The organism is Brucella sp. (genome assembly GCF_032066345.1).
GTDB classification, from domain to species: Bacteria; Pseudomonadota; Alphaproteobacteria; order Rhizobiales; family Rhizobiaceae; genus Brucella; species Brucella pseudogrignonensis.
In genome coordinates this window covers 1-45,405 of the sequence record NZ_DAMBKZ010000029.1, presented here as the reverse complement: position 1 = coordinate 45,405, position 45,405 = coordinate 1, and the positions used below count along the sequence as shown (strand labels likewise).

The window sequence follows — 45,405 nt, the reverse complement described above, 5'->3', positions numbered from 1 at the left end:
CCCCCAGTCAAGTGCGCTACCGGGCTGCGCTACGCTCCGAGCCGGGGAAAGCCTTAGAATATAAAGGATTTTCCCGCAAGCTCTAAAAAACTCAAAAAAGAACAAAATGCACACAGATGCACTGCATGGAACAGTTCGGCACCAAAAGTCCCACGGAAATCCCCACGGAGTTTCACGTTCTGTTCCGCTGCCGTTTGCATCATTCTGCCTTCCGTTCTTTCGGCCTGATCGATGATTCGTCGCCAGCCGGTTTCATCGCGTCCATGGCCGAACGGATATCCTCAACCATGGCGTGGGCATACTTGGTTGTCGTCTTGATATCCGAGTGGCCGAGTAGCTTTTGAACAACCTTCAGGTTGCTCGCGCGCAGGGCGCGGGTAGCTGCCGTGTGTCGCGTGTCATGGAAGCGGAAGTTCTTTACGCCCGCATCAGCTATCGCTCGGCGCATGGCTGATTTCAAACCGGACTCCGTGAGCGGATATCGTTGCCCGCGAATAAGCCCCGGCTTCTTCAATGTCCGCTTTGCCACAAAGGTGAAAACCTTTGCCTCGTGATGATTGCGCTCCCCCCAGAGCAGTTCAAAGACTGCTGATGACATGGGGATAATGCGTTCTTTCTTTCCTTTCCCCAAAACCGTGAATGTCCTGCCGAAGAAATCGACCTTATCCCACGATAGGCCGAGTATCTCCATTCTTCGGCACCCCGTTAGAAACGCGAAGCGGACGGCTACATCATAACCACGCTCAAGCTCGCTCATGATTTGGGCTTCCTCGACATGTGAAGCCTCACGAATGCGCTCGCCATCTTCTTTCAGCAGGTGTTCCGACCAGTCGATAGGATTGGTTTTGACGCGCCAGACGTTCGCAGCCCGGAGCATGATTTCTCGCAAAGGCTGCGTCATTGTACGGTTGACAGTAGCTGGCGATATCTTTTGCGGGGTTTTCCTGTTTGGAACCAGTTCGTTCCGGCGCTTTGCTACAAGCTCAGCCACGGTTCGATCTGTGATCTTGCTTAGGCGCGTCCTCCGCCCAATAGCGCTGCTCAACCAGTCCAACGTCCAGAGCGTATTATCCGAGTTGGCGTGGTGTTGCCCGACCTCGTGCCAGTATTTGGAAGCCGCGACTTCAAATGTCGGATCGTCTGCGCTGAAAGAGGCTTCTTCTGCTAATTGAAGCTCAGCCTCTTTTTTCTTAGCCTTTTCTATCTGGCGCGCTTCTCGCTCCGACTTTTTGCCAGTGTTGCCCGAAAATCTACGACCGCGTATCTGGAATTCGTAGGTGTACGTTCCGTCCTTGCTGTCTTTTCGGATATAGACTGACATTCTGTTTTCTTCCGTTGGTTCTTAAATGCCTCGATATCGACCGGATCGTAGCGGCGTATTTTCCGCGCCCCTCGACCAATGTTAATGAACGGCAGTTCGCCATCGTCTGTCAAATAGATCAGCTGGCGGTGTGATATCGAAAGCGCTTCTGCTGCCTGCTCAGGTGTAAGAAGGCTCATTTAGGCACCTCCTGAAAGATGTGATTTGTTCTCTTATTGTTCACGGTATAAGACAGCCAGCCTTGGAGGCTGTTATGCGGATATTCAGCACGAACGCGACCTTGGGTGATTGCAAACGGTATGGATATTTGATTACCGCGTACTGCAACGGGTGCCACCACAGTAAGCGGCTTGACATTGATACCCTGATTGAAAAGCTCGGCCCAGATCATGGCGCGCTCAAGAAAGACCTTGCGCATAAACTGCGTTGCTCGGCCTGCGGTGCGAAGAAGGTTCAGCTTCTTTCCTCGCACATCAGCACGTACCGAATGTCTGGAAAGGGTGAATATCCAGGACGCTGACATCCTCACTCCCTTTCCCGCAGTGCTGCGCGGCCTGCTTCATCTGGAACGTGACTGAGTGCCATTTCCAGTGCGTCAAGCGCGGCTTGCCTGTCGTAATACTGGCTTCGGGTCAGGCGTGGCATTTCAACGATAATACCAGTGGGCACGTGTAACGCCCGGATTACCGTATCAAAGCCGCCGATCCCCATACCGATACGCTGGTCAATGATGCGGATATTTACGTCTGCAAGGTCGAGCTTCATTCCCCACCACCTTTCAGGGCTTGGCGACCGGCTTCGGTCATAGCGAACTTGGTGAACGCCCATCGTCCAGTGTCTTTTCCTACGCTTTCGACCAATCCAAGATTGCAGAGACGCTTAACAAATTTCAGCGTTGGTGCTGTACCGTCGCATGGAAAAGCACTCACAGGCTCATTACGCTGGAACCACTCAAGGGCATTCTTTTGCGCCTTCGTCAGCTTCATTCGCTCTGCTCCTTCTGGCGGCGCATCAGGCGCAGTAATCCGATCGTGCCCTCACGAACCCACACATTCATTGCCCACGCGCAGCCAGAGGTTAGGCCAACCCCATTGCACATGCCGATATGCGTTTCTCGCTTCCCGCATCCACAATGGCATTTTCGGCGCGACTTGATCGGCTCCATATACCGCTTATGAATATCCTGATTGCCCCAATGGCCCCATGAGCTAGTGCCCCCTTCCATCGCGGCCTTTCTTGCCTGTGGTGAAAGCTTGTTCAGGTCAACCATCGCTCTGCTCCCCAAGTGCGGAGGCGGCGAGAACAGCGGAAAATACTCGCTGCGCTACATCTGTTTGTAGGAATGGCTCACCGTCCAACATCTGAAAGCTGTCGAAGGCTTCTCTAAAACCGATCTGCTCTTGGTTGGCGTCCAGCTCCTGTAGAGCGGCGCGGATGGCCGCGGCAGCAGCTTCAGCCAATTGCGGATAGATGCGCGACAGCGGCTGCGAGATAAGCTCTTTGCGCCGTTCTTCCATTGCATTCGCAGCTAGAGCGATGAGTTCCTTACTCGGCATGGTTGGCCTCCATCACTTCGCCAAGACCAAGCACGCAGTAACGAGGCTCAATGCCGAACTGACCGCCTTGGAGAATAAAAGTAACCCGCTTGAATAGATGTTGACCGAACGTGTCATAGAACCGGCCCGTTTCGTCCATCTTCACAAGCTTGAGGGTGTCACCGGTCTGGAAGGCGCGATCATTCAAGCGGACTTCGAACGTTTTACGTCCATCAGCGACGGCTTCGAAATACTGTGGCAGTGTTTTCAGAACGTGAGTTTTCATGGCTTGCTGGCCTCCTTTGCGCGCAAGAGGGCGATCAGAAGGGCGATGGCGGGGGTTGCGCCGTCTACGAACTTGCGTGAAGATTGATTTGCCACTACCGCCCAGTGAGGGTGCTTGCCTACGGGATTGCCATATTCTGGGTTGAGGCAATTCTTGATATGGCTGGTATTAGATGCGATTTCCCAACCCCACCCCGGCAACACCCTCTCAGCCAGCGCTATAGCCGCGTCTACAGAGGCGGTGTAGGCGGGAGGAAGTGGCAAGTCCGGCCCATCGGTGAAATAAACCCATGGATCGCCATCTTCGTTGTAAACGATGTTTTGTATGCGATCTTTCGGCCAGAAGTCAGTTGCCAACGCGATAGCTACGTCCATCGTGTACCGAGGTCCGGTTAGCTTGGAGAGGCGGGTAATGAGGTCGGTCATGGCTTCCTCCCTGAAAATAACCAGATGGCAGCGAACCCCACCAATAAGACGGCAAAAATCATCTCTGGGTATGTCATAACGGCTTCCCTCCCAGCACGGCATCGATCTGGGTAAGCGTTTCGTCTACGCCAGTATTATGCCTCCTCGTGTCGTAATCTTCGACATAGGGGCGGGCAGCTTCCAGCGCCTTTTGAGCAGCCGCGAGCTTGGCTTCGAGTTCAGCCTTATCGCTAGCGTAACCCAGAGCTTCAGCTTCCGTGTCGTTGCAGAGTTTCTCCAACTCCTTAATCCGCGCAGTCAGCGCGTCGTTGTCATTGACCAGTTCTGTTTCATGATCTTTGATACGGTTTAGGTCATGGATGAGCGCCGCGTTGTCGGCTTCGAGACTGTCGATTGTTTTGTCCTTCAACCCGCAATGAGTTTGAGCGATTTCCATCGCGGTTTTAAGGAAGAGCACCTTCTCTCGTTCCGCCGCCAATAGCTTCTCAGCCTGCGAGCGGGTGACGAGTTCGCGGGTTTCAATAGCGCCGTCCCTCATGTTTTCAGGCTGCTTTGAACTCACCCATTTGTCGTTCGAAATGAATGCGCAACGCCACTGCGTTTCCACCGTCTCCAGTCCCGTATCTGTAGCGGCAGGCGCGGGGCGGGTGTTCCAAGCGCTGCGCAGTTCCTCGTAGAAAAGCGGACATGTCTCCATCGCGAATTTCTCTCGCGATCCTGCGCCGCACTCATTGCAAGAAATGCGATGAAACTTTCCGTCTGTATCCATGTCCGGAGTGCTTCGAAACGCAATGCGATTGCTGCCGCAAAACGGGCAAGGCTTCAGTTCACTCGCCATGACGGTCGCCTCCTGATGGGTGGTTTTCGCCGCGAGCTTCGGCCAGAACGGAGCGAGCACGTTCGAAAAGGTTGTTGGGGACGTAATCGCTGTCCTTGAAGTCCATAAACTTCCCCAGCACCTCATAGAGCTTTGGCGCTGCGGCGATTAGGTGGGCGTTGTGTGAAGTGCTTCCTTTACCGTTTGATGGCGCGCGAAGGACTATCGAGACAATCTGACCACCGTGGAAAACGAAACACTCGCCCGTATAATCAGACAAAGTACCGCTCTCCCACGGCCCCGGCGTAAATTCTGGCTTGCTCATTCCGCGCCCTCCGATGGTACAGAGGGGAGACGCGCCGGGATAGTCGAATTCTTCACCGGTCGGTAAAGAATATCGTATTTGCCGTGCTCATCCTTGTGGCTGTATTCATATCGCCACGCTTCACCGCCACTGTGATCGACAAGCCCATCTCTGCGGGCTGCCAAGAGACGCTCCATCGGCCACTGGTGATGATAGAACTTTGCGCGCTCGATCCCATCCCCCTCGACCTTACCGGCGTCGGCATGGTCCGGGGAGGATAGGGCGCGGATGGCGGCGGCGATCTCCTCTCGACGATGCAGCCAGTTCGCCGGTTTTTCAGGGTCGGTAGCAGCCGCCACCTCCACACACATCTCCACCGTCACCGGATCGACTTCATCCGGGCCGAGGATGCGGAAGCCAGCGCGAGAAAGAGCGCAGAGGATCGCGTCTGCTTCAAATGCAAAGCAGGCATTGTTCCACGATGTGCCGGTCGCAGCCGAAGCGTAATCACTCATGGCATGCGTTATGACTTCGGTCACCGCCTGGTGGTGCTTAATCATCGCGTCAACGTTCATCGTCCTGCCTCCATCGCGGACTTGAGGGCGGCGTCCAAGGCCCAAAAAGCCTTCTCAATGTCTTCCGGAGTAGGGCCGGGAACGTTGTGTCCCGCTGTAATGGATTGCGCCAACACTGCGCGGGCCAATTCCATCGCCTCCGTCACCGCCTGTTCTGAGGGGCGGCGAGCCGTCAAGTAATCCTTGACTACTGCCAGCGCGCGTTCGGCATCGCCACGCCAGCCAGCTTTACGATCCTCAGAAAGCGTTTCCCAAGGTCCATCATCGTAGTGAGAGCCCCAATCCCGGATCGCCGCAGCCATCATGTCGATTAACTCTCCATTTTCTCCGGACAGATCATTTAGGAAGGCGGCAAGCTGCGCTTCTGGTGCGGCTGGCTCAACCTGTAAGCTTTCGTTACAGGTTGCGGCTGGCTCAAGCGCGGCGATGATGCGAGCCTCATAGTCGGCTTGGGCTGCGAATATTGCTGATTCTTCGTCATCATGCGTTCCACACCTAGCGGCGGCCTTGCCGTTAAACATTACAAACCAAAACGGCTCGTCGTCGTTGGTCTCCTCGATCACATGATACGGGCCAAATGGCGTTTCCGCGCGCCCCTTGCGCCACTCCAGCTTCTTCACAGCCCCTTGCACGGGGAGGAAGGGGAGAGCGGCGGTGAGGACTTCCTTGATATCGTTAGGGCCGATTGGCTGCCATTCTCCATTGATCCGGCAAAGATGATCGTAGACGCCTTCAACGATGTGTTCTGGGATGGTCATGCTCGCGCACCTTCGCTAACAGGGCGACCGAATATGTCGCGCTTACGGGGAGGGAGGGGCTTTGTGAGGCGCTTCGGCTCTTTGATGGTTTTCGCCAGCTTGGAAGAAGGACGCTTCATGCCGAGGTGCTTTTCTTCACGGCGCTTGGCCTCGGAAATGACGGCAACGTCCTGTTTCGTCTTTTCCTTATGACAGCAATCGACGCCGAGAAGTTGGCCATCATTGGCCGTAAGCTTCGCGCTTTTATCGATCTCAAGAGCATCCGCTTTGATGTGATCGATATGATAGGGCTTCTTGCCAAGGATCAGTCCGCAACCTTCGCAGGCAATGTCTCCATTCGGCTGCATGGCTCGCTTGACGATTTCTGCGTAAACCTTCTTGGTGAACTCACGCCGCGCCATCACTGCCCCCAATCCAGAGAGCCATTGCGGTAGGAAATGCCGCGCTCAACTGCGATGATGGTTGCCATGACGTGGCGAAGTTCTGCTTCGAGATGGCTAAAGCGCTTCTTCTGCTTCTTCGCCTTTACGATTTCAGCCTTGAGGGCTTCGGCCTTGCGGTGAAGGCTTGGAAGAGGATCGATATAGCGCTCCCAGAAAGTACGGAACTTGGATGCGATGAAGTGAATAAACATCAGGCTGCGTCCTCCAAGAAGGCGAGCGGGTCATAGCCGATGGCTTCGGAAAGCTTGGTCATCGCCAGTTCCATGTACTTGCAAAACTCGTCATGGTTCATGGCTTCAAAGGACGTGCTGTCCGTTGCGATGTAGGATGATCCGTCTAGGTTGTAACGAATTTCGACATACCCGCAGGCACGCTTGAGAGCGTCATGAAGTTTCTCGGCGGTCGGCCATTTGCCAGTTGCCTTGACGACTTCGCTTAGCGCTTTCCAATAGGTGCGATGCTGCGGAAGGGACCGCTTTGTCAGCGATGCTAGGTTGAATTCAGTTCCAAGCGGTGCAGCCAGAAGCAATTCTGCATCGAAGCTGGAAACCGGCTGCAAACCGCGTGGCGTCTTGCGAACGATGATGAGTGATTTTTCTTTCTTCGCCATCATCGAAACTCCGGTGCAAAAGGAATCTCGTCGTCCAGATCATTTGAAAAGTTGGCGGGCTGGCCAGCGTGCCGTGATTGTGCCGGCTCTGGCCGTTCGTCACGCTTCGGAGCATCGAAATCGATGTGATCAACGCGGATTGTCGGATAGGTCTTTCCGTCATGCTCACGCATGCTGAACTCGCCGGAAGCCGTAATCTTGGCTCCCTTGCGCAGATACTGCTCAAGGCTCTCGCCACGCTTGCCCCAGATAGAAGCATCGAACCAGATCGTGCTTTTGTTCTGGCCGTAACCTTCATCGACGGCGACAGTGAAGCCGAGAACCGCATCACCATTCTGGGTGCGACGGAGAACAGCGTCTTTGCCAATGCGGCCTGTGATGTTGATGATCTTCATGGTTAAGCCGCCTTCTGTTCTTCGGGGAGGGTGTTGCCGTAGTCGGTCACCGCCTGCTGCAAGTTCTTTTGCCAATCGACCGGCAGCTTTCGGCGCAGGGCTTCACATTCGGGATCTCGCCACCACCGGCCCAGATCGGCGCGGGTTGTGTTCTGGCGCATGTCCTTTTCGAGAGCCGCGTAGGTTGCGCGGGCTTCGTCGTTCTTTGGCGCTGGCTTATTGGCTTGATCATCCTGACGAAATTCGTCGCGGAGTTCGGCCACGTACTTCTGATCGTCCCAACGACCAAGGAAGATGTTGGCTGCGATGCCAAGCTGTGAGGCTGCCTTGATAATCGCGTCTGTGAGGCTCTTTTTCGGAGCATCTTCGTCCGACATAAGGCCGCTCTTTGTCTTCATAAGCGCCTTGGTCTGGCCATATGCCTCGTAATAATGCTCACGCTTGGTGTGCCAGAAACGAATGCGGCACCAGTGCAGGATTTCATCGCCAAGAGGCGTGAACTCTTCGGACAACACTTCCCAGCCGAAACCTTGACCAACTGGGCCGAACATTTCCGTCAGGCACTTGATGACGTATTGAGGGTTGGGTGACGTTCCCTTGTACGCTTTGCCGGTGATGGCTTTCGTGTACTTGGGATCGATATCCGCGTGGGCTTCCCACAGATCGAGATTGCTCATCACTTGCTCCTGATCATGAGAGAATGAACGCCAATCGTCAGATGCGCGCCGGGGAGTTCGTTCCCGGCTTCAAGCGCTTCCTTGATGGCTTTCATGTCTGGTTTCTTTTCGAGGCGGTAAAAGCCTTGGGGAATGGCTTCGAGGTCCGTCACTTCTGCTTTGACGCGAGGATCAAGAACGCTGTAGGTCGCGAATGGCGTGACCAGTTTTTCAACGTCTGCAGCATTGAGAATGGCAAGGGAGAGGGCCTTGTAGCCGTCTGCCTGCTTCTCGAAACGCTTCTGGCGTTCGGCGGCGTCATCCTTCTCAGACTTGGCACCTTCTGCCAGAGCTTCGGCCTTGCGCATTCGGCGATAGACACGGCGCAGAAATTCAATCGCGCTCGTTTCTCCGTCGATCATGTCGACGCGGAGTTCTTCATCGTCTGCCAGCTCTGGATTGTCGGAAACCAGTTCGGATATCTGGGCTTCGATGGAGGCGAGATCGGCTTTGAGATAACGGTCGCTCATGACGCGCGCCTTTCCTGGCGGGCGATTTCAATGTTGCCCCAAGCTTTCGCTCGATATTCCCAGTAATAGTCCCACCATTTGCGGGCGAGAGCGGTGCACTTAGCTGCCTCATTCTCGATAGCTACGCGACGGCAATAGTTTGCTGTTCCACGGTGCTTCATGGCGGAGGATAGATATATTTCAGCGCGGGGTGTCATGCTGCTACCTCACGATATTCAATGGCCTCAAGCGGGCGGATTTCGTTGAAGATGATGCGAAGCTGGTCGCGGAGTTCGCGGGGAAGATCGCGCTTCAAAAGCTGTTCCAGCGCTTCCATCTTTTCATCGTTCGTGGTGTCGAGGCTGGTTGCGGTCTGGAACCACTTCACGCCTTGCATGGTGAGATGATCAGACATCGACTTCACTCCTTGCGATATCCGCCATTCTTTCGAGGTGGCAGAGCATGAGAAATGCTGCTGCAACACTGGCAACGGCGACGGTGAAAAGGATTGCTACGAAGGTGTAGAGGGTCATCGTCCTACCTCCACCGGCTGTCAGAGCCGATAAGCAAGCTCTGCTTGGTCGTGATGAATGTTGGCTGATGCTCTTCCATCGAAATGGCGCGATGTGCGTTTTGCAGGGCAAAACCGAACTGCTTGGCATTGAAGGTCGTATTCCGCTTGATCCAACGCTTGAATTGCTCTGGCGTGGCCTCGGCGCGGTACAGTTCAATGTCCTTGAGTTCCGCTGCCTGCTTTGCGCGGTACATGGACCATGCAAGCTGCATGACGCGCTTTTGGCGGGTGCATTCACGAACCGGCTTTTCTGCCTTAACGGTCAGGCCGATAAGCGTCTTTGCAAAGTCTGTGTGGGTTGTCTGGATTGAGGGGTGCATTGTTGCGCTCCGATCTCGTTTGTTGAGATCAGACTATGAGAAACTCATACTTATGTCAAACGGAAATATGGAAAAGTCATAATTATTTTTGACACCCGCCCGCGCCGTGGTCATCATGAGGGGAATCAACAGGGTTACAGAAAATGAAGATTCATCATGATGCTCATCGAGAAATGGTTCGCCTTTTCCAAGAAGGTGCGAGTATGCGAGAGATCGGAATTTCGTTCTCAGTGTCGCGCCAGCGCGTCTCTCAGATTGTCAGAAGAGCCGGGGTGAAGGACGCGAGAACTCGTTATGAGGCGCGCCGAAGGCTGGAATCCCTGCGACTACACCAGGAGAAACAGGCAAAAAGAGACGTGACGGCACTGGAGCTATTTGGCTGCACTGCCGAGCAGCATGAAGAACTTTTAGAGATTGGGCGCTCAATGATGAAGGGAGGGGCATCAATCGGCCAAACCCCCACACGCGCTTGGCAGGCCCAACGCCAAAAGGCGAGAGTTCGAAATATTGAATGGGAGTTATCCCTATGGGATTGGTGGATGGTCTGGAAGTGGTCTGGCAAGTGGGATATGCGTGGGCGCGGTACTGGCTACATGATGTGCCGCTTCGGAGATGCCGGACCTTATTCGTTAGATAATATCTATATAGCGACCGGCTCACATAATGCGGCTCTCAGAAAAATTCTGAGGGATCAGATACATGACACTATGTGAACCGCAGCGCGTGGCGCGCAGATGTGGAACGCTTATATCGACCCTTGCTAGCGCAATATAAAACCCCGCCCAGATTGGCTATCTTCGGCGGGGTTATTCGTCAGGTATGAGAAACCCCGCCGAAGCGGGGTTGTATGGATGCAATTAATTGCAGATCACGGGAGACGCCATTCACCAACATATTTGCCGCGGGCTTCATCCTATTCAGGTAGGTGGGCTCTTTAAGCTCGGAATTCATGCTCCGATTTTCTGGTTCTACTCACTCACATAGGTGACCTCTAATTTGGCGGAACAAAATTAGAGGGAAGTTGGTGTGCCTCCTTTAATAGCTTTGACGTCGAATAAAGCTTGCCATTAAAGGAACCGCAAAAGAATAGCGTCCGTATCGATTCTTATAAATCAATCCAGAGTTAGCGAGTGCCACCAACATTTGATTTGCATGACTGCTACTGAATCCTTTCTCGAGCATATCTTTAGACTTGTCTACGATCTCTTGAACTGAAAATTCACCATCGCAATTCTCCAGCGTCGAAATAACGGATAGCATTTCACGTTGTCTATCCGTAGCGCGAGCCCACCTGCCAGCAAAAAAATCTGTATCTAGCTTTCTGCGAATAGAATCTACTGGTATTGCTGTCTCCTCATTAGCATCTATTCTTTGTATCCATATATCGAACACCTCACGGCAAATGAATTGGATAAAATAAGGATACCCGCCTGATAAGCCAGAAATTGCCTCGACTGAATTTTGAGAGAAAGTGATTGGGCAGGAGGCATCCGATACGGGCTTTGTTATTGCTAATCGGCGGTCATCCTCTTCAAGTTGACCCAATGATACGACGCGGAACATTCTTTCAGCATACGTTCTGGCTTCGACCAACTTTGGGAAGAGCGTAGGAAGGCCAACTAGCGCTAGCATAAACGGTATGCCTTTGCGTTGAATTGATTGAAATAAATCCAGCATTACCGACAGTGGAAACTGTTCTTTCTCTGCGTTATCAGCTAGATTCTGGGCTTCATCATATGCGAATATAATACCCCTTCGATCTGTGTGCTTCATAAGTGACCATACAAACTCTAGAACTGTTTTGAGCTTGTCTAATGTTATACCTGGAGCTTCGTCGAAAAGACCTTTCAAATAGTGGTAGTCGACTGGTCTTTGAAGATTTTTTGTTGTCGCGTTAAAGCCAATCCCCTCCTGCTGACCGACATTCAATGTTATACTGGATGTAACCACGGACAAATCGGTGAGGATTCTAGTTGCGAAATTTATCTCACTGACACTGACCGTCTCTGAGAGATCTGTGCCTACCCAAAGCCAACCTTCTTGGATTGCTAGTGGCTTAAAAGTTTCCAATAATACTGTCTTCCCTACACCGCGCAAACCAGTGAGAATGAGATTCTCTAGAATCGTCGTTTGCTTGAGCAATTTTCGGAATTCTTGTTCTTCTGCTTTTCGTCCCGCGAGATACGGCGGCATGTGCCCCGCACCCGGGCGAAATGGGTTCTCGAAAGACTTGACCATTGGTGGCTCCCTCAACATAAATTTAGTTCTTATTATAAATTTATACAAACGTATCGTCAACTGTTAAACTCTGTGGGTCGTCTGAGGTGTCCAAGCCACAACATCTGGCGGCGGCAAAATGCCGTTTACCTTTCGTCAAGAATGTTCTTGTTCTGTTCCGTTTTCTGAGTCATCCTGTCGCACATAACAAGCGTACAGGGAGTAAGAGTATGAGCATGCAAACGCAGTACGTGGTGCAGGCATATAGCAAGGCACCCAAGGGCAAAATCAATGCCGATGCGCCATTTCTGGCGAAAGATGTAAGCCATGCGCGCCGGATCGCGGAAAAGCTGGCATCAATCAAACCCGCTGTTGTTGCTTTTGTGAGTAAGGGTGATGCCGATACCGGCGATTATGAAGAACCGAAGCTCATCTATGCACATGGTGACCGGTTGCCGCCAGAAGTGGCGGAAATGGAAAAGATATAGCTCTATCTCGGCGGGGTTTGAAATGATCACATACAAGCCGCGTGAACGGTCTCAAATGGAAGATACGCTAGCCCACTTGCGTGGGCTGGCGGACAATATGTCGTACTTTGAAATGCGCCAGATCGTAGAGCGCGATGCTACTTTGAAGATGATTTTACTTTTGCCGGAGCCGGTGCTTGATCAGGCTCTTGCGGTTGGTAGGGCGCTGCAAGCTTGCGCAAAACATCGGCGTAGCTCTCCTGAAGATCTGGAGGCAAGCTATCGTAAGCCATGAGGATTTCGCGGTACTTTGAAGCCAAATCAACCATTGGCCCCGTGCCGCGCATCAACCATTCAAAGCGCACTTTGAACTTTTTTGCATAAATTTCGCCTTTATCTGCTCGGAAGCCCGAGCTTCCATTCTCATGTCCGGCATATGTAGGGTAGGCGATACCCAGGGCGTCCGCCGCTTCTCGTGCTGAAGCGTACCCCGCCTGCCGTCTTGCTTCTGCTAATCTCTCGTGAAGTTCCATATCTCTGAGTATGTCATAATTCCCTATGAGAAACTCATTGACAAATAACTATGAGTTTTCCATAGTTGGTTCATGGAACAGAAAATCGATGTCCGCACACTCCGCACCAATCTGAAGATGACCCAAGCACAGTTGGGCGCTGCGATTGGCGTTGACCAAAGCACAGTTTCTCTCTGGGAGGCTGGGATGCAGCCTCGCGGCCCGGCGCTCAAGCTTCTTTCAATGTTAGCGAACGGCGGCAAGGTTCCTTCTCCCAAGCGCTCCCGTTCTGTGAGGGCGTCGGTATGAGCAATGAACGCCTGAAATCCTTCTATCAGCGTTGGTTGAACCGTGAGGAAGCCAAACAGGCCGTCGCCGATGACCTGAAAGAGCTTTTTGCGGAGATGAAAGCCGAAGGCCACGACACGAAAGCGGTTCGCGCTGCGTTTCGCCGGGTCGCTGCATTCGAAATCGCTGAAAAGAAAGAGAAAATTGAAGGTCACGAAGCCCTCGTTGAACAGTATTTCGACGCCCTTACGCGCGACACGCGCGAGGGAGGTGCGGAATGAGTGCGCCGCGTCTCACGAGTACCGATAAGGGAAATATCCTTGCTGCCTACGTCAGCGGCGAGCCGATAAAGTCTATCTCTGAAAGATTTGGTGTTCATCCATCATATCCCGGCCTATTGGCAAAGCGCCGTGGTCTATTCCTTCGTTCGTCTGCCACTCCCCAAGCCCCCCACACGGCAGACGAAAAGAGCCGAGACGCTGCACTCCCTAGCGTCTCGGCTCCCTCATCTGGACAGGAATAGCGGCGATGAGGAACACCCTGTCCAATTCAAATTTTCGAACCTGCGGGGCGCGTAATGCGCGCTCTTTCAAGTTCAGCATGTTCTCCCGCAGTAGCAGGCGCAGCATGCTGGCGCGTGACTTCAACGCCCGTCTGACCGAACACTACGGGGTCGCGTCTTTTTGCGTCTGCAATCTCATTTTGTCGGGCAATCGCGGCCTTTCGTGCTTTGCCGAGCACTCTAGCGACCGCATCCCCGATCATTTCCAAGCTCCAACTCCGTTGCTGTTTCTGGGCTGCTTCCATGTCCAGAAACCTAGCAGCGGAGTCACCCATGAATACGGATCGTTCGTCCGCGAACGTGGATTTTTCAGCCAAGGAGAAACAGCCCATGTCTGACGTGGATATGGCCGCATCTCTGCTTGACGATGTGATAGGCGCTCGCGGCATTCGCGAACCCGTCAAGTCGATGCTTGAGCGGGCTTATGCGCTTCTGAGCAAGCGTAACAATGCGTGGACCAGACGGCGGGTCAGAGCCGTTTTCAACAAAGAAGCAAGCCGGATCGAATACCGCGAGATCGAAGATATGCGGGCGATCCTCGAAGCGAGGAAGAAACATGCCGCTTACCGCGAAGAAACCGCCCGTCTTGCTCAGATGGCTATCATTCGAGCGCCGGAACGTGATTGCCATATGGCTCCGTGACAAGGCCGCTTGGCTGGCTGAATGGATTTGCCCTGAGCTGAAGGACGGCGAACAATGATCGAACTCCGCTCCATTCTCATAGCCTTGGCCTGTGCGCTTGTTCCGCTGATGGTTGCGCTCGCTTACGCCAAATGGGTGTCGTAATGAGACGAGCCGCTAAGCGAGATATTGCAGAGCCAGCCATCGTTGACGCCCTAAAGCGCGTCGGATTCAGCGTTTTGCGCATGGATCAGCCTGTGGACCTGCTGACAGGTTTTCGCGGCGTCACCTACCTGGTCGAAGTGAAAAGCGGTTCCAAGGGCTATGCAAAGGCCCTGAACGAAAACCAGAAGACATTCGCCGCCCAGTGGAACGGCTCTCCAGTCTTCATCCTCCGTAGCGCAGATGACGCTATCGCATGGGCGCAGTCAGTTGCAGCCAATGACGATCTTGGTGACTGGCAGCATGTTGGAGACGTGACGCAAGACATTATCGAACGGTTGAGGGCTAAGCTATGAACGCCACTCCCGACAAGAATTCTTTCGTGATCGAGATCGAGCAGGAAGTGCTCGGAACCCTTCTGATGGGTACCGACTTCCGCCGTGTCTCCACAATCCTTGAACCTTTTCATTTCCTTGAGCCAGTTCATGCCGAGATATTTGCGGCCATCGCTACGGCTCATGAGCGCATGAACTCGACCAAGCCAGCGGTAGTGATCAAGCTGATCCCGCAGGCTATTCAGGATCAGTACCAAGCCGCTGTAGGAGAAAACCTTATCACCTATCTGGCGCGTCTGGCTGTCAGTGCTGTGCTTGGTGGCGCAGCATTCGAGAACACAGCCAAGCGCGTTGTAGACCAGTGGGCCAAGGCACAGATTGCGAAGGAAGCCGCTATGTTGGCAGAAGCCGCAGGCGATCCGGCTTCCAGCCCTGTTGAACTGATCAAAACGTTCGGCATGGTATCAGACGACATTCTTGCTCACGTCCGCCGTGGGCCGCGCCGCAAGTCTCAGCTTTCCCTCAAGGATGCAGCGGACAATGCGTTTGCAGCTGCAAAGGAAGCACAGGAGCGCGGCAGTGGCCTTACTGGTCTGACGTGGGGCCTTCGCGACGTAAACAGCAAGACAGGCGGAATTCACAAGCGTGACCTGACGCTTATTGGCGGTCGCCCTTCCATGGGCAAGACCACCGTAGGATTGTCAACCTGTCTCAAGGTTGCGAGTGCCGGTCACGGTGTCGGGTTCATTTCCCTTGAAATGGATGCCGACAAGCTTGCCGCGCGCGCTGTGACGGATATCGCGTTCAACTGGGATATTCGCGTTCCTTACCAGAACGTCATTACCGGACGTGCCACGATGGAAGAGCTTGACCAGCTTCAGGCTGCATCCAAGCGCTTTGAGGATTTGCCGCTTCTCATTGAGGAACAGTCCGGCCTATCCATCACCGATATTCGCATCAAGCTTGAAACCATGATGCAGAAGATGGAACAGTCTGGAAATCCTCTGGAAATGCTCATGATCGACCATCTGGGTTTGATCCGCGCATCTAACCGATATTCCGGTAACCGCACGAATGAAATCGCTGAGATGACCTCGGCTCTCAAGTCGATGGCTCGTGAATACGGGATTGCCGTTGTTCTCCTGTCGCAGCTCAACCGCGGTCTGGAAACGCAGGCAGACAAGCGCCCGCAGCTTTCCTCATTGCGAGACAGCGGCGCCATTGAGCAGGACGCGGACACAATCATTTTCCTGTACCGCGAGGCTTATTACCTTCTCCGCGAAAAGTCAGACGATCCAAGCAAACAGGCAGAAATCGCCGCGAAGCTGATCGACTGCGAAAACGTCCTGGAATTTGCCATCGCCAAGCAGCGTAACGGCCCGGTCACTTCGATAGACCTGTTTGTAGACGTTGCTTCTTCGGCGGTGCGCGATCTGGAAAGGCTGCACTGATGAGTTTTCAGGCAATGACTTGGGCAGTAAAGCAAAAAGTTGGCAACGCCACTGGCAAAGCCGTGTTGCTGATGCTCGCCAACTATGCCGATGAAAATGGCTCCTGTTATCCGGGTCAGGATAAGCTGGCCAAGGAGTGTGAGTGTTCATCGAGAACTGTACGTGAATGGCTTGATAAGTTCGAAACGATGGGCCTCATCGTCCGTCAGGAGCGGCGTCGTGAAGATGGATATCGCACGTCTGATCTCATCGTTATGCAGCTCGAAAAGTCACCGGAAGCATTCTCACCGGAAAATAACTCCCCGGAGAATGGCGCACATCTCACCGGAAATTCACGCACATCTCACCGGCAGGAAATTCCGAGTAACCTATTAGTAGAACCATCAGAGAACCGTCAGCGGCGCGCGCATACGCACAAGGGACTGGACGTGGACGGATCAACCCTCCAAGCCAAATTGATCGAAGCGGCAGGAGATAAAATCCAGCCTCACGGAGTTTTCGACTGTAGCCCAATTTTCGGATTGCTTGCGGCTGGAGTCGATCTCGAAGCGGATATTCTCCCTGCCATCAGGGCAAAGGCAGCGCAGATGCGGGCCAAAGGCGATAAGCCAGCGAGCAAGTGGTCGTTTTTCGTCGGTCCTATCCAAGACGCCTACAATAACCGCCTCAAGGCTGGTGAGGGCCTTGCGAAGCCGGTGCGAGCCATCACGCCAGACGCCGAGCTAGCCCCGGACGCCCTCGAAGCCGAATGGGAAAAACGTCTCAAATACGCCCGCAGAAATTCAAACTGGATTTCAGCAGTGTGGGGTCCAATGCCCGGTGATGCCGGGTGCCGTGTTCCAAGCAATCTACTTCAACCAACCGACGGAAAAGACCGCTATGGCGTCCGTTGGGATGACCAGTCGAAAAGGGCAGCGTAATGGACTATTCAAATCTTGGGCATCAGTTTGAGCACCCGCTTGGTGTCTATCAGGGCATGAACCCTGCATTCGTTCAGAAGGTATGGGCCAAGCGCCGCGCAGAAGAACGCCGCAAGCGTGAACAGGAAGAGCGCGCTCAGCTCAAGGAGCTTCGCAAGCAGGAAGCCAGAGAGCGTGCGGAACGTGTTGCGCGGATGTTGGAGGATGCACGAAAGAGGGAGCTTGAAAAGGTTCGTGCCGCCAATCGTCCTTTGGTTGTGGATATCATTGCGGCTGTAGCCAACGATTTTAACGTCTCGGTCAAGGACGTGATGAGCCGGGATCGCCGTTACAACGTCGTCAAGGCCAGACATGCGGCAATGGCTGAAGTGGCAAAGCTTCGCCTCGATCTCTCGACGGTCAAAATCGGTGAGCTGTTCGGCGGTCGTGATCATTCCACCGTTGTCCATGCCATCCAGAAATTCGGCATCAACCGTGAGGCTCTCAAGAGCGCTCACAAACAAGCGGCATAGGAGAGGGCGATGAAGGCAATCATCCCGGTAGCATGGCTTATTACTGGCTTTCTCATGTCTATGGCGCTGAAAAATCCCTCTGATGCGGCTGGTTTAGCTTTCCTTTGCCTGTGTGCCGCCATCGGAGCGACGATTGTAGACCATTATTCAGCATAACCCCAGTCAGCGAGGAACAGACATGGCGGCGAGAACGAAAGCAGCAAAGCGACATGCCAAGCGCGGGAGGCCGAAGAAGGAAGGGGTTTTGCGCACACCATCCGGTCAGATTAGTAGGGCAAAGGAGCCGCCGGCAAAGGTGGCGCAACTGGCAAGGATGAGGATATTCGGCATGAGTGCTTCGGAAGCATTAAGTGAATTGGCCGGTGATAACCTGGGGCGCTTGCATATGGCATGGAAGCGAGACAAGGCGGAAGGCATCAGCACGAGCCAGTATGACGCCGCCGAGCGCTACCGGGAAGTTTACAACGACAAGCGTAAGGCGGAATGTTCCTCTGGCGCGTACTATGACAACATTGGTTCGATTGGCGCTTCTGACCCAGATGAGTACGAGGCATGGGTAAAGCGCGCCAAGCAGGCTTATACCGACGCACGTAAGGCAATAGATGAAGCACAGGCCGAAACGCGAAATGGCAATCTCTATGCTGCCGTTCAATTCATGCTTGAGAATGATCAATTCTTCCCGCACATGCTTGGAGATATTCGTCTCGCCTGTAACGCGCTTCATCGACACTTTTTCACACAGAAACGCCGAAAAGTCGCATGAATGTCTTGCCATATCCCGCGAAGCAGAATAATCTGCGCATAGTTTCAGGGTGCAGAATTGCGACCTGAAGGATTTCAGCGGCTTTCGGGCCGCTTTTTTATTGCATGCGGGGTTGGAATTCCTCTCGTATCAAATCAGCTATCCTTTCGCGCCAATTCGGTTCGTTATCTACAATCCAGTTAACGAGTTCGACTTCGAGCCGTATAGACAAGCTAACTTTCTCGATTGGATTACGAGGTCTTCCCCTTCGAGTTTTCTTTCCGCCGTCATTCATGAAACAGTTGCCCCCGTTGATTCGATAGAACAAGGGTCAGGTACAAACCTTGCGCGAAAGTTTCGGGGCAGTGCATTCAACGGAATGCGAGGCGGCTCCTCGCAAGTAGCTGACGGCCAGCGAAGATAGCCGTAGTCGGTTAATGGTGGCGTAAAGACGTTGTGAGAGCCTCGCCCGAAAGGGTCCGACTAGCGCACATATCTGACCTCATGCAGTACCGCCCCACTTATCCGGTTAGCGCGAGACATGAGGGCTTTAAAAACGAGTGGATAAACAGGCTCGCATAGCTCAGCTGGATAGAGCAGTCGCAGCCCGACGAGGGACGACAGGTCGCAGGTTCAAATCCTGCTGCGAGCCTGCCACTCGGACAGTAACCAGTACGGCGGCGCTGAAAGCGTCGAGGCATAAGTGTCGGCGCAGATGCCCCGGCCCGTTCTGATCTAAGTGAGCCGGTGTTCGTCACTGATACAAACGATGCCGGACAGTAAGGACCTACAGACAGGCAAATGCTCCTCTGTAGTGTCCGGTCTGATCTTACCATCCATGGTACCATCCATGGTTCAGCCGTCGCCTTCGGGTGGCGGCTTTTTCATTGGAGAGAGGCACGAAACTAAAATGGGATGGCTTCATCCTGCGGCATAGACCGGAGCTTCAAGAAGTCATCGCGGTCAAAGATACCGTACTTTTCTATCCAGACCTTCAGGTCAAAGGTAGCGTGTCGGACGAACTCTTGCGCGGTTTCCATTTCGGTGAACTCATGTGGCCGTGACGTACCGTCTTCGAGAAGTTCTAATACCTTGATCTGGTACATTGCTGCCCTCCTGTTTTCATCAGGATAGCGCATCTGTCTAAATATGCGACCAACAATCAGCCCCGCCATTGAGCGGGGTTTTTCATTTGGAGTGTTCAGATGGCATTATGTGCCTTGAAGCTATCCATTGACCTGAATGGATTGCATGAAATGCTATCTCCGCTTTCCTATACTTCGGATAGATTTCCTGAATTTCGAGATGGCCTCCTCGGCCTTCTCAATTCCGGCGAAGAACTTTTCGCTATTGATGATGAAATCAGAACCGCACCCAGGGCAAGTGACATTATCGTTGGATTTAAGCCAGCCGATAGTCTGCTCGATCTGATTTCCACATTTAGGGCAAGTCACCCCGATTGTCTGGTGTTCAAACATGATAAGCCTCCCGCTGACAATTCAGCACAGGCACATTCAACTGTCTAGCCATTCTGGGAGCGGCATTCCTTTCACTCATCCCACCGGGCGATGAGGCAATAGCTACACTCGTGCGGAAGAAGCAGCGCCGATCGCTCCGGGGAGAAATTGCTGCATATAGCGGTGTGAAGTGGGCAGGCCCGGAAGATACCAACAGAGGAACGGATATGACGCTCAACGAATTCAAAGCATGGCTTGAAGGGTATAGCGAAGCATTCACCAGTGGCGCGCCTACGGCTGCGCAGTGGGAGAAAATCCGCGAGAAGCTTGGCGAGGTGAAGATTGTGAAAGCGGAGCAGTCTATAGCGCCGCTTCTTCCTCGACCGAATAGTTGGCCTGAACAACGATATCAACTTCTTGATGTGCGGGGCAAGGATCACCTCGATCCGATTAGCCCGCTCCTGAAGCCGCAGATCACGTGCACCGGAAAGTCACTGTCATGAACCGCAGACGCTTCATTTCCTTCCTCGGCCTCGCTCCTGTAGCTGCTGCCGTTCCTGCAATGGCGCTGCCAAGGGCAGAGAAGCCCACCGAGATTGATAAGCTCGTTATAGATGTGCAGCCAGCAGACCCCGTAGCAATGCGCCGGTTGATGGATGACATTGCCAAGGATCAAGCGCAGTTCCTCGAACGGGTGTCTTCGGTAAAGGCTGATCGGTTCGCAAACGAAGATGAAACTTTTGTCTTCGACACCAAGGAAGGCACCATTACCCTGAACGTTGCGATTGTCTGACCATGCCCAAGCCCATCCAGTTCATGCAAGCCACATGGCAGGACATCGTAGGATCACGGCACCTCCATCTCGCAGCGGTAATGCGCGGCAACATGGACATAGCCGATGAAATCCGAGACCAGATGCATGAAAGCCTAGACGCATACCTGGATCACCAGACCGAGGCAGCAGTAGCAGCAGAGCTTAAGGCGAAGGGGTAGAGATGGTCAGGCTAACAGGCAACCGCCGGTATCGAGCTGATACAGATGGCAGGATCATCCTACAGGTGCAGACACGTAGATACTTCAGCACTGGCCGTGGTCTCCTGCCGATGCCAAATGAAAACCCGGCATGGCGTGACGCCACAGTTGAAGATTTGACCGAGCATGTAGAGAACGCGCTAGACTTCGTACCAGATTGCACGAGGCCGAATGGCTAAGCTCCGCACCCTCAAGCCTCTCGTATCCACGATGAAGCCAAGGCTGATAGTGGACCGGAAGCAGCAAGAGGCAGTACGCCTCAGGGAGCGGGACCAGAACACCGAATGGCGAGCTTGGTATAAGACCAGCAAGTGGCAGCGGTTGCGTGAGCAGGTGCTGGTACGAGACGGCTACAAGTGCCAGCGTACCGGCGTCCTCCTGATCGGCAAGCACCCTGCACCGAATAGCCCCGTAGTGGATCATATCAAGCCACACAGAGGCGATGCTGCCCTGTTCTGGGATATGGATAACCTTCAGTCAGTATCGAAGGCATATCACGACAGCATCAAGCAGGCGCAGGAGAGAGCGGACAAGGTAGCGGCCATTCATCCTAAGTGGTTACAGCCCTCGTTCATTCCTCTGACCATTGTGTGCGGCCCTTCCGGGTCGGGCAAGAGTACCTACGTGGCTAGGAATAAAGGCCCATTCGATCTTGTCATAGACCTGGATGTGATTGCATCGGAGATATCCGGTGAACCTATCCACGGATGGGACCGTGACAAGTGGCTTAATGCTGCGCTCTACAGGCGCAATGACATGCTCGGTTCCCTGTCTCGACCATCTAACCACCGTGCAGCTTGGTTCATAGTAGCAGAGCCAAAGGCAAAGCACCGTGATTGGTGGCAACAAACGCTCAAGCCGGAAGCCATCATCGTTCTAGAGGTGGATGAGCCTACCTGTATGGCGCAAGCAAGCCGTGATCCAGACCGAGATATGGCCAGAACCGAACAGGCAATCACCAATTGGTGGGCCAATTACGAGCCAAGGATAGGCGATAGGGTCATTCGAGGGTGAGAAACAGGAATGTCGTCCCATAATAGGATCAATGTTCTACTGGGGGGGCATCAAAAAGTCTGAAATAGGAATGCTTTCAGACCCGCGCATCCCCTTAAGGCAGAGATTTTTTCCCGCTTAACAAAGGCTGTTAATCGATGGCGTTAACTGAACAGAAGCGCCGGTACGCCGAAGCGCGTATGTCAGGCGCGTCGAAAAAAGAGGCTGCAATAGCGGCTGGATGCCCAGAAAAGACGGCTTCACAGGCTGCTTCGAGATATGAGAAAGACCCGGATGTTTTAGCGGCAATAGGGCGCACACATGTGGTAAAAGCGGCTGTTAAGCACGAACCACCGGCAGGCGAACCGAACCCGTACATACCGGCTCAGGCCAGTGATCCCCTCAAGTTCTTCGAGCAGATGATGAATGACCCGGAAGCGGACCCGAAATTGAGGCTTGACGCTGCGAAAGCGCTGGCAAGCTTCACGGTAGCAAAGCCGGGTGAAGGGGGGAAGAAAGAACAGCGTCAGGAAAAGGCAGAGAAGGCTATGAATAGTGGCCGGTTTGCGCCGCGCTCCCGTCCTAATCTGAAAGTCGTCTGATGGTTGAATGGACAACGCGATGCCCAGATTGGGAAAAGCGGATTATCAATCGTCAATCGCTGATCCCTTTCGCCCCGCTATTCCCAGATGAGGCGGCTTACGCGTTGGAGAAGTTCAAGGCGCTTAGAGTGCCTGACCTACCCGGGAAGCCGACATTTGGCGAATGCTGCGAACAGTGGGTATTTGATTTTGTGGCTTCGATCTTTGGAGCGAATGACCCGGAAACAGGGCAGCAGAAAATCGCCGAATATCTTTTGCTCATTGCTAAAAAGAATACGAAATCGACCATTGCTGCCGGTATCATGTTGACGGCGCTGCTTATCGGATGGCGTGAGGAAGAAGAAATCCTCATTCTCGCCCCGACGCTTGAGGTGGCGAATAACAGCTTCAAGCCTGCTGCCGGTATGGTGCGGGCTGATGACGAGTTGGCTGATTTGCTGCATGTCCAAGAGCATACCCGCACGATTACGCATCGGGTGAATAGATCAGCGCTCAAGGTTGTCGCGGCTGAAACAGATACGGTCTCCGGTAAGAAATCGGGCCGCATCCTGATCGATGAGCTTTGGGTGTTTGGCAAAAAGCCGAAGTCAGACGCCATGTTGCGCGAAGCAATGGGCGGCATGGTATCGCGTCCAGAAGGTTTTGTGATCTATCTGACAACGCAGAGCGACGAGCCTCCCGCTGGCGTTTTCAAGGCGAAGCTCGACTATGCCCGCGATGTGAGAGATGGCAAGATTGAGGACAACAAGTTTCTGCCGGTCCTGTATGAGTTCCCAAAGTCGATGATCGACAGCGGCGAATTTATGAAGTCGGAAAACTTCTACGTCACCAACCCAAATTTAGGTCTTTCGGTTTCATCTGACTGGATTGATCGAGAACTGACAAAGGAACTGGCAAGCGGTCCTGAAACGAGAAATGTGTTTCTTGCCAAGCATTTGAATGTGGAGATTGGCTCAAATCTGCGCGCAAATCGCTGGCCAGGGGCTGAGTTCTGGGCTGAGCGCACTGACAAGTCGTTAACCAGTCTCGACGCTCTTCTGGATCGGTGTGAGGTATGCGTTGTCGGGATCGACGGCGGCGGTCTGGATGACTTATTCGGCATGACGATAGTCGGGCGTGAGAAAGGCTCGTGGAATTGGCTTTCATGGTCACATGCATGGTGTCACACAAGCGTCCTTGAGCGCCGGAAGTCTATCGCATCTCTGCTTCGTGACTTTCAGCGGGCAGGTGAATTGACGATTGTCGATGACGCGCTGGATGACATCTCGGACATAATTGGCAAGATCGATTACGTGAAAGAGCGGGGCTTGCTCGCTTCTGTAGCCGTTGACCCGGCGGGCCTCGGTGACATGATCGAAGCTCTGGATGAAATCGGCGTATCGCAGGAAAACGGCAATCTGGAAGGCGTAGCGCAGGGCTGGCGAATGATGACGGCAATCAAGTCGTCTGAACGCCGCCTTGTGAACGGTACGCTGAAACATGCGCCGTCATCACTGATGGACTGGTGTGTGGGAAATCTCAAGATTGAGCCAACGGCGACCGGGATCAAGGCAACCAAGCAAAACGCAGGCGATGCGAAGATTGACCCGGTGATGGCGCTATTCGATGCGGTGACGGTGATGAGCCGAAACCCGGCGGCCCCGGAAGGCGGCAATATGGATGATTACTTCAAGAGCTTGGCAGGTGCAGCGTGAACCTATTGCGAAAGATGCTGAATGGTTTCGTTGGCGATACGCCTGTAAAGCGGAACCTGACCGTTCGTGAGCCGGACGCTTGGTACCCAGCGGACAGCATCGGCGGTGCGGGCGAGATCATCACGGAACGCAATGTTCTGGCGCTTTCGGCTGTCTGGGCTTGTGTTAACCTGATTTCCGGCACGATTTCGTCACTGCCTTTGATGGTTTATCGGACCAATGCTGACGGATCGCGTGAGCCTGCAAGCGATCACCCGCTCTACAACGTTCTGCACGACAGCCCGAACTATGACCAGACAGCAGTTGATTTCTGGGATTTCATGGCGGCTTCCGTGGAGCTTTGGGGCAACGCTTACGCGCGGGTCACTCGGTCCGACAAGAAGGTGAAGGTTCTCACACCCATTCTCCCGGCGCTTATGAGCGTTCAGAAGAAGACGGATGGCAGTCTGGTCTATCGATGGACCGAGGACGGTAAAGCAAACGAAGCGACGGACCGCGAAATCCTGCATATCCGTGGGTTTGGCGGCAATCCTCTCGGTGGGGCGTCAACGCTTTACTTTGGCCGCCGGGTGTTTGGGCTGGCTCAAGCCGCTGACACATCGGCGGGATCGATGTTCCAGAATGGACTTCGCCCATCTGGCGTCCTGAAGTTTGAGAAATGGCTGACAGAAGAGCAGCGCGAGGTCGCAGAACAGAAACTGGCCGCGAAGATCGGCAGCGGGAATGCTGGCAAGCCAATCGTCCTTGAAGGCGGCACGGAATGGCAGCAACTGACGATTACGCCAGAAGATGCCCAGATGCTGGAAACGCGGGCATTCTCGGTTGAGGAAATCTGCCGGTTCTTCGGCGTCCCGCCTCACATGGTCGGCCACACTTCGAAATCGACCAGTTGGGGATCAGGTATCGAGCAGCAGACGCTGGCATTCCAGAAGTTCACTCTTCGCCGTCGTCTGAAGCGCATCGAACAGGCGCTCGAAAAGCAGTTGCTGACGCCAGCGGACAAAGCCGCCGGGATCATCATCGAATTTAACCAGGAAGGGCTTCTGCGCGGCGACAGCGGCGGTAGGGCGAAGTTCTACCAGCAGATGACCGCTATCGGGGCCATGACCATCAATGAGGTCAGGTCTTTGGAAAACTACCCGCCGGTTGAAGGCGGTGATGTCCCGCGTATGCAGATGCAGAATGTTCCGATCACCGATGCCGGTGAAGACCGAGAACTGACGCCACGTCAGCCCGACAACGAGGAATAAATCTCGATGAAAACCAAAGACTTTGCCCTACAGGTTAAAGACCTGTCGGAAGACGGCACCTTTACGGGTTACGGCTCGGTCAATGGCAACGTGGACAGCTACGGCGAGCGCGTCATGCCGGGGGCTTTTGCCGGGAGCCTTGCCAAGCATAAGCGTGAGGGAACCAACGTCCTCATGTTGTGGCAGCACAACCCGAACGAGCCGATTGGTATCTGGGAAGACCTCACCGAAGATGCAAAGGGCCTTTGGGGCAAGGGTCGCCTTATCATGGAAGTGCAGAAGGCCCGTGAGGTCCATGCACTCATGAAGGCGAACGCAATCGGCGGTTTGTCTATCGGCTACCGCGAGATCAAGGCAACGCCCGACGGCAATGTGCGCAACCTGGAGGAACTGGACCTGCGCGAAATCTCGCCAGTGTCTTTCCCGGCCAACCGCCGCGCCCGTATCGAGGCAGTGAAATCCGAACGCATGGAAGAGTTCGCCCGCCGTCTGCGCGATGGCGATCCCATGCCTATCAAAGAGTTTGAGGACATCTTGCGTGAGGCAGGGGTTCCAAAAAGCATGGCTACACAGATTGCCTCTGTTGGCTATGCGAAGGCCGCTCTGGGTGAGCCAGAGGGCGAAAAGGCAGATGACGCAACCGCCTTCCTGACTGCGTTGCGCGGTTAAATCCAAACCTCTTTGTCCAGAAAGGACATTCCCATGAGTGAAGTGAAAACAGCAGAGCAGCTTGCTCTGGAGGTCAAGGCTGACTTCGAGAAGAAGTTCGATACCGTGAAGGAAATTGCTGAAAAGGCCGTGGCGGAAGCCAAGAAGAACGGCGACCTCAGCGAAGGCCTGAAGGAAAAGGCCGACGAAAATCTGCTCGCCATGAACGAACTCAAGGCCCGCCTTGACGAGTTCGAGCAGAAGGCGGCCCGTTCCGGCGGCGAAGGCGACCGTGAAAAGTCCATTGGCGAACAGTTCGTTGAGAACGACAAGGTCAAGGAATTTCTCGGTCAGGCGAACCCTCGCGGTCGCATCGACATTCAGACCAAGGCCACGCTGACCACGGCAACCACGAACGCCGCCGGTTCCGTTGGCGCTGCAATCCAGACCACTCGCCTTCCGGGCATCCTTGAACTGCCCCAGCGCCGTCTCACCATCCGCGATCTGCTTTCGCAGGGCCAGATGGACGGCGGCTCGCTGGAATACGTCAAGGAAAAGGGCTTCAACAACAACGCCGCTCCGGTGGCTGAAGGTGCTGCAAAGCCCGGTTCTGACATTCAGTTTGAACTGATCACGACCTCTGCCAAGGTCATCGCTCACTGGATGAAGGCATCCCGTCAGGTGCTGTCTGACATCGCCCAGCTGCGCTCGATCATTGATCAGCGTCTGCTGTACGGTCTGGCCTACGTCGAAGAGAACCAGCTTCTCAATGGCGATGGCACCGGCCAGAACCTGCTGGGCATCATTCCGCAGGCAACCGCCTTTGCGGTTCCAGCTGGCACGACCATGCCCGCGACCGTGACCGGCATTGACCGCCTTCGTGTCGCGATGCTTCAGGCGGCTCTGGCTGAATACCCGGCGACGGGCCATGTTCTCAGCCCGATTGACTGGACTTCTATCGAACTCCTGAAGGACACCCAGGGCCGCTACATCATCGGCAACCCGCAGGGAACGATTGCTCCGACCCTCTGGGGTCTGCCGGTTGTCACGACCCAGGCAATGGCCGCAGGCAAGTTCCTCACCGGTGCATTCAAGCTGGGTGCGCAGATTTTCGACCGCTGGCAGGCTCGCGTCGAAGTCGCAACCGAGAACGAAGACGACTTCATCAAGAACCTCGTCACCATCCTCGCGGAAGAACGTCTTGCTCTGGCCGTCTACCGTCCAGAAGCGTTCATCTACGGCGATGTCAACGCGCCTGAGACCCCGTAATCCGGTCGGCTCAAATCGACGGGCGGTTATCGCCGCCCGTTTCTTGAACCGAAGGAGAAACCCCATGAAGTACGAAGTTATCCGTCAGCATCAGGGCGACAAGTTCTATCTGCCCGGTGATGAGCGCGATGCATCGGAAAACGATGTTGCTCATCTGGTGAAAAGCGGCGTGTTGAAGGCCAAGGCCGAAGGCAAGCCCAAGAACAAGGCCGAAGGCGCATCTGACAAGAACAAGGGCGAATAATCGATGCTGCTTCCAGTCCGCACACAAGCGCCAGCCGTGACGCCGGTATCGCTTGAGGAAGCGCGCCAGCATCTGATCGTCTCCGGGTTTACCGATGACGATGATCAGATCACGCGCTTTGTTCAGGCTGCTACCGACCATCTGGAGCGAACGCTAAACATGTCGCTTGTCACCCAGACATGGAAGCAGTCCTTTTGCTCGTTCGATAGCTTCCTGCGGCTCCGTAATGGCCCCGTGGCGAGCGTTGTATCGGTGAAGTACTTCGACACCGACAATGTGGAGAAAACCGTTCCGGCGGCCTCCTACAAGACGTTGGACTATGCCTGCGGAACAGTTCTTTCTCTGACATACGGAAGCTCGTGGCCTGCAACCGGTTCTCGCACCGAGGCGGTGACAATTGAATACACGGCTGGCGTTCCGGCGGATGAAGTTCCAGCTTCTCTCAAGGCTGCCATCCTCATGCATGTTGGCTTGATGTATTCGTACCGTGGCGACCCTGAAGGCCCACGCATCGACAGCAACCCTGCCTATGAGGCGCTTATCTGGCCGTTCCGGCGTCCAAAGGTGTGACCATGGCAAAAGCAGGATCGGGTCAGCTTCATTATCAGGTCGCGCTACTCAAACGCGAAGACGTTGACGACGGCATGGGCAGCACGGTCGGCCAGTGGGTCGAGCAGTTCCAGACACGCGCCGAGTTCATTCATCTCAGAGGCGGTGAAAGTGTCCTTGCCGGTCGCCTTCAGGGCAAGCACACCCAGGTTATCCGGGTCCGCAACTCGTCCAACACTCGGATGATATCCACTGACTGGATGCTTCGGGATGTGCGCACCGGGAAATCGTTCAATATCAGAGATATAGAGCACGAAGTTAACCGCCAATTCATCGCACTAACGTGCGAAAGCGGCGTAGCTACAGGGTGATGTCATGGTGGATGGCATCAAAGCCCTTGAGAAGCGTCTGACCAAAACGATACCGGAAGCAATTCGCAAAGCCGCTTCGGATGCGATGGAGAAGGGCGCTCAGGAAGTCGTGGATATGATGAAGCGCCGGGTTCCGCGTGACACTGGCGAGTTGGCCAATACCATCGGCTGGACCTGGGGAGATGCGCCGAAAGGCTCCATGGTGATCGGTGAAGTTCAGAACCGGAAATACAACACCATGCGCATTTTGATCTTTGCAGGCAGCGAGAAAACGCGGGTCGGCAGTCGAAATCAGTTTCAGCTCGCACGGTTGCTTGAGTTCGGAACCCAGGAAATGGGGCCGAAGCCCTTTTTCTTTGGCTCATGGCGCGCAAACAAGAAGCGTGTCCGGTCAAGAGTAACGCGAGCTATCCGAGAAGCGATTAAGAGGGAAAACGGCGCGTGAATATCTCCGAAGAGCTTCAGCGATACCTATACGCGAAATTGCGCACCGTCCCGGAAGTCCTGACGCTTGCGGGTGGACGTGTTTATGATCGCGTACCGGACAATGCAACGTTCCCGTATGTCAGCTTTGGGCCATCGGACATTGTAGATGATGGGGCTGAGTGCATCGAAGCAGAGACACATACAATCCAGTTGGATGTATGGTCTCGTGCGGTCGGCAAAGGCGAGTGCAAGAACATCACGGATGGCGTGAAAAAAGCGCTGATACGGGATACGCCAGCCCTTTCCGACAACGCAATTGTCGAAATGACAGTTCCCTATTGCCAAGTTGTCACTGACCCCGATGGCCTGACCTCGCACGGAATTATCCAAGTCGAGATAAAAGTGGAGATAGCGTGATGGCGTGGGCAATCTTCAAGGTCGAATGCAATTGGTCTCGGCCACAAAGTCGGTTCTCATTCAACGCGAAGGCGTCACCAGAGCCGCAGGAACGACCGCAGGATTTCATCGATTATTGCGTGTCGAAGGGCTGGGCCACCCAGGTTCAAAGCCCATCACGCGATGAAAAACGCGCTCTGAAGAGCCGTAACCGGGCGAAGTAAGCCCATTCACCTGAAACCGGGCCTCAAGCCCTTTTAAGGCTGGCGAGTAGCTGGCCCGTTTTCGCATGGAGAAAGCACATGGCTACCAAGCCGATCACAGCCGCATTCCCTGATTTCATCCTCGAAGTCGAGACTGAAACCGCCGGTACGTTCACGAAGGTGTGCGGCCTCACCCAGCGCGGTATCAACCGACAGCACAACATGCAGACCACCGAAGTCCCGCAGGATTGTGATGACGAAAGCCTGCCATCCGCTATTGAGCGCGCAGTTCAGTCTTCGGAAGTGACCATCTCGGCAAATGGTATTTGGGCCGCACAGAGCCACGAAATGATGATGGACTGGTGGTACAACGGCCAGGTGAAGAATATCCGCATCCAGCACGTCAAGGCGGCTGTCGGTGATACGGAATATGAAACCGGACCAGCTTACCTCGTCAATCTCAACAATGCCGTCGAGAAGGGCCAGAAAGTCAGCGCCGATATCGAAATCCAGTTCGACGGCGTTCCGACCCGTACCGCTAAGGTTGCTCCATAATGCGGCCAGCCCGTTCATTTGTGTGGCCAGCCGGTGAGCATGATTTCTGTCTCGGCATTGGGGAGCTTCGGGCGCTTGAACAGCGCTCGGATGCCGGGTGCTTCGTTATACTCACGCGCCTTCTGACATCTCAATGGAAGATTGATGATGTTCTGCAACCCATTCGGCTCGGCCTGATCGGCGGCGGAATGGATGAGCGTGAGGCGCAGCGAACCATCGACCGAGCGCTTGAGATTGCCAGCCCGTACAGCCTTGCGGTTCCTGCCGCAACAATTCTCCATTCCTTCCTAATGTGGGATGAGGAGGCAGACCAGCCGGGGGAGTTAAAGGCGGGGACGGAAGAAGCAGCGCGCCGCTCCCGAACGGAAAAACAAGATGGTCCCAGTTCTACATGACTGGGGCCGCTCTCGGCCTGTCGCCTCGGCAGATCGATGACATGACGCTGTGGGAATTTAACTGCTGCGCAACTGGCTTCGCCAAGGCGAACGGCGCGGAAGACAAAGCACCTGATTATAGCGACGAAGTTCTGAGCGAACTCGGTATTGCTGGGTTCGAGTGACGACTTGGAAGGATTAAACCATGGCTGACGATGCTGCCGCCTTGCTGATCCGCATTGAAGCATCGCAGGCCAAGGTCGAAAAGCAGATGGCCGCTATTGCTCGCCGTGCAGCCAAAGAGGCGCAGGCCGCTGAAAATAGCTTCAAGTCAGCGAATGACAATATGGCGAAGTCATTCAAGGCAGGTAGCGATAAGGCAGTGATGTCCGTCGGCGCAGTGCGAGCAGCCACTACCAATCTATCTTTTCAGCTAAACGACATTGCCCAACAGCTGGCGATGGGTACATCACCTTTTACGGTTATGGTCCAGCAGGGCAGCCAGGTATCCCAGATTTTCCAAGGGTCTGGGGGAGCAACCAACGCGCTGAAGATGTTCGGCGGCGCAATTACTTCCATGCTCAACCCTATATCTCTGGCTTCTTTCGCAATCATCGGTCTAACAGGATACGCACTTCAATACTTCACCAGCTTGGGCGAAGAGACCAAAGGTGCTGATGAGGTCCTGAAAGGGCATTCTGAACTTATCCGTCGCATCAAGGACGCCTACGGAGAGGCCGCTGCCGGTGCGGAGGAGTATAGTGCCAAAAGCCGCCAGATACTGGCATTTGATATTCAGGAGCGCATCCGCGAGTACAAAGACACAATTGCTAGCGTTGCGAGTGACCTGAACGAACAGCTTTCCTCGATACCAGCCGGAGAGTTTGAAGGCGCGACCTACACCATTCAGGAGCTTCAGGGCGCTCTCAATAACCTCCGGGAAGGCATCAAAAACGGCGACCCTGATATCCGCAAGTTCATCAATCGCCTGATTGATATCGAAAACCAGACCGGAACGCCGGAAAGCATCAAGGCGATCATTCGTGAAATCATCAATTCTGGCAAGGCTGGTGAGGAAGTCCAGTCGAAGCTAGAAACGCTGACAGGCGTCATTACCGGCGTCGGTACTGCTGCAAAGCGGCAGGCTGACAATGTCAGCGCTTTCACCAAGTCCGTGCGCGAGCTTGCAAATATCGCAATACCGGCACTTTCGGAAATGGAGAAGGCCGAGAAGGCGTACAGTGATGCGCTCCGCAATGCGACCACTCGCGAAGAACGGGATGATGCGTATCGAGCCTTTCAGGCAGCCCAAGACCGTATCCGTGTTGCTCAGACGATACCGACGCCCGGTCAGCGCCCGAACCCGGAAAGCTTTGCCCCAGAGCGTGAACGGCGCACAGGAGGAACTCGCAGCAAGAAGGTGAAGGATAGCTTTGATGAGCTTGATGATATCGTTGCGAAGTATGTCCGCGATGTTGTGAAGGCGGAAAGTGGCGGGCGCGCCAATGCGAAGAACCCACTTTCCTCCGCAACCGGCCTCGGCCAGTTCATCGAAAGCACTTGGCTTGATCTGTTCAAGAAGAACTTCCCGGATCGCGCCAAGAACATGTCCGATCAGACAATTCTTGCGCTGCGCAATGATGCGGAGATTTCCAAGAAGCTGATTGAAGCCTACGCCCGCGAGAATGCGGCGATCCTTCGTCAAGCTGGTGTATCGGTCAATGAAGCTGCACTTCAGCTTGCCCACTTCCTCGGCCCGAAAGGTGCCATCTCGGTTCTGACTGCGAAGAGCGGCACGTTGGTTAGCCAAGTTCTGCCACAGTCGGCCATATCGGCAAATCAGTCGATACTCGGCGGCGGGAAGACCGTTGATGACGTGATCGCCTACGCACAGAGCCGCGTGTCAGCCTACGACCAGATGAAGGAAGCAGCGCGGGCCTACAAGCTTGAACAGAAGGAGTTGAACCGGGAGGCGAAAGAGTTTGCTAACTTGGGCAAAGACCTTCTGGGCGGCTTCATTGATGATCTGCGGAATGGCGCGAGCGCTTCCGAGGCTTTGGCGAATGCTCTCCAGAAAGTTGCCAGCAAGCTTATCGACATCGCGTTGAACAATATCTTCAGCGGCGGCGGCTTGTTTGGCGGTGGCAAGGGTGGCCTATTCGGAGGCGCAATCATCCCCGGCATCCTCCACAGCGGCGGCGTGGCCGGTACGCATGGTTACAACCACGGGCGCGCAGTCTCACCTTCGGTGTTTGCAGGCGCGAAACGATATCACACCGGCGGCGTTGCTGGCCTTCAGCCGGGGGAAATCCCTGCCATTCTACAGCGTGGCGAGGTTGTTCTGCCACGCGGTGCCGGATTGGTGAGTAAGGGCAGAAGCACAGAAACCATCAACGTTGTTCTGCGGGATGACAGTGGCCGAATGGCTCAGATTGCCGATCAGCGCATTCAGACCGCATCCGGCGCAATTGTTCAGGTTTCGGTGCAGCAAAGCGCCAAGGCTGTTCAATCGAACTTCCCGACCATGCTAGCCGACGCTCAGGCAAGGAAAATGTAATGGCAACCATTCTCTGGCCCCGTTCGGTGCTCAAACCGAAGCGTGACCCGTTCAATATTGCCCCGCGTACACTCGCAGGCCCTTCCAGCGTGTCGGGCGTGACGCAGGTTACGGCTTCCGATGCGGGTATCTGGAAGGCCACATTCAGCGACATCATTATTCGTCGTGGATCGCCTTCCGTTCTTGCATTTCGGGCTATTGCAAATCTGCTGGAAGGTCGTTTGCGTCCGATCCTGGTTCCTCGCTGCTGCGCTTATCAACCGTTCGATCCTGACGGCAACGGCGCCGCTGATAAAGTGCCTCACTCCGATACCAGCCCGTTCAGTGATGGCGGGCTGTACCGCTCCCGATCAATCGATATCCGCCTGACAAGCAACATACCGCTGCGCGGAACGACGGCCAACATATCGCTTGTTACGGCGGGCCAATTGCAGCCGGGGATGGATTTCTCCATTGGGGAGCGGATGTACCGCATCCGCACAGTGCAGATGACCGGTACAAATACGGCAACGATCACGTTCCGGCCTCCAGCCCGCGAAGCCGCGCCAGCTGGTAGCGAGATGGAGTTCGACTATCCAGTGTGCAGGATGCGATTGGCTTCGGACAGCGAAATGGACCTCGATCTTGATCTCATTTCGCAGTGGTCATTCCCGACAGTGAATTTCGTGGAAGATGTCTGATGGCTTTCTTTGATCCGACGCAACTGGCCGAGTTCGCCAAGCATGAAGTGCGGCTTGATTTCCTTGTTGAGTTCCGCTTTGCGTCGGAGACGATGCGTGTCTGGAATGGGAATACGGCGCTGGAAACCGGAGGCAATCGCTATGAACCGATGTATGGCTATGGCTCGATTGACGGCATCGGCATGGCTTCGACCACTGCCGCGCAGAATGTCACGTTCCAGCTTTCGGGCTTGCCGGATGCGACATTGAACTTTCTCGCCATGGCACTCGATGCGAATGATGAGGTAGATCAGCGCATTGTCGTTATCTCGATCCAGCTTTTCGATGAGGAATGGCAGCCGCTTGGCGGTCCCGCGCCGATTTGGTGGGGCTTCATGCAGCCGCCCCGCATCAGCCGCACCGAAATGCAAGGTACAGAAGGCGCTATTCAGTCAATATCGATGACCGCTGAGAACGCATTCTTCAACCGATCACGACCGGCATATGGCCGCTATACCGACCGAGACCAACAGCGCCGTTCGCCCGGTGACAAGTTCTGTCAGTTCATCGGTTCGCTGCTCTTCAAGAGCTTTAAATACCCGGATTACTGATCCCATGAACATTGCCGAGTTTGTAGCTGCCGAGGCGCAAAAGCCTTTCCGGTGGGGAGAGACTGATTGTGTTTCGACCGTTGATCGCTGGATCAGGTCTTGCACAGGTCTGTCGCCGCTCGCCTGGGTAGACAGGGAATATTCGGATGCTGCCGGGGCGGCATCGGTCCTGGCAGATCGTGGCGGGCTGGCTGTGCTGGTCAACCGGGCAATGCGCTCGCAAGGGTTCATTAAGACCGGCGAGCCTGTGACCGGCGATGTCGGTTTGATCTTCCATAACGACAAACTGTGCATGGCGATCCATGTCGGAAATTGCTGGTTCTCGCACGATGAACATGGGCTGATTGGCGCGCCACTGTCCGCTGTCTGGAAAGCTTGGAGAATTAAATGCCAGTAGCACTTTCCGGCATCATTGCGTCTGTGGTGGGCGCTGGAGCGCTTGGCGCTGCCTTGCAGACAGGTCTTGCCCTCATCACGCTTGCCGCCGGTACGACGCTTGGCAGCTTGGCTATTGGCCTGGGCATTTCCTACCTTGCATCGTCGCTGTTTCGTCCAAAGCAGCCCAAGCCGGAAGATGTGCAGCAGCAGGTTCGCCAGCCTACGCCGCCCCGCATTCGCCACTATGGCCGCGTCAAGACATCTGGCGCATGGATATTCGCTGAAACCCAGAGCGGCGGGTTCTTCAAGGTTCTTGCCTTGGGGCAAGGCCCATTCGATACCATTGAAGAATACTGGCTTGATGACCAGAAGGTTGATTTGCTGCCGGACGGCTCACCGACGCCGCCGAGCAAATGGCGCGAGGGATCATCTGGAAAACCGCTTTTGCGCATTCAGTCGCGCCTCGGTGCGCCTGTCGAAACGGCATACAGCGAATTGACATCGAAGTTTCCCCAGTGGACGGCTGCCCACCGGGGCGATGGGATAGCCTCATTACTCGCCTGCCAATACGCGGTCGGTGACGAATACTATCTCAGCCTGTTTCCGAACGGCGTGAACACGAACTATCGCGTCGTGGCCCGCACGTCACTGGTCAAAAACCCGGTCACGGGCGCGGTCGCGTGGAATGATAATGCTGCCGCAGTGATCCGGGACTACATGACGCACAAGGACGGTATGCGCCTGCCGGAAAGCCTTTTCACGACGCCAAACGCACAAGCGGGATGGGTGGCTTCGTATAACAGGGCAGGGGAGGCAATCCCTATTGCTGTTGGCGGTACTGAACCTCGCTATCGTCTCTGGGGTTCATACAGCCTTGATGAGCGTCCTGCTGACGTGCTGGGCCGAATGCTGGGTTGTTGCGATGGCAGGCTGGTCCCGACGCCAGACGGTGGCCTTACGCTTGATATCGGGGCATGGTCCGAGCCAACAGTCGTACTGACCGCTGACGCGATCACCGGCTTCAGCGATGTTGGCCGTGGCCGCGACGTGATGACGACGGCCAATACCATCCGGGCAACGTTCCTCGATCCGAACCAAGACTATCAGGCATCCGATGCCGATCCTTGGGCAGACGAAGACGATGTGTCGGTACGCGGCGAAGAAGCCAGAGACGTACAGTTCAATATGGCTCCGTCACACAGCCAAGCTAGGCGGCTGATGAAGCTTGAATGGTTCCGCGCAAATCCGAACTGGGTGGGGACATTCAATACGAACCTGATGGGCCTTGCTGCATTCGGTGAGCGGCTGATCCGCATTCAATACCCGCTGTTTGGCATCAACAGTGTCTTTGAAGTCCTTGATTTCAAATTCATTCTTGGTGAAGGCGGCATCCTTCAAGGTGCGACCATTCAGGTTCAATCTATGCCGCAAGCTGCCTACCAGTGGGATACGTCGCAGGAAGGCACAGCGCCGGTATCGGACGAAACCAATTCGGATGATGACTTGCCGGTGCCGGATGCGCCAGACGTGACCATCATTTCCGGTCCAGTGGCAGAGCTGAGTTTCCCGCCGACCGGCAATATCCTGCTGAACTACATGGTCCGCTGGAAGAAAACGGCTGATACCGAATGGCGTGTGGCTGGGCCGCTCGAAAACGATGCTGAGAGTTTTGAAACACCGACACTCTCAGCACTGACGCAATACGAGTTCCAATTGGCCGTTCGAACCCAGAAGGGGCGCGTAGGCGCTTACTCGGCCAGCACGATCAAAACGACGCCCTGACCAACCCGACAAACTAAGAAATTCACACCCTGCCTTGGCGGGGCGTTTTGCCATGGAGCATTCGCATGACCGTTCGCACGATTGACGATATTTTCCGCGATTTCGTAATTGATGGCGTTCCCGCGTCGGGGCCATTCAACCCTCACAAGCCGGACATCCGCGACACGCTGAAGGCGCTGACCGAAGGAAGTGAGAACTTTCCTGACAATCGCGTCATTCGATTGAACAATGCTGATGAGGGCACTGCCAACAATATTATAGTTACCGCTTCTGTTGCTATCCCTGCGGCGGCGTATCAGGTGCTCTATATCCTGAATGTCACTCAGGAGAACACCGGGCCGGTGAAGGTATCGGGCGCTATCAACCGTGATCTGGTCACGAACACAAGTGCGCCTGTGCCATCTGGCTATTTAACACCCGGTATGGCCGTCCTTTGCATAGATACGGGATCGGCACTTCGGATGCTTTCCTATGGCGACATGGAAACGCTGCTTGCCGAGGTCGAAGTGGCTGTTTTGGAGGCTGAGGCCGCCAGAGACGCGGCTGAACAAGCGCGTGATGAAGCGAAAAATGCTGCCTCAGACGCTGTTGCGCAGGGAAATGTCCCGATCTATTCGACGCGCAATGCTGTTGAGACGCTCGAAATCCCTGCCGGGATCAATGCAATTCGGACCAATGGTTTTGCAACCGTGGGTGACGGCGGTGCTTCGCTTTATAAGCGCGTTGCATCTGAGCCTACCCATGCAGGAAAATTCCAGTCGGCTGATGGGGCATGGTGGGAGATTGCAGACATAGTGTTAAATTTGAAGCAGTTCGGGGCAATAGGTGACGGCGTGACGCCGACGGCCAATCAGATGCAGGACGCGATAGATGCACATCGCATCTTAAAGCGAAAACTCATGATCCCTGATGGAACCTTCATCGCAGAGAAGAGACTGACTATCGGATCGGATACATACATCGAAGGATATGGGGACCGATCTATCCTTAAGGTGTCTCCGGACTTCCGGTCATCCATAACGCCATGGATTACGTATGGACTAATCTGGAACAATGGTACTTCGCGGGCTGTTCCCGACAAGAACATAATACTGCGCAATTTTAGGGCTGACGGCAGTAGGGATGCTCTTTCATCGACTGACCAACCCAACAACGGGCCGCTTATCTATCTGGCGACACAGGATGGGTCGCCCCCTATGGAGAACATTACCATTGAAGGCGTTTTCATCGATAGCTCTTGGCAGGGGAACGATCCATCATACGGCGGCCTAAACGGTACGATGGGCCTTCTCATTGAGAATGCCAAACGAGTGAGTGTTCTCAATAATAGGGCAATTCGTACGGGGAGAGATGGCTTGTCAGTTGCCGGGTTGTCTTCGGATATCGTCATATCGGGCAACCATGTTGAGGGTAGTGGAGACGATGGAATATCGCTCAATTCGTCTGCCTTCCATCAAACAAATCCCGGTGTCGTTATTCGTAATGCGATTGTTAGCAACAACACTATTCGCAACGCTGGAGCTAGAGGGATACTTCTTAGCAATGTTGTCGGTGGTTCTGTTTCTGGGAACGTAATTGATGGAACTACCTCTTGGGGGATATTGGTCGATACGTACAATTTCGGCTATTTCTCGGATATTGTTGTCGCTAACAATACGGTAATTGGGGCATCTACGTACATTGGAGACCTAAATTCAGCAGGATATCAGCAAGCTGGCGGCATTAGGATTTACCCCTCGCCTCAGTCAACGTCTGGCTCAATCAACATTAATGTCACCAACAATTCGATAAGCTCTCCAGCAAAAGACGGCATATTCATCGATCAACAGTCGAGTTTCCAACTTCTTAATGTGAATGTCTCAAACAACACTATCTATAATACCGGTCGCTTCGGGATCACTTCCAACAAAATAGGGAGCGGGGGTCTTGAACAAGTGTCCGTTTCAAATAACAGCATCAGACAGTCGGCAGATAGTGGCATCTATATGCGACAGGCATTTGTATGCAATGTTGAAAACAACACGGTTTTTAACGCTGGCGTTTCTTCCGACCTGGACCCAATTTCGTTACTGAACGTCATAAACGCAAGAATTTCTTCCAACTCTACAATAGATACGCGTGGTGCCAGCGCTCGACATGCGGCCGGTCTTGCGCTGAACACTGTTACTGACGCCATAATTGAGGGTAACTTCTTGAAGGGCTACAAAGGCAATGCAATTTATGTGAATGCATCGTCCAGCCTAACCTATGGCACGAACAAGCCAACTATCCCTTAAAATGTTGCGAAATGGCCTTTTGAAGTAAAACAACATCCTGATACGTGGAGCCGTATTCGCATCGGAGGTGTTACGAAAACATTTCAGTTGGTTTGAAAGCTGCACGCTAAGTAAACTATGGGGATTAATTTACAACGATAACGACAATCCCTTCGTCTAAGTAAACCGAACCGCGAGAGGGCCAGAGAGGTTTCCCGTATGACCTTTCTATAACCGCTGAGCGCTCAGCAATTGGTGCGGCCACAAACCGAGAATCCAATAGACGGAAAACCCATTCTTTTGACCAAGAGCTATATCTCGCGGAAAGAATTTCCCCCCTTGGCCCCGAATTGACAGGATGGTCAAACCGGACAGCGATCTTCAACGTAGGTTGCAACGCAAACTCAGTGTCTTGGATTACATCATCGACGCGCATGATCATGCGGTTGACCGCAAGCCGATCCTGTTGCCAAGCCAATGTGTTATCAAATGACAACTTGGAGGACTGTGCGCCACTTACCAGCACCAAGCACGCCCCCAGAAGAAAGACACCAGCCGATATCGTCTTACGGGCACTTTGGGAGGCAATGCTTTGGTCCACCCCCATCCAATGTAAGCATGAACAGATGTAGAAAGCGTGTACCGTAGAAAAGATTATCAAAGACCTCGGGCCAAACTGGTCGAGCGGTGAAGCTAATGCTAGCAAAAATGGAACCACTGATAGAGAAAATAGTAAAAAAACTCCGTAAATTGCTTCCTCAATTCTCGCTTTTCTCTTATAGCATACGGTCATGAACAAAAGTAGACAGGTAAAAAACGAAATTCCTATAATTAGACGAAATGCCCATGGAAAGTAATATTCTTTGATGCCAGCCCTGAATGGTATCGACTGATTAACAAACAAATCGATCAGTCTATTATAGCTAAGTAATGCGCCGACAATGTTAATCTCTCCCCTGTCTAACAAAGGAATGCCACTTAGAGATGGTGAAACCTTTACAGAGGCAAAGTATATTAGCATTGAAATTGACAATACTAATGCGCCGGTAATGAGCCGCCGCAACGACGCTATTACCCCACTAGTGGGAATAATGATTATTTCTCTGCTTAAAAGTATGGCTACGAACACCTGAATACATGGCTGGTAAAAAGCAGGTGACGCGGAAAGTAAGATGACTGCGACTATTTGATGTTTCTGTTTGATTATAAGATTTGCACTGATGGACGCCAAAATCATTCCGATTGGGTATGCGATCCATACGCTGTCAAAAACGAACAAGTGGCCGTAGTATATTGAAACTGACGCCACCATGGAGAAAAGGAGAATCGTGGATTGCTTAGTAAAGCCTATAGCGTCAGCAGCTATGAGCGCAGACACAAAAGTCAAAGAAACTCCGATGAAAAGCGAAAATATTCCTGCGGGATTTTCGCCCTGCAAAAAATGAAATATTAAATAGTACCCCCACCGTCCTTGACCCATAAATGTAGTGCTATCGCCAGATGCACTTTGCGCTTGGATAATATCATCTGCGTTGAATGTGGGGTACCACGCATTACCACCATAAGCTAGAAGGCAGACGATGAGGCAAAATAGAATAAGGGAAGGTTGGATTCTCGATAGAGAGGAAGGAACCATTATTGATCCTTATGGTTTACTTTTCTTTTCAATACGTATCTTGGTCGATCTTTAACTTCTGAATATATTCTTCCTATATACTCGCCGAGAACGCCTATACCAATGAGTTGCACGCCTCCTAAAAAGAGAATAGCAACGAATGTTGAAGTGTACCCCTCAACAGAATTCCCGAAGACGAGCGTCTTGATTGCAGTCCAAATAGAGAAGACAAGTGAAAAGGCAGATACGAACAGCCCTATGTAGGTCCATATACGTAACGGTACGGTGGAAAATGACGTAATGCCTTCAACGGCTAGGTTCCAAAGCTTCCAAGCGTTAAACTTGGATTCCCCTACTGCTCGCGGCGCGCGGGAATATTCTATAACAGCAGTCTTCCCACCGACCCATGAAAGCAGGCCCTTCATGAAAAGGTTTTTCTCGGGCAGCTGAATAGTTTCGTCAACGATTCGCCTAGATAATAAGCGGAAGTCGCCAACATTTGGTTCAATGGCAGGCTTGCTGATGGTGTTATGTAGACGATAAAATAATTCGGCTGTGCGGCGTTTCAGGTACGTGTCTGAGGATCGATCCGCTCTTTTGGCAAGCACTATATCAAAGCCCTCGCGCCATTTGCTTATGAGCCTAGGGATTACGTCTATTGGGTCCTGAAGATCAACGTCTATTGGAATGACGGCGTCTCCAGTACTTTGCTCAAGCCCGGCAAACAGCGCGGGTTCCTTTCCAAAATTTCGACTAAAGTGGAGGACAATAACGTTTGTGTCGAGGTGCGCTAAGTTGTCCAGTACGTTTTCAGTGTCGTCTTCGCTGCCATCGTTTACAAAGACAAACTCCACCACATAGTCGCCAAGGGTTCGTTTAACGGCTTCATAGAATGTAGGAATAGCTTCCTGTTCGTTGTAAACGGGGATAATCAGTGAAATTTTCATCGTTAACCTGCAAAAACGATAAACTTGGAATACATGAAACCTATGGCGAGACTGAAAACTGAGAAACCAATAAAAACCACAGCTGGATGAGCTTTAAATCGGTCCCCTGCTAAACCAGTCAAATATGCCATAGCCCCCATAAAACAAATGAAAAGTAGATACCTGAAAGCGGTAGGCGGTGTGGAGAATGTCCAGGCAGCATTTGCAATGAAACTGAATGTCACCGCACAGAGAAATGCTGATGCATTCGCGACCGCGAGATTGGTTTGAAAGAACCTCACGGATACAGTCATGACAGTTCCATGTATTGCTGTATTCGCCACTCCGATCAAAATGTAGCGAACAAACTGGCCTGAAATATCCATATAGCCACCCCTTATCGGCCTAGTATCACTCATCTTGTCCTCTGTCCAACCTGCGCGACGCAAAAAATGAAATGACGCCGAACGAAATGATCGCGGCGCCGATCAGGATCAATGTCAGATTGAACGTCACCATGGCTTTTACTTTTTTCTACGGACGTAGCGAAGAAGTATGAAAAACGGCGGCACCATCACCAGAGCTGCAGCGACGACGAAAATAAGCTGTGAGAACGAAACCCATCCATTGAACATGTCGGTCATGTCAAAAAACGGCAACATCGCAACCTCTGTTGGCTGTCTCTAGGGCCAGGTCAAATACCATAGCCCCTCCTCTTTTTCTAGCCGCCCACTGAGGCGGCTTTTTCTTTGCGAGTTTCCGCTTCCATCGTAGAAGAAATAAGCTGTTACGATAGCGGCTGCTATCGCCATGAAAGACCAGAAAATCCATTCAAAATGTAAGTAGACCAGTGATCCCATGAACTCCTCCCAACGCACAAACGTTGGAAGGCTGAGAAAGTTCACTCAATGGAATGAAAAGCCCCGGCAAGGTTTCACTAACCGGGGCGGGCGCATTGGGAAACCACGCTGAAAGCTATGATATGCGCCCAGCCTCCGTGTAGATCGCTAACTGTTAATATTGTCTTCCAGAGACGTGGAAAACCCCGGCAACGAGGGTTACCGGGGCTGTGCAGGCCACCAGTCGCGTCGTGCCTGTTGACCTGCTCTTATACTTAGATAGCGCACCGGAGAATAAAAGAAAGCCTCGGACGCAGGAGGGACCCAGTCCGAGGCTTTGCGCACCGCAAAGGGTTAGCGGGGGCTAAAAACGGTGCGCAAAATTGATATAGCGCAATCAGCGAAAAAGAAAACCCCGGCTAGTCCGGGGTTGGGATTAAGCGTACATCAGTTCGCGTGTTGGTTCAGGAATTGGCCGCTTCATGGATTTAGCACAATCGAGCCAATCGCTGATCGCTTCGAGAACATTGCTCAAAGCTTCCTGCTCTGTTTCGCCATCGGACATGCAGCCGGGAAGATCTGGAACAAACGCGACAAAGCCGCCCCCGTCTTCTTCGGAGAGCGGTTCAATATGAATGCGATAATCATGCTCGCTCATTTTTCGCTCCTTTTGACTGCATCAATGAAATCTACCAGCTTCTTTATGTACAGCGCCTTAATGGGGCGCTTGAAGGGTATGGTGAGGATATCAGTCTGGCTCGGATGTGCAACACCATAATGAGAACCATTGCTAGGCTTACAGCATTCGACGCCAGCCCAAGCGCAAACCACTTCTACATCTTCAATGCGCCAATCACCCTTCGGGTTCCGCCGCATTTGGTCAAAGCGCTTCTCGCCCTGCGCCATACTTAATTCTCCCCGTCCGGCGTTCCAATAGCACGGACGATCACATTTCTGCAATCAAACTTTCATTTCGAAAGGAAACCACCTTGGATATGCACCTTGGCGATACCCGCCTCTTGATTGAGGCTGGTCGAAAGCGCGGACTATTGCGCAATCAGATGGCCTACGTTCTCGCAACCGCCTATCACGAGACGGCGCATACGATGAAGCCGATCAATGAAATGGGCGGCGAAAAATATCTCCAGTCCAAGAAATACTGGCCATACATCGGGCGTGGCTATGTCCAGATAACATGGCGCCAGAATTATGAGCGAGCCAGCAAGGAACTCGGCGTTGATTTTGTCCGGGAGCCGAAGCTGCTTCTCAAGGCGGAATACGCAGCGCCGATCATCATCGCCGGGATGGTGGAAGGATGGTTCACTGGAAAGAAGCTGTCGGACTATATCACCTTGCAGAAGTCGGACTTCAAGAACGCGCGCAGGATCGTGAATGGCACCGACAAGGCGGAGCTGATTGCCGGCTATGCCAAACAATATGACAAAGCCCTGCTGAATGAAGGCTATGGCGTCGAGCAAGTCGTTACCGCTCCAGCCGCAGACGTGGTCCCGGCACCCGTCGATGAAAAGCCAATCTCCAAATCCTCTCGCTTCTGGACGTGGTTCGGATCGGGCGGCGGTGCCGCTGTGATGCCATTTGTCGACTGGAAAGTGCAGTTGGTCATTGTGGCGGCGATTATTCTGGTTGCAGGCTATGCGATTTTCACGATGCCGCAGGCGAGGGCCAAGCTTGAAAAGCTGGTTGATACGATATGACGGGTTTAATCGCACTCATCCCAAACTGGCTGAAATACTCGCTCGCTGCCGTTCTGGCGGCGCTTCTGCTTCTGGCGGGTGGATATCTCGCCGGAATGCGTGAGGGCCGTCAGCAAGCTGTTTCCGAGCAATTGCGCGAAACCGTCAAAGCCGAAAAGGAAAGGGGCAAGGACGATGAAAAACTACGCGGGCTTACGGATTATGATTTTTGTATTCTTGCCCTTCGTCGTCGCGGGCTGTCCTTCGATCAGTGCGACGAGCTGCGCGGGCTGGAGACAGAATAACCTATCGCCTGCCGGTCTGGTCGCACTGACCAAAGTGGACCGGCCAGCGGCGGAGCGGGTCGAAGGCAATGATGAAAACGGAAAACGGCGGGGCTGCTGGAGATGACGCCAATGGACAAAGATGCTGCTACAGCACACCGCCTTGTAGAGCTGCCGGAGGAAACGAGAGAGTTTCTATCCCAACTTCGCGAGGAAGATATTGACCTCTTGAAAGATGGTCTCGATCTGATCCGGTCACTAAGAACCATTGGCCGTTTCATGCGCTGGCTCATTCTCGGCATTCTGGCGATCCTTATCGGGATCGTTTCGCTGTATGAGAACGCGGTAAAAATATGGGCGTGGTTTCATAAGTGAGCGCGTAAGAAGTGCCATGCCACACTGATATCAAACGGAAAAACGAGCGCGTAAATACTCTATTTGATTTTCAATGCCTTCTTTCTCGGAGCAGGCGTGACCACGATAAGCTCGCGCTCCAAGCGCTGTTTTCGCAGGCGGAGAGTCTTTGCGACCCGCTCGTCTACTTCCGCATCTAGAATAGTACGCACGGCTTTATTGGTACGTGAAGCAACCGACTCGCGAGAGGAAGGAATTGGCTTGAAAAGAGTATCTTTCGTAAAGGGACCGCGTGGGTCTTGGGGCAATTGTTGTAATCCTTTTTGAAGTGAATAAAAAAGGCCAAGCAATGCTTGGCCTCAAAGCTAATTTCCTTCGACAGTGCCAGTACATCCGTGGTCAAAGGAAAGAAAATCAGCTATTTAAGCGGCTTGCAGATTGCAGGCCGACATTTTGCCGGACTTGCGATCCTGTTCAAGATCATAAGTGAGCTTCTGGCCTTCGGTCAGCGAGTACATACCTGCGCGTTCAACCGCAGAGATATGAACAAACGTATCGCCGCCGCCATTTTCAGGCTGAATAAATCCAAAGCCTTTTGCTGCATTAAACCATTTAACTGTGCCGGTGTTCATTGGAACCCCTTTCGTAGCAATATTGATAGCCGCGCTTGAAACAAACGCAGAGACGAAACGATTTTTAAAAGGGAGTTTTTGTTCATCGCACGGCGCTAATCGTGCAGAAAGCAAAGCTCAGCAATAAAATATCGATAAATATCTTCTAGCTGTTTAAATAAAATCTGTCAAACGATTAATGATATATGGTCCGATAAATTGGAAAAAACTATTTAATTCGATCAATATTTCTTTTGTTTTTACAGGGAAAGAACGATTTAAGGGTCATTATTTGAGAGGCCCAGTTTGGTGCCTCTCGAGGGATAATTGTTAGGCAGTGCCATAGGCGGACGACACTTCCGTTTGTGGACCTGGGCCTGTTTGAATGTCGCCCATTACTCCATCCATAAATCTCTTCAGAATTAACGCTGAGTCATTATAATGGGGTCCTGGTAGGGGT

69 protein-coding genes, 1 tRNA gene and 1 pseudogene are annotated in these 45,405 nt (G+C 53.4%); 39 read left to right on the top strand and 32 right to left on the bottom strand.

The genetic code is table 11. The annotated features are described in order from the left end of the window. Positions 1-199: 199 nt before the first annotated feature. From RT142_RS22845 to RT142_RS22740, 22 genes and pseudogenes are all read right to left on the bottom strand, one after another. On the bottom strand, positions 200-1,321 hold the full coding sequence (locus RT142_RS22845) for a site-specific integrase (protein WP_313031815.1): 1,122 nt from the start codon (positions 1,319-1,321) through the stop codon (positions 200-202). Positions 1,322-1,344: 23 nt separating this feature from the next. After that, positions 1,345-1,500, bottom strand: a pseudogene (locus tag RT142_RS22840) (helix-turn-helix domain-containing protein); the annotation flags it as partial. Continuing rightward, complete coding sequence (locus tag RT142_RS22835; protein ID WP_313031813.1) at positions 1,497-1,844, bottom strand: hypothetical protein; 348 nt, start codon at positions 1,842-1,844, stop codon at positions 1,497-1,499. The gene RT142_RS22835 and the pseudogene RT142_RS22840, both read right to left, overlap by 4 nt. Before the next feature lie 2 nt (positions 1,845-1,846). After that, positions 1,847-2,086 (bottom strand): hypothetical protein, encoded by a 240-nt coding sequence (locus RT142_RS22830; protein ID WP_313031810.1) that lies wholly within the window; start codon positions 2,084-2,086, stop codon positions 1,847-1,849. Further along, entirely contained in the window at positions 2,083-2,307 is a 225-nt protein-coding gene (locus RT142_RS22825) for a hypothetical protein (RefSeq protein ID WP_313031808.1), read from the bottom strand. The genes RT142_RS22830 and RT142_RS22825 overlap by 4 nt, the downstream gene beginning before the upstream one ends. Then, positions 2,304-2,591, bottom strand: coding sequence for a hypothetical protein (locus tag RT142_RS22820; RefSeq protein ID WP_313031805.1), 288 nt, complete (start codon positions 2,589-2,591; stop codon positions 2,304-2,306). Before RT142_RS22820 ends, RT142_RS22825 begins: the two co-directional genes overlap by 4 nt. After that, positions 2,584-2,877, bottom strand: coding sequence for a hypothetical protein (locus RT142_RS22815; RefSeq protein WP_313031803.1), 294 nt, complete (start codon positions 2,875-2,877; stop codon positions 2,584-2,586). The genes RT142_RS22820 and RT142_RS22815 overlap by 8 nt, the downstream gene beginning before the upstream one ends. Next, positions 2,867-3,142 (bottom strand): DUF3850 domain-containing protein, encoded by a 276-nt coding sequence (locus RT142_RS22810; protein ID WP_313031800.1) that lies wholly within the window; start codon positions 3,140-3,142, stop codon positions 2,867-2,869. Before RT142_RS22810 ends, RT142_RS22815 begins: the two co-directional genes overlap by 11 nt. Further along, positions 3,139-3,567: a hypothetical protein gene (locus tag RT142_RS22805; protein WP_313031798.1), complete on the bottom strand. Its 429-nt coding sequence runs from the start codon at positions 3,565-3,567 to the stop codon at positions 3,139-3,141. Before RT142_RS22805 ends, RT142_RS22810 begins: the two co-directional genes overlap by 4 nt. Before the next feature lie 73 nt (positions 3,568-3,640). Further along, positions 3,641-4,405, bottom strand: a complete 765-nt coding sequence (locus RT142_RS22800; protein WP_313031796.1) for a Lar family restriction alleviation protein — start codon at positions 4,403-4,405, stop codon at positions 3,641-3,643. Then, a complete protein-coding gene (locus tag RT142_RS22795; protein ID WP_313031793.1) occupies positions 4,395-4,709 on the bottom strand; it encodes a hypothetical protein in 315 nt (104 codons plus the stop codon). The genes RT142_RS22800 and RT142_RS22795 overlap by 11 nt, the downstream gene beginning before the upstream one ends. Beyond that, on the bottom strand, positions 4,706-5,263 hold the full coding sequence (locus tag RT142_RS22790) for a hypothetical protein (protein ID WP_313031790.1): 558 nt from the start codon (positions 5,261-5,263) through the stop codon (positions 4,706-4,708). Before RT142_RS22790 ends, RT142_RS22795 begins: the two co-directional genes overlap by 4 nt. Beyond that, entirely contained in the window at positions 5,260-6,021 is a 762-nt protein-coding gene (locus tag RT142_RS22785) for a hypothetical protein (protein ID WP_313031788.1), read from the bottom strand. Before RT142_RS22785 ends, RT142_RS22790 begins: the two co-directional genes overlap by 4 nt. Then, positions 6,018-6,422: a hypothetical protein gene (locus tag RT142_RS22780; RefSeq protein ID WP_313031820.1), complete on the bottom strand. Its 405-nt coding sequence runs from the start codon at positions 6,420-6,422 to the stop codon at positions 6,018-6,020. The genes RT142_RS22785 and RT142_RS22780 overlap by 4 nt, the downstream gene beginning before the upstream one ends. Further along, complete coding sequence (locus RT142_RS22775) at positions 6,422-6,655, bottom strand: hypothetical protein (protein WP_278519992.1); 234 nt, start codon at positions 6,653-6,655, stop codon at positions 6,422-6,424. The genes RT142_RS22780 and RT142_RS22775 overlap by 1 nt, the downstream gene beginning before the upstream one ends. Beyond that, positions 6,655-7,077, bottom strand: coding sequence for a hypothetical protein (locus RT142_RS22770; protein WP_121987278.1), 423 nt, complete (start codon positions 7,075-7,077; stop codon positions 6,655-6,657). Before RT142_RS22770 ends, RT142_RS22775 begins: the two co-directional genes overlap by 1 nt. Next, positions 7,074-7,469, bottom strand: coding sequence for a single-stranded DNA-binding protein (locus tag RT142_RS22765; RefSeq protein ID WP_279677026.1), 396 nt, complete (start codon positions 7,467-7,469; stop codon positions 7,074-7,076). Before RT142_RS22765 ends, RT142_RS22770 begins: the two co-directional genes overlap by 4 nt. Positions 7,470-7,471: 2 nt before the next feature. Next, positions 7,472-8,146: a hypothetical protein gene (locus RT142_RS22760; RefSeq protein WP_210255121.1), complete on the bottom strand. Its 675-nt coding sequence runs from the start codon at positions 8,144-8,146 to the stop codon at positions 7,472-7,474. After that, a complete protein-coding gene (locus RT142_RS22755) occupies positions 8,146-8,655 on the bottom strand; it encodes a siphovirus Gp157 family protein (RefSeq protein ID WP_313031775.1) in 510 nt (169 codons plus the stop codon). Before RT142_RS22755 ends, RT142_RS22760 begins: the two co-directional genes overlap by 1 nt. 193 nt (positions 8,656-8,848) lie before the next feature. After that, positions 8,849-9,049: a hypothetical protein gene (locus RT142_RS22750; RefSeq protein WP_247997020.1), complete on the bottom strand. Its 201-nt coding sequence runs from the start codon at positions 9,047-9,049 to the stop codon at positions 8,849-8,851. Further along, entirely contained in the window at positions 9,042-9,167 is a 126-nt protein-coding gene (locus RT142_RS22745; RefSeq protein ID WP_313031771.1) for a hypothetical protein, read from the bottom strand. The genes RT142_RS22750 and RT142_RS22745 overlap by 8 nt, the downstream gene beginning before the upstream one ends. Before the next feature lie 4 nt (positions 9,168-9,171). Then, positions 9,172-9,528: a hypothetical protein gene (locus RT142_RS22740; RefSeq protein WP_313031768.1), complete on the bottom strand. Its 357-nt coding sequence runs from the start codon at positions 9,526-9,528 to the stop codon at positions 9,172-9,174. A gap of 143 nt (positions 9,529-9,671) precedes the next feature. Between RT142_RS22740 and RT142_RS22735 the strand changes: the two genes are divergently transcribed. After that, positions 9,672-10,241: a hypothetical protein gene (locus RT142_RS22735; protein ID WP_313031766.1), complete on the top strand. Its 570-nt coding sequence runs from the start codon at positions 9,672-9,674 to the stop codon at positions 10,239-10,241. Positions 10,242-10,563: 322 nt separating this feature from the next. Here the strand turns inward: RT142_RS22735 and RT142_RS22730 are convergent, their stop codons facing one another. Next, positions 10,564-11,766: an ATP-binding protein gene (locus tag RT142_RS22730; RefSeq protein WP_313031763.1), complete on the bottom strand. Its 1,203-nt coding sequence runs from the start codon at positions 11,764-11,766 to the stop codon at positions 10,564-10,566. Positions 11,767-11,975: 209 nt separating this feature from the next. On the opposite strand from RT142_RS22730, the gene RT142_RS22725 reads away from it, so the two are divergent. Then, the gene (locus tag RT142_RS22725; protein WP_063621019.1) at positions 11,976-12,233 is read left to right on the top strand and encodes a hypothetical protein; all 258 of its coding nucleotides are present in this window, start codon (positions 11,976-11,978) and stop codon (positions 12,231-12,233) included. 137 nt (positions 12,234-12,370) lie between these two features. Here the strand turns inward: RT142_RS22725 and RT142_RS22720 are convergent, their stop codons facing one another. Beyond that, the gene (locus RT142_RS22720) at positions 12,371-12,745 is read right to left on the bottom strand and encodes a helix-turn-helix transcriptional regulator (RefSeq protein WP_157808466.1); all 375 of its coding nucleotides are present in this window, start codon (positions 12,743-12,745) and stop codon (positions 12,371-12,373) included. Positions 12,746-12,817: 72 nt separating this feature from the next. On the opposite strand from RT142_RS22720, the gene RT142_RS24445 reads away from it, so the two are divergent. From RT142_RS24445 to RT142_RS22670, 11 genes are all read left to right on the top strand, one after another. Continuing rightward, entirely contained in the window at positions 12,818-13,033 is a 216-nt protein-coding gene (locus tag RT142_RS24445) for a helix-turn-helix domain-containing protein (RefSeq protein ID WP_409558599.1), read from the top strand. Next, positions 13,030-13,293 (top strand): GapR family DNA-binding domain-containing protein, encoded by a 264-nt coding sequence (locus tag RT142_RS22715; protein WP_313031757.1) that lies wholly within the window; start codon positions 13,030-13,032, stop codon positions 13,291-13,293. The genes RT142_RS24445 and RT142_RS22715 overlap by 4 nt, the downstream gene beginning before the upstream one ends. Positions 13,294-13,639: 346 nt before the next feature. Then, positions 13,640-13,912, top strand: a complete 273-nt coding sequence (locus tag RT142_RS22710; RefSeq protein WP_313031756.1) for a hypothetical protein — start codon at positions 13,640-13,642, stop codon at positions 13,910-13,912. Next, positions 13,905-14,216, top strand: a complete 312-nt coding sequence (locus RT142_RS22705) for a hypothetical protein (RefSeq protein WP_313031755.1) — start codon at positions 13,905-13,907, stop codon at positions 14,214-14,216. The genes RT142_RS22710 and RT142_RS22705 overlap by 8 nt, the downstream gene beginning before the upstream one ends. 143 nt (positions 14,217-14,359) lie before the next feature. Beyond that, the gene (locus RT142_RS22700; RefSeq protein ID WP_285670331.1) at positions 14,360-14,713 is read left to right on the top strand and encodes a hypothetical protein; all 354 of its coding nucleotides are present in this window, start codon (positions 14,360-14,362) and stop codon (positions 14,711-14,713) included. Beyond that, on the top strand, positions 14,710-16,143 hold the full coding sequence (locus RT142_RS22695; protein ID WP_313031752.1) for a DnaB-like helicase C-terminal domain-containing protein: 1,434 nt from the start codon (positions 14,710-14,712) through the stop codon (positions 16,141-16,143). Before RT142_RS22700 ends, RT142_RS22695 begins: the two co-directional genes overlap by 4 nt. After that, complete coding sequence (locus RT142_RS22690) at positions 16,143-17,063, top strand: helix-turn-helix domain-containing protein (RefSeq protein ID WP_313031751.1); 921 nt, start codon at positions 16,143-16,145, stop codon at positions 17,061-17,063. The genes RT142_RS22695 and RT142_RS22690 overlap by 1 nt, the downstream gene beginning before the upstream one ends. After that, a complete protein-coding gene (locus RT142_RS22685) occupies positions 17,063-17,575 on the top strand; it encodes a helix-turn-helix domain-containing protein (protein ID WP_313031748.1) in 513 nt (170 codons plus the stop codon). The genes RT142_RS22690 and RT142_RS22685 overlap by 1 nt, the downstream gene beginning before the upstream one ends. Before the next feature lie 9 nt (positions 17,576-17,584). Beyond that, positions 17,585-17,731 carry a hypothetical protein gene (locus RT142_RS22680; RefSeq protein WP_162995130.1) on the top strand — a complete coding sequence of 49 codons (147 nt, stop codon included), beginning with the start codon at positions 17,585-17,587 and terminating at the stop codon, positions 17,729-17,731. A 22-nt stretch (positions 17,732-17,753) separates the two neighbouring features. Beyond that, positions 17,754-18,338 (top strand): hypothetical protein, encoded by a 585-nt coding sequence (locus RT142_RS22675; protein ID WP_235964185.1) that lies wholly within the window; start codon positions 17,754-17,756, stop codon positions 18,336-18,338. A gap of 551 nt (positions 18,339-18,889) precedes the next feature. Further along, positions 18,890-18,969 (top strand) — tRNA-OTHER (locus RT142_RS22670). 253 nt (positions 18,970-19,222) lie between these two features. On the opposite strand, the gene RT142_RS22665 is transcribed toward RT142_RS22670, so the two are convergent. Further along, positions 19,223-19,423, bottom strand: coding sequence for a hypothetical protein (locus tag RT142_RS22665; protein WP_121981416.1), 201 nt, complete (start codon positions 19,421-19,423; stop codon positions 19,223-19,225). Positions 19,424-19,576: 153 nt separating this feature from the next. Next, a complete protein-coding gene (locus RT142_RS22660; RefSeq protein WP_313031737.1) occupies positions 19,577-19,795 on the bottom strand; it encodes a YnfU family zinc-binding protein in 219 nt (72 codons plus the stop codon). A gap of 206 nt (positions 19,796-20,001) precedes the next feature. Between RT142_RS22660 and RT142_RS22655 the strand changes: the two genes are divergently transcribed. From RT142_RS22655 to RT142_RS22545, 23 genes are all read left to right on the top strand, one after another. Further along, the gene (locus RT142_RS22655; protein WP_313031735.1) at positions 20,002-20,277 is read left to right on the top strand and encodes a hypothetical protein; all 276 of its coding nucleotides are present in this window, start codon (positions 20,002-20,004) and stop codon (positions 20,275-20,277) included. Beyond that, on the top strand, positions 20,274-20,567 hold the full coding sequence (locus tag RT142_RS22650) for a hypothetical protein (RefSeq protein ID WP_313031733.1): 294 nt from the start codon (positions 20,274-20,276) through the stop codon (positions 20,565-20,567). Before RT142_RS22655 ends, RT142_RS22650 begins: the two co-directional genes overlap by 4 nt. 572 nt (positions 20,568-21,139) lie before the next feature. Continuing rightward, positions 21,140-21,820, top strand: coding sequence for an AAA family ATPase (locus tag RT142_RS22645; RefSeq protein WP_313031730.1), 681 nt, complete (start codon positions 21,140-21,142; stop codon positions 21,818-21,820). 137 nt (positions 21,821-21,957) lie between these two features. Then, a complete protein-coding gene (locus tag RT142_RS22640) occupies positions 21,958-22,401 on the top strand; it encodes a hypothetical protein (RefSeq protein WP_313031728.1) in 444 nt (147 codons plus the stop codon). Then, positions 22,401-24,095, top strand: coding sequence for a terminase large subunit (locus RT142_RS22635; protein WP_313031726.1), 1,695 nt, complete (start codon positions 22,401-22,403; stop codon positions 24,093-24,095). The genes RT142_RS22640 and RT142_RS22635 overlap by 1 nt, the downstream gene beginning before the upstream one ends. Continuing rightward, positions 24,092-25,345: a phage portal protein gene (locus tag RT142_RS22630; protein ID WP_313031724.1), complete on the top strand. Its 1,254-nt coding sequence runs from the start codon at positions 24,092-24,094 to the stop codon at positions 25,343-25,345. Before RT142_RS22635 ends, RT142_RS22630 begins: the two co-directional genes overlap by 4 nt. A gap of 6 nt (positions 25,346-25,351) precedes the next feature. Next, positions 25,352-26,014 carry an HK97 family phage prohead protease gene (locus RT142_RS22625; protein WP_313031722.1) on the top strand — a complete coding sequence of 221 codons (663 nt, stop codon included), beginning with the start codon at positions 25,352-25,354 and terminating at the stop codon, positions 26,012-26,014. A 33-nt stretch (positions 26,015-26,047) separates the two neighbouring features. Beyond that, positions 26,048-27,262, top strand: coding sequence for a phage major capsid protein (locus RT142_RS22620; protein ID WP_313031719.1), 1,215 nt, complete (start codon positions 26,048-26,050; stop codon positions 27,260-27,262). A gap of 64 nt (positions 27,263-27,326) precedes the next feature. Beyond that, positions 27,327-27,506 carry a hypothetical protein gene (locus RT142_RS22615; protein WP_313031716.1) on the top strand — a complete coding sequence of 60 codons (180 nt, stop codon included), beginning with the start codon at positions 27,327-27,329 and terminating at the stop codon, positions 27,504-27,506. Between the two features lie 3 nt (positions 27,507-27,509). After that, entirely contained in the window at positions 27,510-28,076 is a 567-nt protein-coding gene (locus tag RT142_RS22610; protein WP_313031714.1) for a phage head-tail connector protein, read from the top strand. Positions 28,077-28,078: 2 nt separating this feature from the next. Next, positions 28,079-28,426 carry a phage head closure protein gene (locus RT142_RS22605; RefSeq protein WP_313031712.1) on the top strand — a complete coding sequence of 116 codons (348 nt, stop codon included), beginning with the start codon at positions 28,079-28,081 and terminating at the stop codon, positions 28,424-28,426. A gap of 4 nt (positions 28,427-28,430) precedes the next feature. Further along, positions 28,431-28,871, top strand: a complete 441-nt coding sequence (locus tag RT142_RS22600; protein ID WP_183657497.1) for an HK97-gp10 family putative phage morphogenesis protein — start codon at positions 28,431-28,433, stop codon at positions 28,869-28,871. Further along, positions 28,868-29,269, top strand: coding sequence for a DUF3168 domain-containing protein (locus RT142_RS22595; RefSeq protein WP_011982438.1), 402 nt, complete (start codon positions 28,868-28,870; stop codon positions 29,267-29,269). Before RT142_RS22600 ends, RT142_RS22595 begins: the two co-directional genes overlap by 4 nt. Continuing rightward, positions 29,269-29,472 (top strand): hypothetical protein, encoded by a 204-nt coding sequence (locus tag RT142_RS22590; RefSeq protein ID WP_313031705.1) that lies wholly within the window; start codon positions 29,269-29,271, stop codon positions 29,470-29,472. The genes RT142_RS22595 and RT142_RS22590 overlap by 1 nt, the downstream gene beginning before the upstream one ends. Positions 29,473-29,550: 78 nt before the next feature. Beyond that, positions 29,551-30,006 (top strand): phage tail protein, encoded by a 456-nt coding sequence (locus tag RT142_RS22585; RefSeq protein ID WP_011982439.1) that lies wholly within the window; start codon positions 29,551-29,553, stop codon positions 30,004-30,006. Then, positions 30,006-30,401 carry a gene transfer agent family protein gene (locus RT142_RS22580; RefSeq protein WP_313031702.1) on the top strand — a complete coding sequence of 132 codons (396 nt, stop codon included), beginning with the start codon at positions 30,006-30,008 and terminating at the stop codon, positions 30,399-30,401. The genes RT142_RS22585 and RT142_RS22580 overlap by 1 nt, the downstream gene beginning before the upstream one ends. After that, the gene (locus tag RT142_RS22575; RefSeq protein WP_167874485.1) at positions 30,398-30,565 is read left to right on the top strand and encodes a hypothetical protein; all 168 of its coding nucleotides are present in this window, start codon (positions 30,398-30,400) and stop codon (positions 30,563-30,565) included. Before RT142_RS22580 ends, RT142_RS22575 begins: the two co-directional genes overlap by 4 nt. A 20-nt stretch (positions 30,566-30,585) precedes the next feature. Beyond that, positions 30,586-32,937 (top strand): phage tail length tape measure family protein, encoded by a 2,352-nt coding sequence (locus RT142_RS22570; protein ID WP_313031696.1) that lies wholly within the window; start codon positions 30,586-30,588, stop codon positions 32,935-32,937. After that, positions 32,937-33,617, top strand: coding sequence for a hypothetical protein (locus tag RT142_RS22565; RefSeq protein ID WP_313031693.1), 681 nt, complete (start codon positions 32,937-32,939; stop codon positions 33,615-33,617). Before RT142_RS22570 ends, RT142_RS22565 begins: the two co-directional genes overlap by 1 nt. Next, positions 33,617-34,207, top strand: a complete 591-nt coding sequence (locus RT142_RS22560; protein WP_109988521.1) for a hypothetical protein — start codon at positions 33,617-33,619, stop codon at positions 34,205-34,207. Before RT142_RS22565 ends, RT142_RS22560 begins: the two co-directional genes overlap by 1 nt. 4 nt (positions 34,208-34,211) lie before the next feature. Next, on the top strand, positions 34,212-34,604 hold the full coding sequence (locus RT142_RS22555) for a DUF6950 family protein (protein ID WP_313031688.1): 393 nt from the start codon (positions 34,212-34,214) through the stop codon (positions 34,602-34,604). Continuing rightward, complete coding sequence (locus RT142_RS22550; RefSeq protein ID WP_313031687.1) at positions 34,595-36,367, top strand: fibronectin type III domain-containing protein; 1,773 nt, start codon at positions 34,595-34,597, stop codon at positions 36,365-36,367. Before RT142_RS22555 ends, RT142_RS22550 begins: the two co-directional genes overlap by 10 nt. A 65-nt stretch (positions 36,368-36,432) precedes the next feature. Next, positions 36,433-38,643, top strand: a complete 2,211-nt coding sequence (locus RT142_RS22545) for a right-handed parallel beta-helix repeat-containing protein (RefSeq protein ID WP_313031686.1) — start codon at positions 36,433-36,435, stop codon at positions 38,641-38,643. Between the two features lie 124 nt (positions 38,644-38,767). Here RT142_RS22545 and RT142_RS22540 read toward each other — a convergent pair whose 3' ends face one another. The 5 genes from RT142_RS22540 to RT142_RS22520 all read right to left on the bottom strand — a co-directional run bounded on the left by RT142_RS22540 (position 38,768) and on the right by RT142_RS22520 (position 42,908). Beyond that, positions 38,768-40,258 carry a glucosyltransferase domain-containing protein gene (locus RT142_RS22540; RefSeq protein ID WP_313031685.1) on the bottom strand — a complete coding sequence of 497 codons (1,491 nt, stop codon included), beginning with the start codon at positions 40,256-40,258 and terminating at the stop codon, positions 38,768-38,770. Further along, positions 40,258-41,184 carry a glycosyltransferase family 2 protein gene (locus tag RT142_RS22535; RefSeq protein ID WP_313031681.1) on the bottom strand — a complete coding sequence of 309 codons (927 nt, stop codon included), beginning with the start codon at positions 41,182-41,184 and terminating at the stop codon, positions 40,258-40,260. The genes RT142_RS22540 and RT142_RS22535 overlap by 1 nt, the downstream gene beginning before the upstream one ends. A gap of 2 nt (positions 41,185-41,186) precedes the next feature. Next, positions 41,187-41,549 carry a GtrA family protein gene (locus tag RT142_RS22530; RefSeq protein WP_313031676.1) on the bottom strand — a complete coding sequence of 121 codons (363 nt, stop codon included), beginning with the start codon at positions 41,547-41,549 and terminating at the stop codon, positions 41,187-41,189. 889 nt (positions 41,550-42,438) lie between these two features. After that, on the bottom strand, positions 42,439-42,660 hold the full coding sequence (locus RT142_RS22525) for a type II toxin-antitoxin system HicB family antitoxin (protein WP_144897035.1): 222 nt from the start codon (positions 42,658-42,660) through the stop codon (positions 42,439-42,441). Further along, entirely contained in the window at positions 42,657-42,908 is a 252-nt protein-coding gene (locus tag RT142_RS22520) for a type II toxin-antitoxin system HicA family toxin (RefSeq protein WP_144897037.1), read from the bottom strand. Before RT142_RS22520 ends, RT142_RS22525 begins: the two co-directional genes overlap by 4 nt. 89 nt (positions 42,909-42,997) lie before the next feature. Here RT142_RS22520 and RT142_RS22515 point away from each other — a divergent pair, with 89 nt between their 5' ends. The 3 genes from RT142_RS22515 to RT142_RS22505 all read left to right on the top strand — a co-directional run bounded on the left by RT142_RS22515 (position 42,998) and on the right by RT142_RS22505 (position 44,355). Beyond that, positions 42,998-43,717 carry a hypothetical protein gene (locus RT142_RS22515; RefSeq protein WP_313031818.1) on the top strand — a complete coding sequence of 240 codons (720 nt, stop codon included), beginning with the start codon at positions 42,998-43,000 and terminating at the stop codon, positions 43,715-43,717. Beyond that, on the top strand, positions 43,714-44,001 hold the full coding sequence (locus RT142_RS22510) for a hypothetical protein (protein ID WP_313031672.1): 288 nt from the start codon (positions 43,714-43,716) through the stop codon (positions 43,999-44,001). The genes RT142_RS22515 and RT142_RS22510 overlap by 4 nt, the downstream gene beginning before the upstream one ends. Before the next feature lie 111 nt (positions 44,002-44,112). Beyond that, positions 44,113-44,355, top strand: coding sequence for a hypothetical protein (locus RT142_RS22505; RefSeq protein WP_235925452.1), 243 nt, complete (start codon positions 44,113-44,115; stop codon positions 44,353-44,355). 401 nt (positions 44,356-44,756) lie between these two features. On the opposite strand, the gene RT142_RS22500 is transcribed toward RT142_RS22505, so the two are convergent. Beyond that, positions 44,757-44,966, bottom strand: coding sequence for a cold-shock protein (locus RT142_RS22500; protein ID WP_121982997.1), 210 nt, complete (start codon positions 44,964-44,966; stop codon positions 44,757-44,759). Positions 44,967-45,405: the final 439 nt, after the last annotated feature.

What these genes read in the sequence shown, in the direction of transcription:
- RT142_RS22820 (WP_313031805.1), bottom strand. Translation starts at nt 2,591, where the DNA reads ATGGTTGACCTGAACAAGCTTTCACCACAGGCAAGAAAGGCCGCGATG.
- RT142_RS22655 (WP_313031735.1), top strand. Translation starts at nt 20,002, where the DNA reads ATGACGCTCAACGAATTCAAAGCATGGCTTGAAGGGTATAGCGAAGCA.
- RT142_RS22740 (WP_313031768.1), bottom strand. Translation starts at nt 9,528, where the DNA reads ATGCACCCCTCAATCCAGACAACCCACACAGACTTTGCAAAGACGCTT.
- RT142_RS22535 (WP_313031681.1), bottom strand. Translation starts at nt 41,184, where the DNA reads ATGAAAATTTCACTGATTATCCCCGTTTACAACGAACAGGAAGCTATT.
- RT142_RS22545 (WP_313031686.1), top strand. Translation starts at nt 36,433, where the DNA reads ATGACCGTTCGCACGATTGACGATATTTTCCGCGATTTCGTAATTGAT.
- RT142_RS22560 (WP_109988521.1), top strand. Translation starts at nt 33,617, where the DNA reads ATGGCTTTCTTTGATCCGACGCAACTGGCCGAGTTCGCCAAGCATGAA.
- RT142_RS22830 (WP_313031810.1), bottom strand. Translation starts at nt 2,086, where the DNA reads ATGAAGCTCGACCTTGCAGACGTAAATATCCGCATCATTGACCAGCGT.
- RT142_RS22775 (WP_278519992.1), bottom strand. Translation starts at nt 6,655, where the DNA reads ATGTTTATTCACTTCATCGCATCCAAGTTCCGTACTTTCTGGGAGCGC.
- RT142_RS22800 (WP_313031796.1), bottom strand. Translation starts at nt 4,405, where the DNA reads ATGGCGAGTGAACTGAAGCCTTGCCCGTTTTGCGGCAGCAATCGCATT.
- RT142_RS22505 (WP_235925452.1), top strand. Translation starts at nt 44,113, where the DNA reads ATGGACAAAGATGCTGCTACAGCACACCGCCTTGTAGAGCTGCCGGAG.
- RT142_RS22600 (WP_183657497.1), top strand. Translation starts at nt 28,431, where the DNA reads ATGGTGGATGGCATCAAAGCCCTTGAGAAGCGTCTGACCAAAACGATA.
- RT142_RS22750 (WP_247997020.1), bottom strand. Translation starts at nt 9,049, where the DNA reads ATGTCTGATCATCTCACCATGCAAGGCGTGAAGTGGTTCCAGACCGCA.
- RT142_RS22755 (WP_313031775.1), bottom strand. Translation starts at nt 8,655, where the DNA reads ATGAGCGACCGTTATCTCAAAGCCGATCTCGCCTCCATCGAAGCCCAG.
- RT142_RS22680 (WP_162995130.1), top strand. Translation starts at nt 17,585, where the DNA reads ATGAAGGCAATCATCCCGGTAGCATGGCTTATTACTGGCTTTCTCATG.
- RT142_RS22510 (WP_313031672.1), top strand. Translation starts at nt 43,714, where the DNA reads ATGACGGGTTTAATCGCACTCATCCCAAACTGGCTGAAATACTCGCTC.
- RT142_RS22640 (WP_313031728.1), top strand. Translation starts at nt 21,958, where the DNA reads ATGGCGTTAACTGAACAGAAGCGCCGGTACGCCGAAGCGCGTATGTCA.
- RT142_RS22525 (WP_144897035.1), bottom strand. Translation starts at nt 42,660, where the DNA reads ATGAGCGAGCATGATTATCGCATTCATATTGAACCGCTCTCCGAAGAA.
- RT142_RS22590 (WP_313031705.1), top strand. Translation starts at nt 29,269, where the DNA reads ATGGCGTGGGCAATCTTCAAGGTCGAATGCAATTGGTCTCGGCCACAA.
- RT142_RS22730 (WP_313031763.1), bottom strand. Translation starts at nt 11,766, where the DNA reads ATGGTCAAGTCTTTCGAGAACCCATTTCGCCCGGGTGCGGGGCACATG.
- RT142_RS22735 (WP_313031766.1), top strand. Translation starts at nt 9,672, where the DNA reads ATGAAGATTCATCATGATGCTCATCGAGAAATGGTTCGCCTTTTCCAA.
- RT142_RS22530 (WP_313031676.1), bottom strand. Translation starts at nt 41,549, where the DNA reads ATGGATATTTCAGGCCAGTTTGTTCGCTACATTTTGATCGGAGTGGCG.
- RT142_RS22720 (WP_157808466.1), bottom strand. Translation starts at nt 12,745, where the DNA reads ATGGAACTTCACGAGAGATTAGCAGAAGCAAGACGGCAGGCGGGGTAC.
- RT142_RS22665 (WP_121981416.1), bottom strand. Translation starts at nt 19,423, where the DNA reads ATGTACCAGATCAAGGTATTAGAACTTCTCGAAGACGGTACGTCACGG.
- RT142_RS22685 (WP_313031748.1), top strand. Translation starts at nt 17,063, where the DNA reads ATGGACTATTCAAATCTTGGGCATCAGTTTGAGCACCCGCTTGGTGTC.
- RT142_RS22615 (WP_313031716.1), top strand. Translation starts at nt 27,327, where the DNA reads ATGAAGTACGAAGTTATCCGTCAGCATCAGGGCGACAAGTTCTATCTG.
- RT142_RS22835 (WP_313031813.1), bottom strand. Translation starts at nt 1,844, where the DNA reads ATGTCAGCGTCCTGGATATTCACCCTTTCCAGACATTCGGTACGTGCT.
- RT142_RS22570 (WP_313031696.1), top strand. Translation starts at nt 30,586, where the DNA reads ATGGCTGACGATGCTGCCGCCTTGCTGATCCGCATTGAAGCATCGCAG.
- RT142_RS22815 (WP_313031803.1), bottom strand. Translation starts at nt 2,877, where the DNA reads ATGCCGAGTAAGGAACTCATCGCTCTAGCTGCGAATGCAATGGAAGAA.
- RT142_RS22610 (WP_313031714.1), top strand. Translation starts at nt 27,510, where the DNA reads ATGCTGCTTCCAGTCCGCACACAAGCGCCAGCCGTGACGCCGGTATCG.
- RT142_RS22745 (WP_313031771.1), bottom strand. Translation starts at nt 9,167, where the DNA reads ATGACCCTCTACACCTTCGTAGCAATCCTTTTCACCGTCGCCGTTGCC.
- RT142_RS22650 (WP_313031733.1), top strand. Translation starts at nt 20,274, where the DNA reads ATGAACCGCAGACGCTTCATTTCCTTCCTCGGCCTCGCTCCTGTAGCT.
- RT142_RS22500 (WP_121982997.1), bottom strand. Translation starts at nt 44,966, where the DNA reads ATGAACACCGGCACAGTTAAATGGTTTAATGCAGCAAAAGGCTTTGGA.
- RT142_RS22790 (WP_313031790.1), bottom strand. Translation starts at nt 5,263, where the DNA reads ATGAACGTTGACGCGATGATTAAGCACCACCAGGCGGTGACCGAAGTC.
- RT142_RS22555 (WP_313031688.1), top strand. Translation starts at nt 34,212, where the DNA reads ATGAACATTGCCGAGTTTGTAGCTGCCGAGGCGCAAAAGCCTTTCCGG.
- RT142_RS22605 (WP_313031712.1), top strand. Translation starts at nt 28,079, where the DNA reads ATGGCAAAAGCAGGATCGGGTCAGCTTCATTATCAGGTCGCGCTACTC.
- RT142_RS22795 (WP_313031793.1), bottom strand. Translation starts at nt 4,709, where the DNA reads ATGAGCAAGCCAGAATTTACGCCGGGGCCGTGGGAGAGCGGTACTTTG.
- RT142_RS22625 (WP_313031722.1), top strand. Translation starts at nt 25,352, where the DNA reads ATGAAAACCAAAGACTTTGCCCTACAGGTTAAAGACCTGTCGGAAGAC.
- RT142_RS22575 (WP_167874485.1), top strand. Translation starts at nt 30,398, where the DNA reads ATGACTGGGGCCGCTCTCGGCCTGTCGCCTCGGCAGATCGATGACATG.
- RT142_RS22705 (WP_313031755.1), top strand. Translation starts at nt 13,905, where the DNA reads ATGTCTGACGTGGATATGGCCGCATCTCTGCTTGACGATGTGATAGGC.
- RT142_RS22565 (WP_313031693.1), top strand. Translation starts at nt 32,937, where the DNA reads ATGGCAACCATTCTCTGGCCCCGTTCGGTGCTCAAACCGAAGCGTGAC.
- RT142_RS22760 (WP_210255121.1), bottom strand. Translation starts at nt 8,146, where the DNA reads ATGAGCAATCTCGATCTGTGGGAAGCCCACGCGGATATCGATCCCAAG.
- RT142_RS22675 (WP_235964185.1), top strand. Translation starts at nt 17,754, where the DNA reads ATGGCGGCGAGAACGAAAGCAGCAAAGCGACATGCCAAGCGCGGGAGG.
- RT142_RS22540 (WP_313031685.1), bottom strand. Translation starts at nt 40,258, where the DNA reads ATGGTTCCTTCCTCTCTATCGAGAATCCAACCTTCCCTTATTCTATTT.
- RT142_RS22690 (WP_313031751.1), top strand. Translation starts at nt 16,143, where the DNA reads ATGAGTTTTCAGGCAATGACTTGGGCAGTAAAGCAAAAAGTTGGCAAC.
- RT142_RS22785 (WP_313031788.1), bottom strand. Translation starts at nt 6,021, where the DNA reads ATGACCATCCCAGAACACATCGTTGAAGGCGTCTACGATCATCTTTGC.
- RT142_RS22635 (WP_313031726.1), top strand. Translation starts at nt 22,401, where the DNA reads ATGGTTGAATGGACAACGCGATGCCCAGATTGGGAAAAGCGGATTATC.
- RT142_RS22585 (WP_011982439.1), top strand. Translation starts at nt 29,551, where the DNA reads ATGGCTACCAAGCCGATCACAGCCGCATTCCCTGATTTCATCCTCGAA.
- RT142_RS22725 (WP_063621019.1), top strand. Translation starts at nt 11,976, where the DNA reads ATGAGCATGCAAACGCAGTACGTGGTGCAGGCATATAGCAAGGCACCC.
- RT142_RS22515 (WP_313031818.1), top strand. Translation starts at nt 42,998, where the DNA reads ATGCACCTTGGCGATACCCGCCTCTTGATTGAGGCTGGTCGAAAGCGC.
- RT142_RS22805 (WP_313031798.1), bottom strand. Translation starts at nt 3,567, where the DNA reads ATGACCGACCTCATTACCCGCCTCTCCAAGCTAACCGGACCTCGGTAC.
- RT142_RS24445 (WP_409558599.1), top strand. Translation starts at nt 12,818, where the DNA reads ATGGAACAGAAAATCGATGTCCGCACACTCCGCACCAATCTGAAGATG.
- RT142_RS22845 (WP_313031815.1), bottom strand. Translation starts at nt 1,321, where the DNA reads ATGTCAGTCTATATCCGAAAAGACAGCAAGGACGGAACGTACACCTAC.
- RT142_RS22660 (WP_313031737.1), bottom strand. Translation starts at nt 19,795, where the DNA reads ATGTTTGAACACCAGACAATCGGGGTGACTTGCCCTAAATGTGGAAAT.
- RT142_RS22710 (WP_313031756.1), top strand. Translation starts at nt 13,640, where the DNA reads ATGCTGGCGCGTGACTTCAACGCCCGTCTGACCGAACACTACGGGGTC.
- RT142_RS22810 (WP_313031800.1), bottom strand. Translation starts at nt 3,142, where the DNA reads ATGAAAACTCACGTTCTGAAAACACTGCCACAGTATTTCGAAGCCGTC.
- RT142_RS22520 (WP_144897037.1), bottom strand. Translation starts at nt 42,908, where the DNA reads ATGGCGCAGGGCGAGAAGCGCTTTGACCAAATGCGGCGGAACCCGAAG.
- RT142_RS22825 (WP_313031808.1), bottom strand. Translation starts at nt 2,307, where the DNA reads ATGAAGCTGACGAAGGCGCAAAAGAATGCCCTTGAGTGGTTCCAGCGT.
- RT142_RS22620 (WP_313031719.1), top strand. Translation starts at nt 26,048, where the DNA reads ATGAGTGAAGTGAAAACAGCAGAGCAGCTTGCTCTGGAGGTCAAGGCT.
- RT142_RS22770 (WP_121987278.1), bottom strand. Translation starts at nt 7,077, where the DNA reads ATGATGGCGAAGAAAGAAAAATCACTCATCATCGTTCGCAAGACGCCA.
- RT142_RS22765 (WP_279677026.1), bottom strand. Translation starts at nt 7,469, where the DNA reads ATGAAGATCATCAACATCACAGGCCGCATTGGCAAAGACGCTGTTCTC.
- RT142_RS22550 (WP_313031687.1), top strand. Translation starts at nt 34,595, where the DNA reads ATGCCAGTAGCACTTTCCGGCATCATTGCGTCTGTGGTGGGCGCTGGA.
- RT142_RS22580 (WP_313031702.1), top strand. Translation starts at nt 30,006, where the DNA reads ATGCGGCCAGCCCGTTCATTTGTGTGGCCAGCCGGTGAGCATGATTTC.
- RT142_RS22715 (WP_313031757.1), top strand. Translation starts at nt 13,030, where the DNA reads ATGAGCAATGAACGCCTGAAATCCTTCTATCAGCGTTGGTTGAACCGT.
- RT142_RS22780 (WP_313031820.1), bottom strand. Translation starts at nt 6,422, where the DNA reads ATGGCGCGGCGTGAGTTCACCAAGAAGGTTTACGCAGAAATCGTCAAG.
- RT142_RS22695 (WP_313031752.1), top strand. Translation starts at nt 14,710, where the DNA reads ATGAACGCCACTCCCGACAAGAATTCTTTCGTGATCGAGATCGAGCAG.
- RT142_RS22700 (WP_285670331.1), top strand. Translation starts at nt 14,360, where the DNA reads ATGAGACGAGCCGCTAAGCGAGATATTGCAGAGCCAGCCATCGTTGAC.